This window comes from Nocardia testacea NBRC 100365 (assembly GCF_000308775.1).
Lineage (GTDB): Bacteria > Actinomycetota > Actinomycetes > Mycobacteriales > Mycobacteriaceae > Nocardia > Nocardia testacea.
Window position 1 is genome coordinate 1 of record NZ_BAGJ01000037.1, and the last position, 54663, is coordinate 54663.

The 54663-nt window shown below is 68.5% G+C and carries 60 protein-coding genes (1 of these 60 only partly in view); 32 read left to right on the top strand and 28 right to left on the bottom strand.

Going from position 1 to position 54663, the window contains the following annotated elements:
* A partial coding sequence (locus ON38_RS04870) for a serine/threonine-protein kinase (RefSeq protein ID WP_157181665.1) occupies window positions 1-1010 on the bottom strand: 1010 nt, incomplete at its 3' end.
* 202 nt (window positions 1011-1212) lie between these two features.
* Between ON38_RS04870 and ON38_RS04875 the strand changes: the two genes are divergently transcribed.
* On the top strand, window positions 1213-1557 hold the full coding sequence (locus tag ON38_RS04875) for a hypothetical protein (protein WP_039822779.1): 345 nt from the start codon (window positions 1213-1215) through the stop codon (window positions 1555-1557).
* 11 nt (window positions 1558-1568) lie between these two features.
* Here ON38_RS04875 and lat read toward each other — a convergent pair whose 3' ends face one another.
* Together lat and ON38_RS04885 are read right to left on the bottom strand one after the other, a co-directional pair.
* Window positions 1569-2927 carry an L-lysine 6-transaminase gene (gene lat, locus ON38_RS04880; RefSeq protein ID WP_051164386.1) on the bottom strand — a complete coding sequence of 453 codons (1359 nt, stop codon included), beginning with the start codon at window positions 2925-2927 and terminating at the stop codon, window positions 1569-1571.
* Window positions 2928-3012: 85 nt separating this feature from the next.
* Complete coding sequence (locus ON38_RS04885) at window positions 3013-3465, bottom strand: Lrp/AsnC family transcriptional regulator (RefSeq protein WP_030522498.1); 453 nt, start codon at window positions 3463-3465, stop codon at window positions 3013-3015.
* Window positions 3466-3577: 112 nt separating this feature from the next.
* Between ON38_RS04885 and amaB the strand changes: the two genes are divergently transcribed.
* Window positions 3578-5113 (top strand): L-piperidine-6-carboxylate dehydrogenase, encoded by a 1536-nt coding sequence (amaB, locus tag ON38_RS04890; protein ID WP_039822713.1) that lies wholly within the window; start codon window positions 3578-3580, stop codon window positions 5111-5113.
* A gap of 241 nt (window positions 5114-5354) precedes the next feature.
* Here the strand turns inward: amaB and ON38_RS04895 are convergent, their stop codons facing one another.
* The 3 genes from ON38_RS04895 to ON38_RS04905 form a co-directional block, all read right to left on the bottom strand.
* Window positions 5355-6323: a patatin-like phospholipase family protein gene (locus ON38_RS04895; protein WP_051164387.1), complete on the bottom strand. Its 969-nt coding sequence runs from the start codon at window positions 6321-6323 to the stop codon at window positions 5355-5357.
* 127 nt (window positions 6324-6450) lie between these two features.
* Window positions 6451-8238, bottom strand: coding sequence for an acetyl/propionyl/methylcrotonyl-CoA carboxylase subunit alpha (locus tag ON38_RS04900; RefSeq protein WP_039822715.1), 1788 nt, complete (start codon window positions 8236-8238; stop codon window positions 6451-6453).
* A gap of 841 nt (window positions 8239-9079) precedes the next feature.
* Window positions 9080-9937, bottom strand: a complete 858-nt coding sequence (locus ON38_RS04905; protein WP_039822716.1) for a sulfurtransferase — start codon at window positions 9935-9937, stop codon at window positions 9080-9082.
* A gap of 164 nt (window positions 9938-10101) precedes the next feature.
* Here ON38_RS04905 and ON38_RS37385 point away from each other — a divergent pair, with 164 nt between their 5' ends.
* Entirely contained in the window at window positions 10102-11079 is a 978-nt protein-coding gene (locus tag ON38_RS37385; RefSeq protein ID WP_039822718.1) for a helix-turn-helix transcriptional regulator, read from the top strand.
* Here the strand turns inward: ON38_RS37385 and ON38_RS04915 are convergent.
* The 3 genes from ON38_RS04915 to ON38_RS04925 form a co-directional block, all read right to left on the bottom strand.
* Entirely contained in the window at window positions 11008-11646 is a 639-nt protein-coding gene (locus tag ON38_RS04915) for a Maf family protein (RefSeq protein WP_039822719.1), read from the bottom strand. The genes ON38_RS37385 and ON38_RS04915 overlap by 72 nt on opposite strands.
* 25 nt (window positions 11647-11671) lie before the next feature.
* The gene (locus tag ON38_RS04920; RefSeq protein WP_083872268.1) at window positions 11672-12001 is read right to left on the bottom strand and encodes an acyl-CoA carboxylase subunit epsilon; all 330 of its coding nucleotides are present in this window, start codon (window positions 11999-12001) and stop codon (window positions 11672-11674) included.
* A gap of 120 nt (window positions 12002-12121) precedes the next feature.
* Entirely contained in the window at window positions 12122-13762 is a 1641-nt protein-coding gene (locus ON38_RS04925) for an acyl-CoA carboxylase subunit beta (RefSeq protein WP_039822720.1), read from the bottom strand.
* Between the two features lie 284 nt (window positions 13763-14046).
* On the opposite strand from ON38_RS04925, the gene ON38_RS35825 reads away from it, so the two are divergent.
* The 5 genes from ON38_RS35825 (at window position 14047) to ON38_RS04945 (ending at window position 17779) form a co-directional block, all read left to right on the top strand.
* The gene (locus ON38_RS35825; protein ID WP_157181666.1) at window positions 14047-14229 is read left to right on the top strand and encodes a hypothetical protein; all 183 of its coding nucleotides are present in this window, start codon (window positions 14047-14049) and stop codon (window positions 14227-14229) included.
* Window positions 14230-14290: 61 nt separating this feature from the next.
* Window positions 14291-15091 carry a biotin--[acetyl-CoA-carboxylase] ligase gene (locus ON38_RS04930; RefSeq protein ID WP_039822721.1) on the top strand — a complete coding sequence of 267 codons (801 nt, stop codon included), beginning with the start codon at window positions 14291-14293 and terminating at the stop codon, window positions 15089-15091.
* A gap of 115 nt (window positions 15092-15206) precedes the next feature.
* On the top strand, window positions 15207-15719 hold the full coding sequence (locus ON38_RS04935; protein ID WP_039822722.1) for a PH domain-containing protein: 513 nt from the start codon (window positions 15207-15209) through the stop codon (window positions 15717-15719).
* Between the two features lie 70 nt (window positions 15720-15789).
* A complete protein-coding gene (locus ON38_RS04940; RefSeq protein WP_030522487.1) occupies window positions 15790-16467 on the top strand; it encodes a response regulator transcription factor in 678 nt (225 codons plus the stop codon).
* 1 nt (window position 16468) lies between these two features.
* Window positions 16469-17779 (top strand): sensor histidine kinase, encoded by a 1311-nt coding sequence (locus ON38_RS04945; protein ID WP_039822723.1) that lies wholly within the window; start codon window positions 16469-16471, stop codon window positions 17777-17779.
* An 18-nt stretch (window positions 17780-17797) separates the two neighbouring features.
* On the opposite strand, the gene ON38_RS04950 is transcribed toward ON38_RS04945, so the two are convergent.
* Entirely contained in the window at window positions 17798-18349 is a 552-nt protein-coding gene (locus ON38_RS04950; RefSeq protein ID WP_039822725.1) for a GtrA family protein, read from the bottom strand.
* Window positions 18350-18436: 87 nt separating this feature from the next.
* Between ON38_RS04950 and ON38_RS04955 the strand changes: the two genes are divergently transcribed.
* From ON38_RS04955 to ON38_RS04985, 7 genes are all read left to right on the top strand, one after another.
* Window positions 18437-19609 (top strand): 5-(carboxyamino)imidazole ribonucleotide synthase, encoded by a 1173-nt coding sequence (locus tag ON38_RS04955; protein ID WP_083872269.1) that lies wholly within the window; start codon window positions 18437-18439, stop codon window positions 19607-19609.
* Window positions 19602-20129 (top strand): 5-(carboxyamino)imidazole ribonucleotide mutase, encoded by a 528-nt coding sequence (gene purE, locus ON38_RS04960; protein ID WP_085995345.1) that lies wholly within the window; start codon window positions 19602-19604, stop codon window positions 20127-20129. Before ON38_RS04955 ends, purE begins: the two co-directional genes overlap by 8 nt.
* 108 nt (window positions 20130-20237) lie before the next feature.
* Window positions 20238-21488, top strand: a complete 1251-nt coding sequence (locus ON38_RS04965) for a cytochrome P450 family protein (RefSeq protein WP_039822729.1) — start codon at window positions 20238-20240, stop codon at window positions 21486-21488.
* Between the two features lie 33 nt (window positions 21489-21521).
* Window positions 21522-22226, top strand: a complete 705-nt coding sequence (locus ON38_RS04970; protein ID WP_039822731.1) for a TetR family transcriptional regulator — start codon at window positions 21522-21524, stop codon at window positions 22224-22226.
* 117 nt (window positions 22227-22343) lie between these two features.
* Window positions 22344-23504: an acyl-CoA dehydrogenase gene (locus ON38_RS04975; protein WP_039822733.1), complete on the top strand. Its 1161-nt coding sequence runs from the start codon at window positions 22344-22346 to the stop codon at window positions 23502-23504.
* A gap of 151 nt (window positions 23505-23655) precedes the next feature.
* Entirely contained in the window at window positions 23656-24309 is a 654-nt protein-coding gene (locus ON38_RS04980; protein WP_039822734.1) for a Uma2 family endonuclease, read from the top strand.
* 1255 nt (window positions 24310-25564) lie between these two features.
* Window positions 25565-26686, top strand: a complete 1122-nt coding sequence (locus ON38_RS04985; protein ID WP_039822735.1) for a helix-turn-helix domain-containing protein — start codon at window positions 25565-25567, stop codon at window positions 26684-26686.
* A 147-nt stretch (window positions 26687-26833) separates the two neighbouring features.
* Here ON38_RS04985 and ON38_RS04990 read toward each other — a convergent pair whose 3' ends face one another.
* Window positions 26834-27661, bottom strand: a complete 828-nt coding sequence (locus ON38_RS04990) for an SDR family NAD(P)-dependent oxidoreductase (protein WP_039822784.1) — start codon at window positions 27659-27661, stop codon at window positions 26834-26836.
* A gap of 71 nt (window positions 27662-27732) precedes the next feature.
* On the opposite strand from ON38_RS04990, the gene ON38_RS04995 reads away from it, so the two are divergent.
* Window positions 27733-28158, top strand: a complete 426-nt coding sequence (locus tag ON38_RS04995) for a winged helix-turn-helix transcriptional regulator (protein WP_039822736.1) — start codon at window positions 27733-27735, stop codon at window positions 28156-28158.
* A gap of 65 nt (window positions 28159-28223) precedes the next feature.
* Here the strand turns inward: ON38_RS04995 and ON38_RS05000 are convergent, their stop codons facing one another.
* The 5 genes from ON38_RS05000 to ON38_RS05020 form a co-directional block, all read right to left on the bottom strand.
* A complete protein-coding gene (locus ON38_RS05000) occupies window positions 28224-28991 on the bottom strand; it encodes an isocitrate lyase/PEP mutase family protein (protein WP_051164390.1) in 768 nt (255 codons plus the stop codon).
* Window position 28992: 1 nt separating this feature from the next.
* Window positions 28993-29805 carry an SDR family NAD(P)-dependent oxidoreductase gene (locus ON38_RS05005; protein WP_039822741.1) on the bottom strand — a complete coding sequence of 271 codons (813 nt, stop codon included), beginning with the start codon at window positions 29803-29805 and terminating at the stop codon, window positions 28993-28995.
* A gap of 86 nt (window positions 29806-29891) precedes the next feature.
* A complete protein-coding gene (locus ON38_RS05010; protein ID WP_039822743.1) occupies window positions 29892-30230 on the bottom strand; it encodes an ArsR/SmtB family transcription factor in 339 nt (112 codons plus the stop codon).
* Entirely contained in the window at window positions 30227-30673 is a 447-nt protein-coding gene (locus tag ON38_RS05015) for an SRPBCC domain-containing protein (protein WP_039822745.1), read from the bottom strand. Before ON38_RS05015 ends, ON38_RS05010 begins: the two co-directional genes overlap by 4 nt.
* A 39-nt stretch (window positions 30674-30712) precedes the next feature.
* Complete coding sequence (locus ON38_RS05020) at window positions 30713-32047, bottom strand: MFS transporter (protein ID WP_245563915.1); 1335 nt, start codon at window positions 32045-32047, stop codon at window positions 30713-30715.
* A 58-nt stretch (window positions 32048-32105) separates the two neighbouring features.
* Here ON38_RS05020 and ON38_RS05025 point away from each other — a divergent pair, with 58 nt between their 5' ends.
* The gene (locus ON38_RS05025; RefSeq protein ID WP_039822746.1) at window positions 32106-32555 is read left to right on the top strand and encodes a winged helix-turn-helix transcriptional regulator; all 450 of its coding nucleotides are present in this window, start codon (window positions 32106-32108) and stop codon (window positions 32553-32555) included.
* 180 nt (window positions 32556-32735) lie between these two features.
* Here ON38_RS05025 and ON38_RS05030 read toward each other — a convergent pair whose 3' ends face one another.
* Entirely contained in the window at window positions 32736-33344 is a 609-nt protein-coding gene (locus tag ON38_RS05030) for a TetR/AcrR family transcriptional regulator (protein WP_039822747.1), read from the bottom strand.
* A gap of 90 nt (window positions 33345-33434) precedes the next feature.
* Here ON38_RS05030 and ON38_RS05035 point away from each other — a divergent pair, with 90 nt between their 5' ends.
* Window positions 33435-33866, top strand: coding sequence for a VOC family protein (locus ON38_RS05035; protein ID WP_039822749.1), 432 nt, complete (start codon window positions 33435-33437; stop codon window positions 33864-33866).
* A 109-nt stretch (window positions 33867-33975) separates the two neighbouring features.
* Window positions 33976-34629, top strand: a complete 654-nt coding sequence (locus ON38_RS05040; RefSeq protein WP_051164391.1) for a hypothetical protein — start codon at window positions 33976-33978, stop codon at window positions 34627-34629.
* 15 nt (window positions 34630-34644) lie between these two features.
* On the opposite strand, the gene ON38_RS05045 is transcribed toward ON38_RS05040, so the two are convergent.
* A complete protein-coding gene (locus ON38_RS05045) occupies window positions 34645-35211 on the bottom strand; it encodes a Uma2 family endonuclease (RefSeq protein ID WP_039822750.1) in 567 nt (188 codons plus the stop codon).
* Window positions 35212-35441: 230 nt separating this feature from the next.
* Between ON38_RS05045 and cutA the strand changes: the two genes are divergently transcribed.
* Window positions 35442-35768, top strand: coding sequence for a divalent-cation tolerance protein CutA (gene cutA, locus ON38_RS05050; protein ID WP_245563916.1), 327 nt, complete (start codon window positions 35442-35444; stop codon window positions 35766-35768).
* A 46-nt stretch (window positions 35769-35814) separates the two neighbouring features.
* On the opposite strand, the gene ON38_RS05055 is transcribed toward cutA, so the two are convergent.
* The 3 genes from ON38_RS05055 to ON38_RS05065 all read right to left on the bottom strand — a co-directional run bounded on the left by ON38_RS05055 (window position 35815) and on the right by ON38_RS05065 (window position 38585).
* The gene (locus ON38_RS05055; protein WP_030522463.1) at window positions 35815-36102 is read right to left on the bottom strand and encodes a GNAT family N-acetyltransferase; all 288 of its coding nucleotides are present in this window, start codon (window positions 36100-36102) and stop codon (window positions 35815-35817) included.
* 41 nt (window positions 36103-36143) lie between these two features.
* Window positions 36144-37502 (bottom strand): FAD-binding oxidoreductase, encoded by a 1359-nt coding sequence (locus tag ON38_RS05060; RefSeq protein ID WP_039822754.1) that lies wholly within the window; start codon window positions 37500-37502, stop codon window positions 36144-36146.
* Between the two features lie 63 nt (window positions 37503-37565).
* Window positions 37566-38585 carry an NAD(P)/FAD-dependent oxidoreductase gene (locus ON38_RS05065; protein WP_039822791.1) on the bottom strand — a complete coding sequence of 340 codons (1020 nt, stop codon included), beginning with the start codon at window positions 38583-38585 and terminating at the stop codon, window positions 37566-37568.
* A 205-nt stretch (window positions 38586-38790) separates the two neighbouring features.
* On the opposite strand from ON38_RS05065, the gene ON38_RS05070 reads away from it, so the two are divergent.
* On the top strand, window positions 38791-39237 hold the full coding sequence (locus ON38_RS05070; protein ID WP_039822792.1) for a GtrA family protein: 447 nt from the start codon (window positions 38791-38793) through the stop codon (window positions 39235-39237).
* Window positions 39238-39240: 3 nt separating this feature from the next.
* Here the strand turns inward: ON38_RS05070 and ON38_RS05075 are convergent, their stop codons facing one another.
* From ON38_RS05075 to ON38_RS05085, 3 genes are all read right to left on the bottom strand, one after another.
* Window positions 39241-39882 (bottom strand): Type 1 glutamine amidotransferase-like domain-containing protein, encoded by a 642-nt coding sequence (locus tag ON38_RS05075; RefSeq protein ID WP_039822756.1) that lies wholly within the window; start codon window positions 39880-39882, stop codon window positions 39241-39243.
* Entirely contained in the window at window positions 39882-40718 is an 837-nt protein-coding gene (locus ON38_RS05080) for a maleylpyruvate isomerase family mycothiol-dependent enzyme (RefSeq protein ID WP_039822758.1), read from the bottom strand. The genes ON38_RS05075 and ON38_RS05080 overlap by 1 nt, the downstream gene beginning before the upstream one ends.
* A gap of 110 nt (window positions 40719-40828) precedes the next feature.
* Complete coding sequence (locus tag ON38_RS05085) at window positions 40829-41284, bottom strand: HIT family protein (RefSeq protein ID WP_039822793.1); 456 nt, start codon at window positions 41282-41284, stop codon at window positions 40829-40831.
* Window positions 41285-41578: 294 nt separating this feature from the next.
* Between ON38_RS05085 and ON38_RS05090 the strand changes: the two genes are divergently transcribed.
* The 4 genes from ON38_RS05090 to ON38_RS05105 all read left to right on the top strand — a co-directional run bounded on the left by ON38_RS05090 (window position 41579) and on the right by ON38_RS05105 (window position 44997).
* Window positions 41579-42724, top strand: coding sequence for a Re/Si-specific NAD(P)(+) transhydrogenase subunit alpha (locus tag ON38_RS05090; RefSeq protein WP_051164395.1), 1146 nt, complete (start codon window positions 41579-41581; stop codon window positions 42722-42724).
* Window positions 42724-43044, top strand: a complete 321-nt coding sequence (locus ON38_RS05095; RefSeq protein ID WP_039822760.1) for an NAD(P) transhydrogenase subunit alpha part 2 — start codon at window positions 42724-42726, stop codon at window positions 43042-43044. The genes ON38_RS05090 and ON38_RS05095 overlap by 1 nt, the downstream gene beginning before the upstream one ends.
* Window positions 43045-43047: 3 nt before the next feature.
* Window positions 43048-44466 carry an NAD(P)(+) transhydrogenase (Re/Si-specific) subunit beta gene (locus ON38_RS05100; protein ID WP_039822762.1) on the top strand — a complete coding sequence of 473 codons (1419 nt, stop codon included), beginning with the start codon at window positions 43048-43050 and terminating at the stop codon, window positions 44464-44466.
* Between the two features lie 81 nt (window positions 44467-44547).
* The gene (locus ON38_RS05105; RefSeq protein ID WP_039822763.1) at window positions 44548-44997 is read left to right on the top strand and encodes a nitroreductase family deazaflavin-dependent oxidoreductase; all 450 of its coding nucleotides are present in this window, start codon (window positions 44548-44550) and stop codon (window positions 44995-44997) included.
* Here the strand turns inward: ON38_RS05105 and ON38_RS05110 are convergent.
* Window positions 44994-45203: a hypothetical protein gene (locus ON38_RS05110; protein WP_157181667.1), complete on the bottom strand. Its 210-nt coding sequence runs from the start codon at window positions 45201-45203 to the stop codon at window positions 44994-44996. The genes ON38_RS05105 and ON38_RS05110 overlap by 4 nt on opposite strands.
* Before the next feature lie 275 nt (window positions 45204-45478).
* Between ON38_RS05110 and ON38_RS05115 the strand changes: the two genes are divergently transcribed.
* The 4 genes from ON38_RS05115 (at window position 45479) to ON38_RS05130 (ending at window position 49290) form a co-directional block, all read left to right on the top strand.
* Window positions 45479-46618, top strand: coding sequence for a DUF5925 domain-containing protein (locus tag ON38_RS05115; protein ID WP_039822766.1), 1140 nt, complete (start codon window positions 45479-45481; stop codon window positions 46616-46618).
* A gap of 179 nt (window positions 46619-46797) precedes the next feature.
* Window positions 46798-47751 carry an AraC family transcriptional regulator gene (locus tag ON38_RS05120; RefSeq protein ID WP_039822767.1) on the top strand — a complete coding sequence of 318 codons (954 nt, stop codon included), beginning with the start codon at window positions 46798-46800 and terminating at the stop codon, window positions 47749-47751.
* A 19-nt stretch (window positions 47752-47770) separates the two neighbouring features.
* Entirely contained in the window at window positions 47771-48205 is a 435-nt protein-coding gene (locus tag ON38_RS05125; RefSeq protein ID WP_245563917.1) for an acyl-CoA thioesterase, read from the top strand.
* Window positions 48206-48726: 521 nt separating this feature from the next.
* Complete coding sequence (locus ON38_RS05130) at window positions 48727-49290, top strand: hypothetical protein (RefSeq protein WP_051164393.1); 564 nt, start codon at window positions 48727-48729, stop codon at window positions 49288-49290.
* An 82-nt stretch (window positions 49291-49372) separates the two neighbouring features.
* Here the strand turns inward: ON38_RS05130 and ON38_RS05135 are convergent, their stop codons facing one another.
* The 3 genes from ON38_RS05135 to ON38_RS05145 form a co-directional block, all read right to left on the bottom strand.
* A complete protein-coding gene (locus ON38_RS05135; protein ID WP_083872278.1) occupies window positions 49373-50092 on the bottom strand; it encodes a TetR/AcrR family transcriptional regulator in 720 nt (239 codons plus the stop codon).
* 153 nt (window positions 50093-50245) lie between these two features.
* The gene (locus ON38_RS05140; RefSeq protein ID WP_039822770.1) at window positions 50246-51091 is read right to left on the bottom strand and encodes an SDR family oxidoreductase; all 846 of its coding nucleotides are present in this window, start codon (window positions 51089-51091) and stop codon (window positions 50246-50248) included.
* 46 nt (window positions 51092-51137) lie between these two features.
* Window positions 51138-51659: an Lrp/AsnC family transcriptional regulator gene (locus ON38_RS05145; RefSeq protein ID WP_039822771.1), complete on the bottom strand. Its 522-nt coding sequence runs from the start codon at window positions 51657-51659 to the stop codon at window positions 51138-51140.
* 144 nt (window positions 51660-51803) lie between these two features.
* On the opposite strand from ON38_RS05145, the gene pdhA reads away from it, so the two are divergent.
* The 3 genes from pdhA to ON38_RS05160 form a co-directional block, all read left to right on the top strand.
* Complete coding sequence (gene pdhA / locus ON38_RS05150) at window positions 51804-52934, top strand: pyruvate dehydrogenase (acetyl-transferring) E1 component subunit alpha (RefSeq protein ID WP_051164394.1); 1131 nt, start codon at window positions 51804-51806, stop codon at window positions 52932-52934.
* Window positions 52931-53905 (top strand): alpha-ketoacid dehydrogenase subunit beta, encoded by a 975-nt coding sequence (locus tag ON38_RS05155; protein ID WP_039822772.1) that lies wholly within the window; start codon window positions 52931-52933, stop codon window positions 53903-53905. The genes pdhA and ON38_RS05155 overlap by 4 nt, the downstream gene beginning before the upstream one ends.
* Before the next feature lie 93 nt (window positions 53906-53998).
* Window positions 53999-54663 carry the 5' end (the start) of a dihydrolipoamide acetyltransferase family protein gene (locus ON38_RS05160; protein ID WP_039822800.1) on the top strand. It continues 715 nt past the right edge of the window, so the window shows 665 of its 1380 coding nt (coding positions 1-665); its start codon is at window positions 53999-54001; the stop codon falls past the right edge of the window.

A 54663-nucleotide genomic window follows, 5' to 3' on the forward strand; every position in this document is an offset into this window, starting at 1 on the left:
GCGAGTTCGGTGTAGGCGCGGGTGGCCGGGTGGGACGGGGACTGTACGGCCGCCGTGCCACCGGGGACGTGTTCCGTGTACGCCCGGGTCCCCGGATGGGCCGCGAGGGCCTCGTGGGGCCGATCGTCCAGTTCGTAGTGACGGGTGCCGGGGTGCTCGGCCATGCCGGAGCCCGGTGTGGCCGCCGCCCCGGGGAGCGCGCCCCGCGCGGCCCGCGCGAACTCGCCGGCGGTGCGGTAGCGGTCGCCGGGGTTCTTGGCCAGCGCCCGGGAGATCACGCGGTCCAGTTCCGCCGGAACCCCCGGTACCAGCGCGCGGACACTGGGTGGCGCGGTCGTGAGATGGTCGTGCATCTGCCGCGCCGGATCGGTATCGCCGAACGGGCGCGTACCGGCCAGGCATTCGTAGAGCACACAGCCCAGGGAGTAGATATCGGCGCGGGCGTCGGTGTGCCCGGTGAACCGTTCCGGAGCCATGTACGCCCAGGTCCCGACCGCCAGCCCGGAGGCGGTGAGGGCGGTGCTACCGGCGCCGTGGGCGATACCGAAGTCGATGAGGTACACGAAACCGTCGCGCCGGACGACGATATTGGACGGTTTCACGTCCCGGTGCACCAGGCCGGCCCGGTGCGCCGCATCCAGCGCTGCCGCGGTCTGGGCGACGATATCGACCGCGCGCCGCGGGGTCAGCGGGCCGTTCGTGCGCAGGACCCGGCCCAGATCGTCGCCCTCGACGTATTCCATCTCGATGAACAGGCGGCCGTCCAGCGCACCGTGGGCGTGGATCGGCACGATATGGCTGTCGTGCAGGCGGGCGGCGAGTTCGGCTTCGCGTTCGAACCGGCTGCGGTAGGTCTGATCGGCGGCGAGTTCGACGGGGAGCAGCTTGAGCGCGACTTGCCCGCCCGGACGGCCGTCGCCGGGCTCGGCGTGGGCAAGCCACACCTGGCCCATCCCACCCTGGCCGAGCAATCGCTCGAGCCGGTAGGGGCCCAATCGCTGCCCGGTCATGACGCATCCTTCCCTGTCCCGGCCCGCGGTCCGGGGTCGCGGTGATCCGGGACCTGCCCGGGGCCGGACTGTACCTCGACCCTATCCGCGGTCGGTGGTACGGCCCAGTGTGAGGTCGCCGACCGAGATCGTCTGCGACCGTGATTCCCGCGAAGCCGAACCGGCCTCGGCCGGCCACGGCGGGCTGTGCGAGGGTGACCGGATGGAGGCGATCGAGATCAACGCGGGCGCATGGTATCTGCGGGCGCTGCGGGCCGACGACCGGATCGACGACCGGCCCGCGCTGGCCTCGGGCGGGATCACCGACCCGGAATACGTGGCCCGCCGCGGCGCCGAGTGGACGGCGGAATCCCATTTCTCCTGGGCGGTGTGCGACCCGGTCACCGCGGAGCTGGTGGCCGAGATCGGGGTGACCCCGCGACCGGACGGGACCGCGGCGGTCGAGGGCTGGGCCCGGCCCGGTCAGCAGGCGGCGCTGATCGCCGCGGCGGAAGCGGTGCGCCGGTTCGCCACGGGCGCGCTGGGTCTGCGACCCGATACGGTCTGAGAGTTCCGCCGTCAGCCGAGGTCGGTGAGCACGCGGTCCAGCGCGGTCACCGCCGCGATGAGTTCGTCGGGCTCCACCGTCAGCGGCGGCCGGAAGCGGATGCCGCGTTCGCCGGAGCCGATCATGAGCACCCGTTCGCGTTCCCGCAAAGTGGTGAGGACGGCATCACGGAAGGCATTGTCGGACAGCGTGACAGCGCACATCAGGCCGCGTCCGCGCGGTTCGGAGACTGCGGTGTGGCGTTCGGCGAGGTCGCGCAGCAGATCGAGCAGCAGTGCACCCAGCTCGGCGGCCCGGGCGATCAGGTCCTCGCGTTCGATGACCTCGAGGATCCGGGTGGCGCGCACCATATCGGTGAGATTGCCACCCCAGGTGGAGTTCAGGCGGGAGGGCACCGTGAAGACATTGTCGTCGACCTCGTCCACCCGGCCGCCGGCCATGATCCCGCACACCTGCGTCTTCTTCCCGAACGCCACCACGTCCGGTTCGAGCCCGAGTTGCCGGTAGGCCCAGGTACTTCCGGTGATGCCGACACCGGTCTGCACCTCGTCCAGGATGAACAGCGCGTCGTTGGCGTGGCACAGTTCCTGGACCGCGCGCAGGAACTCCGGGCGCATATGCCGGTCGCCGCCTTCGCCCTGGATCGGTTCGGCGATGAAGCAGGCGATGCCGTGGGGCCGCTCGGCGAAGGCGTGGACGGCCTGGTCGAGCGCGCGCCGCTCGGCTGCCTCGGTATCGATATCCGGTGCGAGCCAGGGTGTTTCGATCCGCGGCCAGTCGAAGGACGGAAAGCGTTCGGTTTTGACCGGGTCGGTGTTGGTCAGCGACAGGGTGTATCCGCTGCGGCCGTGGAAGGCGCCCGTCAGGTGCAGCACCCCGCCCTCGTATCCGGGTCGCGGGGTGCGCCCGTGGAGTTCGTTGTGCCGGCTCTTCCAGTCGAAGGCGGTTTTGAGCGCGTTCTCCACCGCCAGGGCGCCACCGTCGATGAGGAACAGATGCGGTAGGCGCGGATCGCCGAGCACCCGGACGAAGGTGTCCACGAAACGCGCCATCTCGACCGTGTAGATATCGGAGTTGCTCGGCTTGTTCAGTGCGGCCGTGGTCAATTCGGCGCGGAACCCGGCGTCCTCGGTCAGCGCGGGATGGTTCATCCCGAGCGCGCTGGAGGCGAAGAAACCGAACATGTCGAGGTAGTCGCTGCCGTCGCGGGCGTCCACCAGATGGCGGCCGCGCGAGGCGCGCAGGTCGAGTACCAGGTCGAAACCGTCGGCGAGCATACTGGCCGACAGGGTCTCGAACACGCGAGAGGCGGGGATGCGGCCATCTGTCCTGCCATCGCCCGTGCCGGAGTGCTCCAGTTCGATGGTCACACTCCGACGGTACGGGACCGGACATCGGCTTGTCAGGAAGATTTACTGACAAGTCCGTAACTAATAAGAGTTGTTACGGTCTCGGCTACTTTTCGTAGAATGTCTGCAGGATTATGGTGCTCCGGGTTCGGACATTGGCCGTAGCCCGGATCTGCTGCAGCAACTGCTCCAGATGCCGCGGCGAGGCCACCCGGACCAGCAGGATGTAGCTCTCGTCGCCCGCCACCGAATGGCAGGCCTCGATCCCGGGCATGTTCTGCAGTGCCGCCGGGGCATCGTCGGGCTGGGAAGGATCGAGAGGGGTGATCGCCACAAATGCCGACAGCAGCTGTCCCAGCGCCTCGGGATCGACGTTCGCGGTGTAACCACGGATCACGCCGCGCGCCTCGAGCCTGCGCACCCGTGACTGCACGGCGGATACCGAAAGACTCGCCTTCTCGGCCAGATTGGACAGGGTCGCCCGTCCATCGGCCATCAGTTCCCGGATCAGCAGGCGATCGATCTCGTCCAGGGTTGGTTTTGCCGGTGTTTCCGCCATCAGCGAAGGCTAACGTAGCGGACACACCGCCGGAACACTGTTGTGAACGTTCATTCTCCGGCCGTCCTATTCGCACAGCGTATTTCGTCCGGCCGAACCCGAGGAGTTCGCGATGACCGAGACCGAACAGAAGACCGCCGGCGCCGGATACGCCGGCCGGGTCGGCGCGCTGCTGCGCGCACTGGAGATCCCGGAGCCGGCGCCCGGCGATATGCTCGTGCGCTGCCCGATCGACGGCGGGGTGCTGATCGGCCTGCGACCCGACGGCCCCGCCGAAATAGATACCGCGATCGCCGAGGCGGCCGCCGCCTTCACCACCTGGCGGCTGGTCCCGGCTCCGCGGCGGGCTGCCGTGGTGCGCGAACTCGCCGTCCTGTTGCGCCGCCACCAGGACGAACTCGCCGAACTCGTCACTCTCGAAGTGGGCAAGATCCCCGCCGAGGCGCGCGGCGAGGTCCAGGAGATGATCGATATCTGCGAGTTCGCGGTGGGGCTGTCGCGCCAGCTCTACGGGTACACGATGGCCTCGGAGCGGCCGGGCCACCGGCTCATGGAGACCTGGCATCCGCTCGGTGTCGTGGGGGTGATCTCGGCCTTCAATTTCCCGGTCGCGGTCTGGGCCTGGAACACCGCTGTCGCACTGGTCTGCGGCGACACCGTGGTGTGGAAGCCCTCGGACCGCACCCCGCTCACCGCGCTGGCCTGTCATACGCTGCTGCGCCGCGCCACGGCCGCCGCCGGGGCGGACGACCGGGTCCATCGGCTGATCCTGGGGCCCGCGGACGCCGGAGTACGACTGACCGACGACGAGCGGGTCGCATTGGTGAGCGCGACGGGTTCGGTGGCGATGGGCCGGGCGGTCGGGCCGCGGGTGGCCGCCCGGTTCGGTCGCTGCCTGCTGGAGTTGGGCGGGAACAACGCCGCCGTGGTCGGCCCGTCCGCCGATCTGGACCTCGCGGTCCGGGCCATCGTCTTCGCGGCCGTCGGCACCGCCGGCCAGCGCTGCACCAGTCTGCGCCGGCTCATCGTGCACTCCTCGATCGTCGACGAACTGCTCGACCGCCTGGTGCGCGCGTACGGGCAGTTGCGGGTGGGGAATCCGCTCGATCCGGGTGTCCAGGTGGGGCCGCTGCACGGGCCCGGCGCGTGGGCCGGGATGTGGGACGCGCTGGCGCGCGCTCGCGGTGACGGAGGTGAGGTGTTGTGCGGGGGCGAGCGGTTCGAACCCGAGGGCGTGGGGCCGGAGGCCTACTACGCCGACCCGGCGATCGTGCGGATGCCCGCCCAGACCGAGGTGGTTCGCGAGGAGACCTTCGCTCCGATCCTCTACGTCCTCACCTACGACGATTTCGACACCGCCCTGGCCCTGCACAACGGCGTTCCGCAGGGGCTGTCCTCGGCGATCTTCACCACCGACCAGCGGGAGGCCGAACGCTTCCTCGCCGCCGACGGTTCGGACTGCGGGATCGCCAATGTCAATATCGGCACCTCCGGCGCGGAGATCGGCGGCGCGTTCGGCGGCGAGAAGCATACCGGCGGCGGCCGTGAATCGGGCTCGGATGCCTGGAAGGCCTATATGCGGCGCGCCACCAACACCATCAACTACTCCACCGAGCTACCCCTGGCCCAGGGCATCCGTTTCGACTGATCCGCGAACGGGCCGACGGGCAGATATGCCGGTATCGGATCGAGGCGACGATGCCGGCATCGGATCGACGCACGGCAGTCCGTCCGATCCACCAGGGGCCGGCGCGAACGCAGGCCAGATCCTGCCGGGCCGGACAGGTCTACTCCGAGTGCCCGGCCGGCATCCGTGGCCGGGTCCTGCCCCGTACGGAGTGACAGGGCGAAGGAGCGCGGCGGCCGATCGGCGCAGCGTGGAACCGGGGTCAGGAGGGCGCCGGCTCCGCGCTGCCGGAGGCGGCGCCATGAACACAGCTGAGCTCGGCGAAGAGCTCGGCCACTACGCGGCGGCCGATCTCCATACCGCGCGTGAGGATGCCGGGATCGGTTTCGACGCTGCTGATATCCGGTGATCCGGCCGGCGGATGGATCTGGCGGGCCGCCGCGCCCATCCCGGCGATCACCCCGTCCTCCAGCGTCTGCTGGCCGGGCCGCAGTTTCCACGCCCGGTAGGCCCCGGGGGCGATGAACCGCATATAGGTGCCGCCGACCACGTCGTGCAGCCAGGGCGGCGGGGGACGGCGTTCGTCGGCGCGCCTGGTCCGCAGGATGAGCGCATGGGTGGCTCCGGCCTTCAGCGCGCTGCGTACCGGGACCGTTTCCGAGAGACCGCCGTCGAAGTAGCGGCGCCCGCCCAGTTCCACCGGAGGACCGGCCAGCAGCGGCAGTCCGGAGGACGCCCGAAGCGCGGTCTGCAGCGTCACCTTGTCGACGATGAAGGGATGCAGGTCCACCGGTTCGCCGGTGTGGATATCGGTGGCGATGGGGTGAAAGGTGGTCTTGTTGGCGAGGATGGCCGGGAAATCCATCGGATGCAGCCCGTCGTACACCTTGTGCACCAGGTAGTTCAGATCGAAGGCGGGCCGACCGCGCAGCATCCGGGCCGGATCGATGGCCCGGCGCATGATCGCGGCGTCGGTCCAGGCCTGCAAACCCCGCCCCGCCCGGCCGCACAGCAGCCACGCGGCATTGATCGCGCCCGCCGAGGTGCCGTACACGGCATCGAAGACCCGCGCCAGTCCGAGCTGTTCCAGTGCGTGCACCATTCCGCTGGAGTACACCCCGCGGCTGCCGCCACCCTCGACGACGAGTACGAGCCGATGGCCGTCGGCCCGGCTCTCGGATGCGAAACGGCCGCGGATCACCTCCGCGACCGTCGGTTGTACTGGGCTCACCAGGTCACCCTACGCCGGAGCGGGTGGCGGCAATCGGCCGCGCACCCGCTCCGGAGCAGTGTGCATCCACTGTTGGCTCGCTGGTCGGCATGCCGTCGCATACCGGTCGCGGCCCGCAGCGCGAGCGCTACTTGATCTCGGCGAGAACGGTGCCCTGGGTGATCGCGGCACCGGCCGCCACGTTCAGGCCGGTGACCACACCGGCCTTGTGCGCGTTCACCGGGTTCTCCATCTTCATGGCCTCGAGCACCACGATCAGATCGCCCGCCTCGACGGTCTGGCCTTCTTCGACCGCGACCTTGACCACGGTGCCCTGCATGGGGGCGGTGACCGCGTCACCGGAGGCGGCGCCGCCGCCCGCGCCACCGCGGGTACGCGGCTTCGGCTTCTTGCGGACCGCACCGGCCGCCGCGGGAGCGCCCGAACCGATCGAGAACTGGCCCGGCAGCGACACCTCGACCCGGCGGCCGCCGACCTCGACCACGACCTTCTGCCGTGGTTCCTCATCGTCCTCGGCCGGGGCACCGCCGGTGAACGGCTCGACGGTGTTCTTCCACTCGGTCTCGATCCACTTGGTGTAGACGTCGAACGATTCGCCGTCGCCGATGAAGGCCGGATCCTCGACGATCGCCCGGTGGAACGGGATGACCGTGGCCAGACCCTCCACGTGGAACTCGGCGAGCGCCCGCCGCGCCCGCTCCAGCGCCTGGGTCCGGTTTTCGCCGGTCACGATCAGTTTGGCCAGCATCGAGTCGAACTGGCCGCCGATCACGCTGCCGGCCACCACGCCGGAGTCGACGCGCACACCCGGGCCGGTCGGCTCGGAGTACACGGTGACCGGGCCGGGGGCCGGCAGGAAGCCGCGGCCCGCGTCCTCGCCGTTGATCCGGAACTCGAAGGAGTGCCCGCGCGGAGTCGGGTCCTCGGTGATCTCCAGCTTCTCGCCGTTGGCGATGCGGAACTGCTGGCGGACCAGATCGATACCGGAGGTCTCCTCGGTGACCGGGTGCTCGACCTGCAGACGGGTGTTGACCTCGAGGAACGAGACGGTGTCGCCCTGCACCAGGTATTCGACCGTGCCGGCGCCGTAGTACCCGGCCTCCCTGCAGATGGCCTTGGCCGAGGCGTGGATACGTGCCCGCTGATCGTCGGTCAGGAACGGGGCCGGAGCCTCCTCGACCAGCTTCTGGAAGCGGCGCTGCAGCGAGCAGTCACGGGTGCCGGCGACGATCACATTGCCGTGCTGGTCGGCGATGACCTGTGCCTCGACGTGGCGGGCCTTGTCCAGGTACTGCTCCACGAAGCATTCCCCGCGACCGAAGGCGGCGACCGCCTCGCGGGTCGCCGACTCGAACAGTTCGGGAATCTCCTCGATGGTGTGCGCGACCTTCATCCCGCGGCCACCGCCACCGAAGGCGGCCTTGATCGCGACCGGCACGCCGTACTTCTTCGCGAACTCGACGACCTCGTCGGCGTTCTTCACCGGGTCCTTGGTGCCCGCGGCCATCGGCGCCTTCGCCCGCTCGGCGATATGCCGCGCGGTGACCTTGTCACCGAGGTCGCGGATGGACTGCGGCGACGGGCCGATCCAGATCAGCCCGGCATCGAGGACGGCCTGGGCGAAGTCGGCGTTCTCGGAGAGGAAGCCGTAACCCGGGTGGATGGCATCGGCGCCGGATTTGGCGGCGGCATCCAGGATCTTGTCGAAGACCAGGTACGACTCGGCAGAGGTCTGCCCGCCGAGGGCGAAGGCTTCGTCGGCGAGCTTGACGAAGGGTGCGTCGGCATCGGGTTCCGCGTAAACCGCGACACTGCCGAGGCCGGCGTCCTTGGCCGCCCGGATAACGCGCACGGCAATCTCGCCTCGGTTAGCTACGAGTACCTTCGTGATCCGCGCGCTGGCATGGCTGGGCACTGAGCCTCCTGTGTGCAATCTCTGTGTTCGCTGTGCGGGATGGGCCGCGCTTCGGCTCCGCTCCCGCGGATCGGGGTCCGCTGTCCGGCTTCCGAAGAGGATCGGATCGCTTGGTGGGCTCCGGGTCCGTGGGTTCGGATCCGCTACGCGGGCTCCGCGCCCGTGGTCGACACTATCTGTCTCGGGGCGAGTGTAGGCAGTCTGCCAACAAAGCCGGAACTCGGATAGGGCTACCGGGCAGTAGGTCGCAGATCACAATGGATCCGCCGGGACCATGTGGCACGATGCCGCGCTCTCGGAAGATGCCGAGTTTCGGTCATCCGAACCAGTGCGGTGATTCGGCCGAGCGCGTCTGCCCGGGTCCGCGGGGCAGGAGTGGGAGTAGTGGTCACGGCCGGGTGCGGCGGGAGCCGGGTGAGCTTTCGTTGTGGGGAGGGGGTGGGCCTGCTCGAGAAGGTGAGGAGTGGGGTCGCTGGTGTAGATGAAAGGCGGGCTTGCTCGGGAAGGTGAGGGGTGGGCTTGCTCGTGAAGTTGAGGGGTGGGCTTGCTCGTGAAGTTGAGGGGTGGGGCCGCTGGTGTAGGTGAGGGGTGGGCCTGCTCGTGAAGGTGCTGTGTTTTTTGGCGCCGCCTGCGGCGGCGCGGGGTTGAGGCCCCCTTGGTCTCGCCGTTTCGGCCTCGAGACTTGCGCTTCGCGCGGGCGCTTTCGAGGCCGAAACGGCGAGACGGGCCTCAACCCTTGGAGGTGTCTCGTAAAACTCGACGCAGGGGGTTGCGTTGGCGTGGATGTTGCAGGTTGGTATGTGGACCTGCTTTGGGAGGGGCAGTCTTCGGGGATCTCCGGTCATACTCCGCCGGTGGCTATGGGCATGCGGACCGAGTTTCCCCATTCGGTCCAGGAGCCGTCGTAGTTGCGTACCGTCTCGCGGCCCAGCAGGTACTTCAGGACGAACCAGGTGTGGCTGGAACGTTCGCCGACACCGCTGTACACGGTGATCGGGCCCGGCTCGACGATGCCGTAGATCTCGTCCAGTTCGGTGCGGCCGCGGAAGCGGGAGCCGGGGGTGAGGGCGCTGGTCCAGGGAATGTTGACCGCGGTGGGGATGTGGCCGCCCCGCAGGGCGGTGCCGGGGCCGCCCTCGCCGGGGTCGCCCGCGTATTCGTGCGGGGAACGTACGTCGACCAGCGGTTCGCCCAGGTGCTCGAGGACATCCTCGCGGAAAGCGCGGATCGCCGTATCGTCCCGCTCGACCTGCGGATACCGGCTGCGCGCTGGTTCGGGGGTTTCGAAGACCATATCCCGGCCCTCGCCGATCCAGGCGTCGCGGCCGCCGTCCAGGAGCCGGACGTCCCGGTGACCGAACATGGTGAAAAGCCACAGCGCGTGGGCGGCGTGCGAGTTACCGTCGTTGCCGTACAGCACGACGGTGTCGTCGTGTTCGACGCCCTGGGAGCGCATGAGTTCGGTGAACCGTTCGCCATCGATATAGTCACGGGTCACCGGGTCGTCGAGGTCGCTGCGCCAGTCGAGCTTGCTGGCCCCGGGAACATGGCCTATGCCGTAGAGGAGGACATCGGCATTACATTCGATGATCTTCAAACCGGACGTGCCGAGGTTTGCCGACAGCCATTCCGTGGTTACCAGACGGTGTGGGTGCGCATAGGAAGCGAAGGCGGGATATGGGTCCGGGGCGACGGGCACGTTCGGGTTCCTTCACAGGAGGCGGGCAGTGCTGACGACAGGTTCGAGCCGCACTGTGGATAGTAAGTGTGGCGAAGTGAACTTGTTGATGAGCACAGAGTCGGTGCAATGGGCGTTTTGATCGCACATGTCTCCGATAAAGTCTCCCCGAAGGAGGGGTGAGCATGTCTGATTCTTGGCCGCGGCGGCGCCTGCTCGCGATCCTCCGCGGCGCGAGCGAGCCCTTGGACGCGCAGCAGCTCGCGCAGATCACCGGCCAGCACGTCACCACGGTGCGGTTCCACCTCGACATCCTCACCCGGGAATCGCTGGTCCGGCAGTTCCAGCAGCCGCCGCGGGGCCGGGGGCGGCCGCGGATCGGCTACCGCGCGGTCCAGCGGACCATCGGCTATCAGGACCTGGCCCAGGTTCTGGCCGACCAGTTGGGGCCCGATCCGGAGCGGCAGGCGGCGGCGGGCCGCGCCGCGGGACGGGCGTGGGGAGACAAGCTGGACACCGCCGGTGAACCGGTCGAGTCGGTGCGCGAGGCCAAGGACCGCGTCGTCTCGCTGATGTCGGAGCTGGGTTTCGCCCCCGAACGGGACGGGCGGGAGAACGCCGCGCGCGATCCCGAGCACGCGGTGGTCCGGCTGACCGCCTGTCCGCTGCGGGATCTGGCGCGGACCCATACCGAAGTGGTGTGCGGGGTGCATCGCGGGCTACTGGCGGCGCTGCTGGAGCGTTCCGGGGCCCAGAGCGTGGTCGAGGCCGAACTCGTGCCATTCGTGACCGAGGAGATGTGCGAGGTGCGGCTGCGGCGGGTGGGTCCGCCGCCGGCGCAGACCCCGGCCGCGGAAGCGGCCGACGCCGCGGTGACCGCCGCGCGCCGGCGCCCGCAGCCCGGGCATATCGATGCGGCCGCCGGGCAGGCGACGCGGTTGTCACGGGTATCGGGGCAGACGGTGCCGCCGGGTAGCCAATTGCCGCCCGCGTCGGCCTCCCTGGAGTCCGAGCCGTTCCCGCCCGCTACCGGGCCGATGGCGCCGTCCGCGGGGCAGCAGGGTGGGCGGGTGTTCCGCGGCGCTCCGCCCTCAGGTGTGGTCGGCCCACAGTTGGGCGACGCCAACCCCCACTTCCTGGAGCAGTCGGCGCAACAGTGGTAGCCCGATCCCGACGACGCTGGAGGGGTCACCGTCGATTCGGTCGACGAACCAGCCCCCCAGGCCGTCGAGGGTGAACGCGCCCGCCACCTGCAGCGGTTCGCCGGTGGCGATGTAGGCGTCCAGTTCGGCGGGATCGGGTTTACCGAAGTGGACGGTGGTGGCGCTGCAATCGATCGCCTCGGCGGTGACGATGCCGTCGCGCACGCGCAGTACACAGTGCCCGGTGACCAGGTCCGCGAAATGCCCGGCCATGGCCTGCCAGCGCGCGAGAGCCACCTCCGGGGTATGGGGTTTGCCCTGGAGGCGGCCGTCGATCAGCAGCATGGAGTCACAGCCGACGACGACGAGGTCGGGACCCGGGGCGTCATCGGCCAGGGTGGACGCGACAGCGTGGGCCTTCGCCCGGGCCAGTTCGACGACCACCTCCCGGGGCCCGGTACCGGCCGGAAGGGCCGCCGCTACGGCGTCCTCGTCCACATCCGAAACCCGGACGAGAGGTTCGATGCCCGCGGCACGCAGTACCGACCGGCGAGCAGGTGACGCGGACGCGAGGACCAGCCGGGTCACGTCTGAAGTTCTCCTGAGTTCGGTGTCAGAACCGCAGATGCGACAGCTGCGGATAGGAGTACGGCGAGAACGGGGAGTTGCCGCGGTGCATCATTGTCGGCTTACCCCACAGATCCTGCGGACCGGAAGCCGCGGGTGCCGAACCCGCGGCGGCGGCAGCGGTGAACACACAGACCAGCGCGGCGATCTCCGCGTCGGTCGGCGCGCCTTTCTCGATCACGAGGAACGGCTTCTCCCCGTTCGTCGCGGCGGCAGTGCCCGCGGCGGCTTCGGTCGCGGCATCGGCCGGCACATCCCTGGTCGCGAGGTCCAGTTCTGCTGCGGCCAATACTTCTTCTTCTGCCACAATCGTCACAGTGCCAGATCCTCTCTCTTGCCTCGAGCGGGCTCGCGCGGTTCAGCGGAACCTGGTCGATCTTCTCTCACCGATCGCATACCCGAAATCAGTGTGCGGCCTACAGAGCGTATCGCCGGATCACAGCGGGATGTTGCCGTGTTTCTTCGGAGGCATGGTGACCATCTTCCGCTCCAGCAGCCGCAGCGCGGAGACGATCTGGCCGCGAGTATGCGACGGCGGGATCACCGCGTCCACGTAACCGCGCTCGGCGGCGACGTACGGATTGACCAAGGTGTCCTCGTACTCGTTCTGCAGTTCCAGGCGCAGTTTGTCCACGTCGGACCCGTCGCGCGCGGCGTCGGCCAGCTTCTTGCGGTATACGAAACCGACCGCGCCGGAGGCGCCCATGACGGCGATCTGGGCGGTGGGCCAGGCCAGGTTCACATCGGCGCCCATATGCTTGGAACCCATGACGTCGTAGGCGCCGCCGTAGGCCTTACGGGTGATGATCGTGATTTTGCCCACAGTGGCCTCTCCGTAGGCGTAGAGCAGCTTGGCGCCGCGCCGGATGATGCCGTTGTACTCCTGATCGGTGCCGGGCAGGAAGCCGGGCACATCCACCAGGGTGATGATGGGGACATTGAACGCGTCGCAGGTGCGGACGAACCGCGCGGCCTTCTCCGAGGCGTCGATATCGAGGCAGCCGGCGAACTGGGTGGGCTGGTTGGCGACGATACCGACACTGCGGCCGTCGACCCGGCCGAAGCCCACGATGATGTTCATGGCCCGCTCGGCCTGGATCTCCAGGAACTCGTCGTCGTCGAGCAGCCGGCGGATGACCTCGTGCATGTCGTAGGGCTGGTTCGGCGAATCCGGGATGAGGGTGTCGAGTTCGATGTCCTCTTCGGTGAGGGATTCCTCGATGGCGCCGGTGATCGGGTCCGATGCCGGGAAGCGCGGCGCCTCGGCGCGGTTGTTGCTCGGCAGGTAGGACAGCAGATCCTTGACGTAGTCCAGGGCGTCCTGTTCACCGGAGGCCACATAGTGCGCGGAACCCGACTTCACCATGTGGGTGTGGGCGCCGCCCAGTTCCTCCATGGTGACCTCTTCGCCGGTGACGGTCTTGATGACGTCCGGCCCGGTGATGAACATCTGGCTGGTCTGGTCGACCATCACCACGAAGTCGGTGAGCGCGGGGGAGTAGACGTGACCGCCCGCGGCGGCGCCCATGATCAGCGAGATCTGCGGGATCACCCCGGAGGCCTGGATATTGCGGTGGAAGATCTCGCCGTAGAGACCGAGCGAGACCACGCCCTCCTGGATACGAGCGCCGGCGCCCTCGTTGATCCCGATCAGCGGCCGGCCGGTCTTGAGCGCCAGGTCCATCACCTTGACGATCTTCTCGCCGTACACCTCACCCAGGCTGCCGCCGAACACGGTGACGTCCTGGCTGAAGATGCACACCTCGCGGCCGTCGATGGTGCCGTAGCCGGTCACCACGCCGTCGCCCAGCGGGCGCTGCTTGTCGAGGCCGAAGTTCACGCTGCGGTGCCGGGCCAGGGCATCGAGTTCGACGAAGGAGCCCTCGTCGAGCAGGGCGAGAATGCGCTCCCGCGCGGTCATCTTCCCCTTGGCGTGCACCTTGTCGATCGCGGCCTCACCCATCGGATGCTGGGCTTCTTCCAGCCGATTCCGCAGGTCAGCCAGTTTGCCGGCGGTGGTGTGGATATCGGGCGCACCTGCCGAATCCGGCGTGGGCTGCTGCTGGACACTCGTCATGGCTCGGAGTGTAACCAGAGCCGCACCGCCCTGTTAACCCAGATCCTGCTACTGGCGAGTAGAACCCGGTCGAGAAAACCCCAGGTGGACAAGTCGTCACCGGTTCATATGTGTACCGCGAATCGCGGCGGACGTCCACACGACACGCGCCGGTGATCCGTCACAAGACTAACCCGTCCGCCTCGTGAGCGCGCGGCCCGCGATTAATTCGCTTTCGCTCTACGGTGCCGGGCAATACCCTTGCGGCAGGCCACTTTCGGAACACAGAGGGGAGGTGGCCCGCTATGTGGCACTGGACAACTCGAGACGGCCGATTCCCGGAGGCCTTGGCGTTCACCCGGGTGACCGAGCCGGAACCGACCATCACCGAAACAGTCGCCGAGAACGAATCCGAAGAGACCGACACACTGGAGAACGAGGCGATGTCCGCGGTGTCGGGGCCCATCGGCTACGACCTCGCCGGCTAGACCCGGTGGTCGCCGCACCCGCCGTGCGGCGACCACCGCCCCCGGCCAGTACCCTGCCCTGGTGCAGAGGCCACCGTTGGACGTCGAACAGTTGCGGCGAGCGCTGACCGGAACCCCGGAACCGGCGTTCTTCACCGGAATCGACGTGATCGAATCGACCGGATCCACCAACGCGGACCTGATCGCGCGCGCCGCGGACCCGGATATCGACCGGGTCGTATTGGTCGCGGAAGCGCAGGAGAGCGGCCGCGGCCGGCTCGCCCGCGCCTGGGCCAGTCCGCCGCGCGCGCAGATCGCCCTGTCCCTGCTCATCCGGCCCGCGGGCCTGGGCCCGGAAACCCTCGGCTGGTTGCCGCTGCTCACCGGTATCGCCGCGGTCGACACGCTCACGACGACCGCCCGGGTGCCCGCCGCCCTGAAATGGCCCAACGATGTGCTGATCGAGGGCCGCAAGGTCGCCGGCATCCTGGCCGAAGTCGCCGCCGCGGGGCCCCGCCCGGCGATCGTGGTGGGTATCGGCATGAACGTGAGCCTCACCGCCGATGAACTCCCCGTGCCGCACGCCACCTCACTGCTGCTCAGCGGCGCCGCCGACACCGACCGCACCCGCCTGGTGCTGTCCTTCCTGACCGAGTTCGCTCGCCGCTACACCCGGTGGCAGGAATCCGGATGGGCCGTGGAGACGCTCGCCGACGCGTATCGGCAGCGCTGTGCCACGCTGGGCTCCCGGGTCCGGGCGGAATTGCCGGGGGGCGGGGTGTTGACGGGAATCGCTCGCGATATCGACGCGGCGGGGCGATTGCTGATCGAGGACCGGGCGGTGGCGGCGGGGGATGTGACGCACCTGCGACCCGGGGACTGAGAGTTCCGGCGGGGGGCGGGGAGCGGGCTTCTCCGCAGGGGTTTGGTGGGGTGAGTGCTTTCCGTACCTGGCCTGGATCGGGGGTTTCGGGGATTTTTGGGGGTATCGTGCGCTCATGGGTTATCCGGAGGATGCGCTGGCGCCCGACGAAGAACTGATCCTGCACACCCATCCGCATTGGAAGATGCTGTTCTGGCCTATTGTCACGCTGATCGTGGTGACCGCGGTGGCCGGCTTCCTGGGCGGCCTGGTGTGGCGTACCGCCGACGAGTCGTGGCGGTCGATCCTGCTGCTCGTGATCCTGGTCGTGTGGCTGTTGCTGCTGGCATGGCGCAGTATCGCGCCGATCGTGACCTGGAAATCCACCCATTTCATCGTCACCGATCGCCGGGTGCTGGCCCGCGAAGGTGTGATGACCCACACCGGTATCGATATCCCGATGAGCCGGATCTCCAGTGTGCAGTTCCGGCACGGGCTGGTCGACCGGATATTCGGGACGGGAGAGCTGATCATCGGGTCCTCGTCCGAAGAACCCTTGGAATACAGCGATATCCCGCAGGTGGAACAGGTGCATGCGCTGCTCTATCACCAGGTTTTCGAGGCAGCTCCCCGGTACGGCGGCTTCTGATCGGGCACCGCGGACCGCTGCCCGGCCGTGAAGAGGCGGGTACCGGCGCGGTGGACCGTAATCTTGTCGCATGACCGCCGTATTGCTGGGCGAAGACGACGAGGCCATCGCGGCGCCGCTCTCGCGGGCGCTGGGCCGCGAGGGATATTCGGTGACCGTGGAGAGCTTCGGTCCCGCGGTGTTGGACCGGGCTCTGGAAGGACACCATGATCTGCTGATCCTCGATCTCGGGTTGCCGGGAATGGACGGGCTGGAGGTGTGCCGGCAGGTGCGGGCCCGCGGCGCCGAGATGGCGGTTCTGATGCTGACCGCCCGGACCGACGAAGTCGATTTCGTGGTCGGGCTGGACGCCGGCGCCGACGACTACGTCGGGAAGCCCTTCCGGCTGGCCGAACTGCTGGCCCGGGTCCGCGCCCTGCTGCGGCGCAGCGGTATCGGCGACGACACCGTGGAGGTCGGCGGGATCCGCCTGGAGCCGGCGGCACGGCGGGTGCTGGTCAACGGGGTGGAAGTCGGCTTGGCGAACAAGGAGTACGAGCTGCTCAAGGTGCTGATCGATCGCGCCGGCCAGGTGGTGCCCCGGGAGACGATCCTGCGTGAGGTCTGGGGCGACGCCGAACTGCGCGGATCCAAGACCCTGGATATGCACATGTCCTGGTTGCGCCGCAAGATCGGCGACGAGGGCCCGATGGCCGAACGGCGGATCGTCACCGTGCGCGGTGTCGGTTTCCGGTTGAACACCGACTGACGTGCGGCGGCGGATTCTGCGGTCGATGCTGACCGTGCTGATGCTGACCACTGTGGTGCTCGGGGTGCCGCTCACCTACACCGCGTGGCTGTGGGTGGAGGACATCACCCGCAACGATCTGCGCAGCCGGCTGGAACTGATCTCCGCGGAGGTGATCGGTCAGGAACACGGTAGCGGGGTGATCAGCGGCGGCCTGGACCTGCACACCGTGCAGCCGCTGGTGCCCGAGGGCGGGCGGCTCACCGTGGTGTACCCGGCGCCGGAGGATACGGCGGTCAAGGTCGAGGTCGGGGCCGCGACGGTGCACGACCCGCTGGTGGAGTCGCTGTCGATGGGCACCGATGTATCGCTGCGCCTCGAGGTACCCGCGACTCCCATGGAGGCCCGGCAGCGACAGGCGGTGGCCGGGGTGGCACTGGCCGTGGCGATCTCGCTGGGCGCGGCGATCACGGTCGCCATCGTCACCGCGCGCCGCGTCGCCGATCCCATCCGTGATGTGGCCGCCCGGGCCGCCCGGCTCGCGATGGGCGATTTCCGCCCGGATCCGCGCCGCCACGGTATCGCCGAACTCGACCGGGTCTCCGATGTGCTCGATTCGGCGACCGTCGAGATCGCCGGCCGGCTGCAACGCGAACACGCGCTGGTCGCCGATGTGTCCCATCAGCTGCGCAGCCGGTTGACCGCGGTCCGGCTGCGGCTCGACGAGCTGTCCGCGCACACCGATCCGGCCGTGGTGCACGAGGCGGAGGAGGCCATGGCCCAGGTCGACCGGCTGACCGAGGCCATCGATGATCTCGTCCGGGCCTCGCGCGACGAGGACGCCACCGACCGCGATCCGGTACCGGTGATGGACGAACTGCGCGGCATCGTGACCGAGTGGACCCATCCGTTCCGGGAGGCCGGCCGCACCCTGTATCTGACCGGTGACGAATCGCTGCGCGCGCCCATCTCCGGCTCCCGGCTACGGGAGGCGGTGACGGTGCTGGTGGACAACGCGCTGATGCACGGCGGCGGCACCTGCACGGTCTCGGTGCGCACCGTGCGCCCGGGGCAGGATCGCGAACCGCTGGTCTGTGTACAGGTCGCCGACGAGGGCGAGGGGGTCAGCGACGAGCTGGCGCCGCATATCTTCGATCGGGGTTTCTCCGGCGCGGGATCCACGGGAGTGGGCCTGGCGCTGGCGCGGGCCCTGATAGAGGCCGACGGCGGCCGGTTGGAGTTGCAGCGGCGGCGGCCGGCGTTGTTCGCGGTATTCCTCGGCAAACCGCTGGCCGCGCGGGTGGAGACCCGGGTGGTGGGGGAGCCGCGCTGATCGGTCGCGGCGGTGGACTCAGCGTCCGAGGGTGCGGCGGTCGTGCTCCTCTTCCACGTACTCCTCGAGCTGTTCGAGCATCTGGTCCACCTCGTCGGGGAAGACCCAGCGCCGCATCGCCCAGTATCGGAACGCCATCTGCAGCAGGTTGCCGATGATGTAGGCGCTGATGAAGTCGGCGATGTTCTCCACCATGAAGCTGACCGTGGGCTGGTGCAGCTGGAAGGCGTAGCGGGAAAGGTACAGCGGCGCCATGCTCAGCACCACGCCGACTCCGCTGACCACGAAGAACAACAAGGCCTCGTGATGGCGTTCCCGGCCGCCGCGGTTCTTGAACGACCATTCCCGGTTCAGGATGTAGGAGGCGATGACCGCGATAACACCCGAGATGATCTTCGCGGTGACCGGCTTCTCCTCCAGAACCGTCCACTTCAGGACGTAGAAGATGCCGCTGTCGATAACGAACGTGGTCGCCCCGACAATGGCGAACTTGATGAGCTCGCGCTGGCGGTAGGCGATCTCCTGAAGAGATTGCGGCAGGACGCTGACCACGTCGTCGACGAATGACACAAGTCCGGAGCATACCGCCAGCTGCCGTTCGCGCAGGACGTGACAGTATTGACCGACGTGAACGCACGTAGTTTCGACCCTGCCGCGATGCCGACCGTCGCCATGATCGGTGGCGGCCAGCTGGCGCGGATGACGCATCAGGCGGCCATCGAGCTGGGGCAGCGGCTCCGGGTGCTCGCCGAACGGCCGGACGACCCGGCGGCCCAGGTGAGCCCCGATGTGGTGCTCGGTAGCCATTCCGACCTCGGCGCGTTGCGCCGGGCAGCGACCGGCGCGCACGCGCTCACCTTCGATCACGAGCATGTGCCCACCGAACACCTCGAGGCCCTGGTCGCGGAGGGGGTGAACGTGCTCCCGCCGCCGCAGGCGCTGCGCTTCGCCCAGGACAAGCTGGCCATGCGCACGGAACTGTCCGCGCGCGGGTTGCCCGTCCCCGCGTTCACCGTGGTCGAGTCCGAGGCCGCGGCGGTGGGGTTCGGCGAGGAGCACGGCTGGCCGATCGTGCTCAAGGCGATCCGCGGCGGTTACGACGGGCGCGGTGTGTGGATGCCCGAGGACGCCGACTCGGCGGCGAAGATCACCGCCGAACAGCTCGGCGCCGGAGTGCAGCTGCTGGCCGAGGTGCGGGTCCCGTTGAAACGCGAGCTGTCGGCCATGGTGGCGCGCTCGCCGTACGGTCAGGCCGCGACCTGGCCGGTGGTGGAGACCGTGCAGCGCCGCGGACAGTGCGCGGTGGTGATCGCCCCGGCGCCCGATCTCGACGAGGAGCTGGCCGCCGAGGCCGAGGAACTGGCGCTGCGGCTGGCCGCCGATCTCGGGGTGGTCGGCGCGATGGCGGTCGAACTCTTCGAGACCACCGACGGAAAACTGCTGATCAACGAGCTGGCCATGCGCCCGCACAACTCCGGGCACTGGGGGATGGACGGCGCCCGCACCGGCCAGTTCGAACAGCATCTGCGCGCGGTGCTCGACTATCCGCTCGGCGACACCCGCCCGCTCGCGCCGGTGACGGTGATGGCGAATATTCTCGGGGCGCCCGAGGCGCCGGCCATGTCCATGGACGAACGCCTGCACCACCTGTTCGCCCGGATGCCGGACGCCAAGGTGCACCTGTACGGAAAGGGTGAACGCCCGGATCGCAAGATCGGGCATGTGAACGTGCTCGGCGACGAGGTCGCGGTGGTACGGGAACGAGCCGAGCGCGCGGCGCACTGGATGTCGCACGCGGTATGGACCGATGGATGGGACCCGCATGAGTGACGTGGTGGAAGGCAGTGTTCCGGGCTCCCCGGCGGTCGGGTTGATCATGGGCAGCGATTCCGACTGGCCCACGATGGAGGCCGCCGCCGAGGCGCTGGCCGAGTTCGGCATCCGGTTCGAGGTGGGTGTGGTGTCCGCGCACCGGACCCCGCAGCGCATGCTCGATTACGCCCGCGCGGCCGCCGGCCGGGGTCTGCGGGTGCTCATCGCGGGCGCCGGCGGTGCCGCGCACCTGCCGGGCATGGTCGCCTCGGCGACCCCGCTGCCGGTGATCGGTGTGCCGGTCCCGCTGAAGTACCTCGACGGGATGGATTCGCTGCTCTCGATCGTGCAGATGCCCGCCGGGGTGCCGGTGGCCACCGTGTCGATCGGCGGCGCCCGCAACGCCGGCCTGCTGGCCGCCCGGATTCTCGGTGCCCACGATGCCGCGCTGCGGGGCCGGATGGAACAGTTCCAGGCCGGTCTGGAGACGATGGTGCTGGAGAAGGACGAGGCGCTGCGCGCGCGGCTGCTGGGCTGATCGAGCTTCCCGGGGACGACCGCGGTCTCACCGTTCCCGGGAAGCGCCGGACGGTTGCTCGGCCTACGATGCCTGACGGTGTACAGCGTCGACAGTCAGGCGGTTCTCATGGCAGAGTTCCCATTTGCCGAGGTGACCGCGAACGAGATGTTCTTCACCGAGCGCGACGAGCGCTACCGCCGGTTGCACGACTGGCCGCAGCGCTCCTATGCGCATCGGTCGGGTCTGCGGATGATCTGGAAGTACGACGATGTCCGCGAGGTCCTCGCTGCCGCGAAACCGGAGATCTCCCGGGCGAACTCGCTGGAACCGTTGGTCGGCTATCCGCGCATCGCCGCTACTCCGCGAGCGCTACCGCATCTGTTCCGGCATCTGATTCCGTTACCCGCGAAGGCGACCGCCGATCTGGCCGACGAGCCCCTGCACGACCGGGTGTGGAACACCATGGCCGGTCCGGCCGGTCATTTCACGATCCGGGCCGCGGACAGGCCGCAGCACCTCGCGGCGCTGACCGGGCATTTCGAGGCTGCCCTCGCCGCGACCGCACCCTCCGGGCCGACGCTCGACGTGACCGCGCTGTCCATCGCCTACGCCACCAGGGTGACCGGTTCCGCGGTGGGTCTGCCGCCCGAGATCTGGCCGCGGGTCGCGGTGTGGAGTGGCGCCCAGTCGGGGCTGCTGGGCCGAACGATGCGTGGCCGGGAACTGGCCGGCGCGGTGGCGGCGCTGGGGCAGTTGTTCACCGTGAGCGGTCGCGCCCTCGATCACGGCCTGCGCAACGGTACGGCCGGTTTCGCGACCCGCTTGCGCGATGCGGGGATCCCGCGGCGGGTGGCGGTTTCGGCGGTGGCCAATTCGCTGGCGGCCGGGGTGCACACGGTGAGCGGCAGCATTCAGCAGGGACTCCAGCGACTGCTGCACGACCCGGATCGGGAATGGTGGGGGCTGCTGGCCGAACCACGGACCGCGGGCGACGTCGCGGCCAAGGTGCTCCAGCTCGACCCCGGGCTGGTGGCCTGGAAGCGGCGTATCGAACGTCCGGTGGTGCTCGGCGGCGGGACCGAGTTGCCCGCGGGGCCGGTGCTGGTCATGTTCGCGGCGGCCAACCGCGATCCGGCGGCTTTCCCGGACGGACACAGTCTGCGGCGGGGCGGGAAACTACCGTTGACCTTCGGGTTCGGTGCGCATATCTGTCCCGGAAAGCAGCTCGCGACACTCGCGGTAGAGGTCTTTCTGCACCAGCTGTACCTCCGCGCACCGCACGCCCGGCCCGTCGACGGTGAATCGCGGCCGCGTCGCGAGGCCGACCTGCTGTTCAGCGGGGCCGACCTCCATATCGCGCTCGACGGACGGCTCTGAGGGCACCGCCGCGCCGCTCGCTACGGTGGCGCCATGGACAACGAGGAAACCGCCCGCCGAGTCGGCGGCGCCGAGCTCGTCCGTTTCCGGCTCGGTGTCGTGGACGAGGCGTTGCGCTTGTTCGCGGATCAGGGTTACGAGGCGACCTCGGTTGACGAGATCGCCGAGGCCGCCGGGATATCGCGGCGCACGTTCTTCCGGCAGTTCCGGTCCAAGGAAGATGTGATCTTCGCCGATCACGAGGCGCAGCTGGCCGCCGCGCAGGAATACCTGCAGCAGACGCAGCTCGACCCGTGGGACGCGGTCTGCGAGGCGGCGGTCGGGGTTTTCGAACGGTTCACCCGCTGGCGCGATATCGCCCAGCGGCGGTACCGCGTGGTGCGCCGGGTTCCGGCGCTGCGCGACCGGGAGATCGTGACCGTCTTCCGGTACGAGCGCCTGTTCACCGATTACCTGCGTGAGCGGTTGCCCGATTCTCCCGACCTCGCGCGCGTCCAATTCGCGGCCGCGGTGACCGCCACCCACAACTACCTGCTTCGCCGGATGATCCGCGGCGAATCGGCCGCGGGACCGGGGGATCTGCGGACCGCGCTCAGCGAGATCCCCAGGGGTGGCCGGCGCCCGGGCGGTGAGGACGATCTGGTGCTCGCCGTGTTCCGCCGGGACCTGCCCGTCCGGCATGTCGCCGAACTGCTGCGGCAGCGGCTGGGTAGTTTGGCAGAAGCGCCCACCGACTGACACCCAGTGCCAGAACGTGGCGCGTTAACCCAGGGGAGCACGCGGTATACTGGGCCGAGGACTTGACACTGAGTGCCGATTATTGGCACCGCCCCGTACGCAACAGGAGTGAACCCAATGGCGGGAAACCCGGATTTCGATCTGTTCAAGCTGGCGGATTTCCACGATGAGCTGCGTTCGGCCATCCGTGCCCTGTGCGAGAAGGAGATCGCCCCGTACGCCAAGGACGTCGACGAGCACGCCCGGTTCCCCGAGGAAGCCCTCTCCGCGCTCAACGCCGCCGGCTTCAACGCCGTCCACGTCCCCGAGGTCTACGGCGGCCAAGGAGCCGACTCCGTGGCCACCTGCATCGTCATCGAAGAGGTCGCCCGCGTCTGCGGTTCCTCCTCGCTGATCCCCGCCGTGAACAAGCTCGGCACCATGGGCATGATCCTCAACGGCTCCGAGGAACTCAAGCAGAAGGTGCTCGCCGATATCGTCGCCGGCGAAATGGCCTCCTACGCGCTGTCGGAGCGGGAAGCCGGCTCGGACGCGGGCAGTATGCGCACCCGTGCCCGCCAGGAGGGCGACGACTGGATCCTCAACGGATCCAAGTGCTGGATCACCAACGGCGGCAAATCCTCCTGGTACACCGTCATGGCCGTCACCGACCCCGACAAGGGCGCCAACGGTATCTCCGCGTTCCTCGTACACAAGGACGACGAAGGCTTCGTGGTGGGCCCGCTCGAGCACAAGCTCGGCATCAAGGGTTCCCCGACCGCCGAACTGTACTTCGAGAACTGCAAGGTCCCCGGCGACCGCATCATCGGCGAACCCGGCACCGGCTTCAAAACCGCCCTGCAGACCCTCGACCACACCCGCCCCACCATCGGCGCACAGGCCGTCGGCCTGGCCCAGGGCGCCCTGGACGCCGCGCTGGCCTACACCAAGGACCGCAAGCAGTTCGGCAAGTCCATCGCCGACTTCCAGAACACCCAGTTCATGCTGGCCGATATGGCGATGAAGATCGAAGCCGCCCGGCTGATGGTCTACACCTCCGCCGCCCGCGCCGAGCGCGGCGAGCCGAACCTCGGCTTCATCTCCGCCGCCGCCAAATGCTTCGCCTCCGATGTGGCGATGGAGGTGACCACGAACGCCGTTCAGCTGTTCGGTGGCGCCGGCTACACCACCGATTTCCCGGTGGAACGAATGATGCGCGACGCCAAGATCACCCAGATCTACGAGGGCACCAACCAGATCCAGCGGGTGGTCATGTCCCGCGCCCTGCTCAAGGGCTGAGGCGTCTCGCGGCGGTAGCTGGCGGAATTGTTCGAGCCTCCCGGATTCGTGCGTGCGGTGTCCGCTGCGCGCGGACCGGGAGGCCTTTTCCTGTGCTGGCGGACGCCGCGGACCGTCCCTGGGCCGCGCCGATACCGCATATCATGGCCGCATGCCCACCCCGCGGATCGAGGAGCCCGACCTTCCCGAGTTCATGACCTGGGAGGAGCTCGAGCGACTGCCGGAGGATATCGCCCAGCAGATCGAACTCTGGAACGGTCGCGTGGTGTGGGTGCGTCGCGGACCCGCCGAACACCAGATGTTCACTGTCCGCATGCGTAACGCCATCGAGAACTGCGCGCGCAAATTCATCTCGGAGAATCCGCAGAACTGCTGGCGGGTCAATGTGGAGACCAATGTCTTTCTCGGCGCCGATGGTAAGTCCGATTTCCTCACCCCGGATTTCCTGGTTCACCGCTGCCTGGAATCCCCATACGAGGATGTCAGGGCCGCCGACACACTGCTCGTCGGCGAGGTGCTCTCCCCCTCGAATACGCAGTCGGACATGGAAGCGAAGAAGAGCCGCTACGCGGGCGCCGGAATCCCCTGGTATTGGGAGGTGAGCCTGGCGCGCGACACCAGCGCGATCGCTGTGGTGCGAGCCTATGCCCTGGAAACAGGCCACGCTCAACTTCCGCCGGGGGTTCGTCCGCTCCACCCGGCCAACTACCTCATGGCAGGCGAATGGACGCCTGCCGACGAGCACGGGGTGCGGATCCCGTTCCCGTTCCCGATCACTATCGATTGGACCGACCTCGAATACTGACACAAGGCGCGGGCACCGGTATGTGACAACACAACGGCTGTGAGACCTACCCGACCATTCGCGGCCGGTCGGTGCTAGGTCTCTACAGCATGGCGCCGGCACTGGTGTCCCGCGCCCTGCGTGAAGGCTGATCCGGTCGTCGGGCGGGGGCCTTTGGTCCCGGCTCGACGACCGCAAGAAGGGGCCGGCTGAGCCCCGCGCACGGCGTGTGACTCAGCGCGATGGTGAGAACAACGGTGGGGGAGTGCCAACGGAGATGATTCGCGCGGCCGACCAGGGACATAGCGTTCGGTAGTCGCGCAAATGATCAACTACTCGCTCGTCTTCGACCGATACCAGAGTGCCCGGACACAGTCCCGGGCATCTGATGGAAATGACGGGTCCGACGAGATGCTTGCGGATGAAGATGCGTAGTTGCCGAAGAGTTGTCCACGGTCCGCGCCCGCACTCGCACGCTGATCGGTCGATGACTTTCACTCACCCAAGGGCATTCGCCGGGAACGTTTCGCCAATGCTCCATGATCCGGCCGTTTTCGAGGCGGGAGCCGTGTAGGCAATACAGCTTCTCCGGACAGTAGTAGAGACCCGGGGAAGTTTTGGGTACGAGCATTCCGGTGTGAATCCAGGGTTCGATTCCGCAGTGACACTTATGGTGGTCCGGTCGCGGTATCGGTTCCTCATGCGGGGTCATCCGTCGATCGAGGGTTCTAGGTGATCCGGCGGTTCCGGTCGGCTATGGCGTGCGGAGATGCCGGCAGGCGCGGACGGGGTATCGGTTGGTGGATTCAGGTCGGGTAGTTCGCGTAAACCTGAAGCGACGCGCTGGAGTGTTATCGGGTCGGTGCACCCGATCTCGTGCCAAAGTCGCAGCGTTGCGGCGATGGCTAGGTTCGAGATGGTGCGGGTCGGCAATGTGCTGTGCTGAGAGTGCATCGGTCTCCTCGCGAATTGCGGGGATGTCAACCGGCTTCGGTCGAGGTCGAAATCGACAGTCTGTCGGCCACAATGCGACGACAGCGCGGCCCATCGCAGACAGCCCGCGCCGTAGCCCCATCTCCCCTGAATCATTGGAGGGCTCCACCCGGCCGACCGTGGACGGCCGGGCGGCCCCTTGAGCGGTAGCGGCCTCTCCCCGCTTCCGCTGTCAATGTTTCTGTGGTGTGGTGATTCCAACCAGTGGCATACCTAGTGGTTCCGTAGTGGCATCTCCAGTGGCACGCACCCGAAACCGGGATTATGCGGGCATCATGGCGATATGCACATGGGCAAGCTCATCCGCGACCTGCGCCAGGCTCGCGGGTGGTCTCAAGGGCGTCTTGCCGACGAACTGACCGAGCATTCGGGTACGTCGATCAGTCGCGAATACATCTCGCGGCGTTGGGAGTCCTGCAGGTGGGTTCCGTCCCCGTTCTGGTTGCGGCACCTGGCCGCTGTTCTCGACGTGCCGCTGGCAGTTATGGAGTCCGCCGTGAATCGCAGACGGTTTCTATCCACTGTTGCCGCGACCGCGGTCGCACCGGGCGTCGCATCCGATCTGCTGGCAGAGGGATTCTCCGCGCGCCTCAGAGGCGCTGGCCCATCGGTAGAGGCGTGGGCAGACACGTTGACCACTTATGGTGCCGACTACATGACTCTCGGCGCCGCGGAGATCCAGAAGCGGTTGGCCATCGATCTCGCGGTCATCCAGCAGCAGTGCGATACCCCGCAGATGTGGGCGCACGTGTCCCGGCTGATGACCCTGTACGCCAAAACCTTTCCAGGATCGGACGGTAACAGGGCAGTGGCTTGGTACCGGATGGCAGCTGAGTCGGCAGATCGATCCGGGGACGCTGGTACCCGGGTGTGGGTGCGTGGCCGCGCCGCTATCGCCCTCGGGTATGAGGGCGCATCGTTGCCGATCGCGACAATGTTCGCCGATCAGGCGCTGGCCATCGATGACAGGCCGTCACTGGGTCGGTTGAATGCGATCTACGGCAAGGCGCATGCTGCGGCGATCGCCGGTGACACCGATACGGCGCGAGCCCTCGACACCGAAGGCCGCCGCGTCTTCGACCGGGCCGGTTCGGGAGACGATGAGGCTTCCGACTACGCGGTTCCGTATTGGCGGCTCGGAGTGTTCCGCTCGTTGCTCCGAGCCCGCCTGGGTGACGAATCGGACGCGGTAGCGGCCCAGGACGAAGCGCGTCGGCTGCTACCTCCGTCCCTTCCCAGATTCGCCACCCATCTCGAGATGCATCGGGGGCTGATGCTGGCTCGTGCGGGCGACCACGTGGGGGGCATCAGCTATGCGAAGACGGCGCTCGATGCTTTGCCGCCGGAGAAGCACTCACTTACGCTCCGCATGCTGATGGAGGAGATCGCCGGTCCGGTTTACTGATAGGAGATCATCTTGCATACAATGCGCTGGTCGAGAAGCCTGTAGGAAACCGGAAAAGGCAGCGCTGAGCGGGGAGGTTCGGCGAGCCGGAGCGCTCCGCTCGCTACGCTCCCCAACATCCTGCAAGCATCGGGTGTCGGCCCCCGTTCAGGTTCGCTCGGCCAGGAGGTCCGCGGTGAGCCGTGCCAGGCGGCGGGCATTGCCGGGATCGAGTGAGGGCAGGGAGAGGTCCAGGGTACGGCCGCGGTCCACGGCGGTGAGCGGTTCCGTGGGCGGGTTGTCGATGAAATCGTGGAGCGGGCGCACCGATTCGCGCACGGGGCGTGCGGCGACCGCGGCCAGGGAACGGATCGCGGTTCTGGTGAGGAAACCGAGCGGGGAGAGATCGCCGCTCTTGGTGAAGCCCGGGTGGTAGAGCACGACTTTGATCTTGTCGCCGTGCTCCTCGGCGAACGACACACCGAGCAGGTCGTTGGCCCGCCCGGCCTGTAATTGGGCGCCGACCACGCTGTAGCCGCGGGTGAGGTGGGGATCGTCCCACTGGACCGCACCCTTCTGCACACCGACACCGGCGATATTGACGATTACCGGGCGGGCGGCGCGTGCCAGCAGCGGAACCAGCCGGTGCGAGAGCAGATACCGGCTGAGGTAGTACAGCGCGAAGGTGTGCTCGAAACCCTCGGCGGTCTGGACGCGGGTGCGCGAGGTGCGGTTCGCGAAGAGCAGAAGCGCGTCCAGGGTGTCGTAGATCGCGCCGATCTCGCCGACCACCCGTTCCACCTCCGTGACCGAACTCAGGTCGGCGCGGAGGAAGTGCAGGCGGTCCGCGTCCGCCCCGGCCGCGGCCGCGAGCTGTTCGCTTTTGGCCGGGTTGCTGCCGATCGCCACGACCCGGTCACCGCGGGCCAGGCGTTCGAGGGCGATCGCGCGGCCCATGCCGTCCGTGCCGCCGCTGATAAGAATGGTTCTGGACATCACACCTCCGTGGACCCGACTGCTGTACTCATCCTCGGCAGCGGCCACCGGAAGCGAAAGAAGGCAGTTCTATGTCCGGTACGCACACGGATGTGCCCTCCATCGCCGCCGCCGCACTCCCCACGCCGGTGCCGCTCGCGGAGCACGAGCTCTGCCCGGTATCGGGGCTGATGAGTCGTATCGGCGACAAATGGACTCTGCTGGTGATCGCGCTGCTGGCCGCACGCCGCTACCGCTACAACGAACTGCACCGCTCGATCGAGGGCATCAGTCAGCGCATGCTGACCCGGACCCTGCGCGCGCTCGAGGACGACGGGCTCATCGATCGCGTGGTGTACCCGACGGTCCCACCGGCCGTGGAATACGGCATCACCCCGCTCGGTGAAACGCTGCTGGTGCCGCTTTCGGCGCTGGCCGATTGGGCCGTGGATCATGCCGCCGAGATGACCGCCGCGCGCTCCGGCCGCGCCGGTAGGCACGCGGCCGGGGAAACGTGACCAACGGTTCCCGCCACCTGGGTAGGTCGGACAACCCGGGTCACCGCCTCGGAGTAGGGAATCGTTTACCTGTGTGCGTCCGCGAGCGTCCCGAGCTCGGCGTGCAGGTGGGCGAGTGCGCTGCGGTACAGCTGGGGCCCCATCGAAACCCGTGCGATACCGAGGGCCCGGAGCTCTTCCAGGGAGCCGCCGCGCAGCGGCAGTCCGGCATTGACGGGGCCCTGCACCTGACCGACGACAGCCCGGAGATCTTCTGGATCCGCGCCGATGGGAAACACGCAATCGGCGCCGGCCGACAGGTACGCCGTAGCCCTGGCGATCGCGTCGGCACGTTTTCGGTCATCGGCCACCTGCGAAGTGGCGAGGAACGAGTCGACCCTGGCATTGACAACCAGCGGAACTCCGATGCGCTCGGCGGCCGCGCGCATTCGCGCTATATAGGCGGCGCGGGTATCGACATCGAGCAGCCCGCCGCCGATGTGATCACTGTCCTCGATATTGCATCCGACAGCTCCTGTGGCGCAGAGCAATTCGACCAGATCCTCCGGGGCGTTCCCGTAGCCGGCTTCGGCGTCGACGGTGACCGGCACGTCGACCGAGGTGGCGATGCGCCGGGCGACGAACATCATCTCGGCGCCGGGAGCGCCCTCACCGTCGTTGTAGCCGAGGACGGTGGAGATCGCATTGCTCGCGGTCGCGACCACCGGAAAGCCCGCGTCGACCACGGCGCGGGCGCTGCCCACGTCCCAGGCGTTCGGCAGGACCAGTGGTGTGCCCGGGATATGCAGGGAACGCAGCAGCTCGGCCTTGGCGGCCTGTTCGAGGGATGCCATCTCAGTCCACCAGGGCGCCGGCGGTGAGATTGGCGAGGGTTCCGGTCATGGAGCCGGCGCGATCCGAGGCCAGGAAGGCGGCCGTTTCCGCGACCTCGGCGAGCGTGGGCAGCCGCTGGAGCAGTGTGCCCTGCGCCATCGCGCCGCCGTCGAGCAGTTCTCCGACCGACTGTCCGGCCGCTGCCGCGGTGCGCGCGAAGAGGTCCCGGGTGTAGGAGCCGGCAGCCGGCGCGTCGACGACCGCGTGTGGACGGATGCCGACCACCCGGATGTCGGCGGGCGCCAGCTCCGCGGCCAGTACCCGCGAGAAGGCCTCTTTACCGGCCGCGCTGACGGCATGCCCCAGGATCCCGCCCACGGCTGATTTGGCGCCCGGTTCGGACAAGATCAGGATCACGCCCGGCCGCTCGCGACCCATATGCGGTGTCACCGCTTTGCTCGTGACGAACAGGGTCCGCAGGAAACCATCGATGGGGCGCATGAACTCTTCCAGCGAAAGGTCCGCCAGCTCGGTGCCCTGATCGTGCATGACACTCACGGCATTGAGGGCGATATCTATGCTGCCGGCCGCCTCCGCGATACCAGCGGCGTGCTCTTCGACCGCCCGCTGATCGAAAACGTCGACCTGCGCGGTGTCGGCCGTTCCGCCTGCGTCGGCGATATCGCGGGCCACGGCGTCGAGCTTCGCCTGCGTACGGCCGGCGAGGAAGACCCGTGCGCCTTCCCTGGCGAATACTCGTGCGACAGCGCCGCCGAGCGCGCCACCGCCGCCATAGATCACGGCGTTCTTGTTCGCGAGCAGTAGCCCACTCATGGGTGTCCTTTACGTGTAGGGATGCAGGCGGCGCGCCGGCATCGGCCGGGCAGGTTGCCGGTTATCTCGACCGGCAACCTGCCCGGTCAGTCGTTGTGCCGGCGCTGGATCTCTTCGGCGATGCGCTTGATCCGGTTCAGGCGCAGATCCCAGGTCCGGCCGACTTCACGCAGCTGCCGGACCGCGCGGGCGAGCTGCGCCTCGTCGACTTCGTAGCGTCGCTCGCGGCCCGAAGGTGTCGCGTGGACAAGGCCGGCGCGGTCCAGGACGGCCAGGTGCTTGGCGACCGCCTGACGCGATATCGGAAGCTGATCGCTGAGGCCGGTCGGTGTCCCGCTCCCGGCCGCGAGCAGCAGGTCGAGCAGGCGGCGTCTGATGGGGTCGCCGATCGCGGACCACAGCTCGTCGTCGACGGCGACGGTCATCGCGGCACCACGGACACGGCGTACTTCTGCAGTCGGGGCAGATACATATCCCAGCCGTGCTCGTGATCGTGGAAGGCTTCTTCGAGCACCGCTGCCTCCCAGCCCTTCTCCCGCCAGCCACTCTCGGTGAGGTGCAGGACGGTGCCGTCACCGACGGGTTCGAGTTCGAAGGTGACCAGAAGCGAATTGCCCGCCTCGGGCAGCTCGCCGTCAGGAGCGATCCAGCGGAAAACGAACTTGCGGGGCGGATCGACCTCGACCACCTTGATGGTTTCGGTCGCGTGCTCCCCGAAGACCAGTTCGCCGACCGCGCCCGGTTCGGACTCGAACGCAGCCTCCTCGGGCCACCACATCTTCATATGTTCGGGCCGGCTCACCACTTCGAACACGACCTCCGGCGTCGCGTCGATACGGATCTCGCGCTCCAGTTTTCCGAATTCCATCGTCCACCTCCGACATGCAACCATTGGTTGCCAATGACCTTAGATCGGACTCCTCCGATGCGCAACCTTTCGTTGCATGAATCTTCGCCTGCGACTCCACCGATTCCCGTCCCCGCCGGGTCGATCATCGAGCTCTTCGAAATGAACCGGCGAGTGCTCCGGGGGCGTTCGAATCATTTGGCGGGCAGCCGGCGCCGACCGGGTGATGCCCCAGGCGACGAACCCGGCCAGCGCGTAGAGCGCGCCGATAAGGCAGGACGCCCACCATCCCCATGTCGTGTAGGTCCAGGTCGTCGTGAGCGCGCCGAGGGCCGAGCCCAGGGAGTAGAACGCCATATAGGCGCCGATGACGCTGCCGGTGCGGTCCGGATACGCGGTGGTCAGCAGGTGCTGGCTGCTGACATGTACAGCCTGGACGGCGAAGTCGAGCGCGACGATTCCGAGTACGAGCGGCCACAAGGCCGGTTCGGTCCGGGCGATCAGGAGCCAGGACGCGGCCAGAAGTAGGAGTGACCAGCCGCTGATCGGCTGTGCGTGACCGGAATCGGCCCAGCGGCCGGCCCGGGCGGCGCCGAGGGCTCCGGCGAGCCCGGCCAGGCCGAAGAGTCCGATTTCGGTGGTGCCGAACATCCAGGGCTGCGCGCCCAGCGGCAGCGCCAGGCCGCTCCAGAGAGTGCCGAACGAGGCGAAGGCGAAGAAGGCTATCACGCCCCGGCCGAGGAGTAGCCGGTTCTTCGTGACCGATCGCCCCCCGGCTCTCGGTGCCCGCGGATAACGGCCGTGCGAAATTCGGGGGTCGGGCCGGAGTCTCGTGCGGACCGTCACCGCGAGTGCGGCGCAGGCCACGGCGAGCAGGATGTAGACGGTGCGCCAGCCGGCGGTGTCGCCCAGGAAGCCGGCCAGGACCCGGATCCCGAGGATGCCGATCACCACTCCCGACGTGACCGCGCCGATATTGCGTCCCCGCTCGTGTGGCGCGGAGATCGCCGCGACGTAGGCGACAGTGATCTGGACGACGACCGCGAACAGACCCGCGATGGCCAGGCCCGCGGCGGCGACGACCCCGTTCGGTGCGATCGCCGCGGTCGCGGCCCCGGCGCCGGTGAGCAGCAGGTGGCCGATGATGAGCCGCCGCCGGTCCAGGACGTCGCCGAGTGGCACCAGCAGGACCAGGCCCGCGAAATAGCCGATCTGCCCGGCCGCGACCAGGCGGCCCAGTGACTCCGGTGCGAGTCCCAGCTCGGCGCCGGCCTTTTCGAGAACCGGCTGGATCGCGTAGATCGTGGCCACTGCCACGGCGCACACCGTGGCCAGGATCAGCCGTTGTGACTTGGCGATCTCCATACCCAACTCCCAATTGGTAGCAATATGCAACCATTAGACGGTATGGCAAAATGGTTTCGAAACGCAACCGAAGAGATGAGGTGGATGGATGGACCTCGGCGCCGACCGCGAATGGACCGACCCCACCTGTCCGGTGGCCCGAACGGTCGACCTCGTCGGCGATCGATGGAGTCTGCTCATTGTCCGAGACGCCATGGACGGCGCGGCGTCGTTCACCGACTTCCGGCAACGGCTCGGCATCGCCCGCAATATCTTGGCCGACCGGCTCCGCCGACTCGTCGACAACGGAATTCTGACCACCAGTACAGCTCCCGGCGGGAAGCGGCACAGCTACGAATTGACCGCCGCGGGCAAGGATCTGTTCACGACCATCGTGGCCCTGCGGCAGTGGGGCGAGCGGAACGCGTTCACTGCCGGTGAGGTCCGCTCGACCCTGACCGACCTGGCCGGCAATGAACTCGCCGAACTCGGCCCGCATACCCGGGCCGGCCACGAGGTCGGTGCGGACACCTCCCTGGTGCGACGTCCGGAGGCCTGATCGGTCCCGTGGGATACGCGGCTGTCGGCTGTGAGCACCGGGTAACGGGGTGTGCTGATCGACTCGTGGCCCTCTGACGTTTCGGTCATCGCGTTTCCCCTCGGAGGCGTGGCGGCGGACCGATGACAGCACCACCCAACCCGGCTGTGGTCGCTACACCGAGACCGCCGTTCGCGGTATTCAGCCGCCTTCGGCCGCCGGCACGGTGCGGAGGGCTTCGAGGATCCGGCGCAGCGAGGCCAGGGTGTCGGACAAGGCGTCGGGGCCGGGGGCGGTGGCGAGCCAGAGGGCGGCTTCGTTCATGGCGCCGGACAGCAGGTGGGTGAGCGGCGGTATGGGCTGAGGCGGGAGCACGCCCGCGGCGACGAGTGTGGTGAGGGCTTCTTCGAGGTGGCGCGCGGAGGCGGATTCGTCCATGGCGCGCCATTCCGGCCAGCCCAGGACCGCGGGACCGTCGATGAGCATGATGCGCTGGATTTCGGGGGTGGTGCAGCTGGTCAGGAAGGTTTCACAGCCGGTGACGAGCTGGATCCACGGGTCCGATTCGGTGTCCGCGGCGGCGGCGACGCGGTCGCCGACCTCGGTTTGCACATCTTCCAGGACCGCGCGGAACAGGCTGAGTTTGCTGTCGAAGTTGTGGTAGAGCGCGCCCTTGGTGACGCCTGCCGCGGTGACGATCTCCGAAAGGCCGACGGCGGCATAGCCCTTGGCGGCGAAGAGCTTCCGGCTGTGGTGCAGCAGGGTGGCGCGGGTCTGTGCCCGCTGCTGGGTGCGCAGCGATCCGGCCATCGCGAACCTTCCATTGACATACCGACGGTACGCGACCTAGCCTAGTTCGCATACCATCGGTATGTGAAATCTGGCGCGAAAGAGACAGGTATGGCACTCGGCAGCTTCTATCCGGTCATCGGCACCACGCGGATCGCGCAGGCGCGCGATTTCTACACCCGCTGGTTCGGCTTCGAGATCACCTTCGCGGCGGACTGGTACGTCAGCCTGCGGCGGACCGAGGGCGACCGCCACTACGAGCTGGCCCTGCTGGACCCCACGCATCCGACCGTCCCCGCGGGCTACCGCAAACCGGTTCAGGGCCTACTGCTGAACTTCGAGGTCGACGATGTCGACGCCGAATGGGATCGGCTGGTCGTGCGGGGCGGGTTGCGGGCCGAACTCGATATCCGCTCGGAGGATTTCGGGCAGCGGCATTTCATCGTCGCGGATCCGAGCGGCGTGCTGATCGATGTCATCACCGAGATACCGCCCACCGGCGAATATGCCGGACAATTCGCCGCCGGTTCCGCGGTGGTATGACGCTCAGTCCCCGTCGCCGCCCGGGCGCGGCCCGGTGGAACCGGTTCGTCGGAAGAGCAGGGGTGGGGGACAATTTCTGGTGTTGCCGGATGGGCGCACAATGGGTCGAATGACATCCGGTGCGCGCAAACAGTTGGACGACGCGGCCGGGCTCCGGTCGCGACTGCGGCACGTCTATTGGATCGGTGGGGGGAGCGGCGCCGGGAAGTCGGCCGTCGCGACCGCTGTCGCCGCTCGGCACGGGCTGCGGGTGTACTCGACCGATGACGCCATGGCCGAGCACGCGAAGCGCGGCACGCCCCGCGACATGCCGTATCTGGCGGAGTTCCTGGCCATGAGCATGGACGAGCGCTGGGTGCACCGGACTCCGGGGACGATGTTCGAGACCTTCCACTGGTTCCGAGGCGAAGGTTTCGCTGCGATCGTCGACGACCTGCTGGATATCCGCGAACGCACCGTTGCCGAAGGGTTCCGCTTACTCCCCCACCTGGTCGCGCCGCTGCTGGCCGAACCCGCCCGGGCGATCTGGCTGCTACCGTCACCCCTGTTCCGCCGCAAGGTCTTCGCCGGCCGCGGCTGGGAGATCCCGCGCCGGACCGGCGACCCCGCCCGCGCGCAGCGCAATCTGCTGCGACGCGACGAAATGTTCACCGACCATGTGCGCGCGGAAGCGGCGCGGCTCGGGTTGCCCGTGCTCGAGGTCGATGGATCGATGACGGAGCAGGAAACGGCAGACCACGTGGGACGTGCCTTCGGCTTCTGATTCTCCGAGACGCGGTCAGATCCGGCCGAGATCGATCTTCACGGGGAACGGAGCGGCGGCTTCGACGACTCCGGTGAACATCTCGCCGGATCGATAGGACCCGGTCGCCGGATCGAGGATGTAGGTGTAGATCAGCGGGACTCCGGTGGCGGCCTGTTCGATCCGCCAGTAGAACGCGATACCGGCCCGGGCGTACTGCTCCACCTTCACTATGCGGTCGGTGGTCTCGGAGCCGGGCGAGACGGCTTCGGCCACCAGGAGCACGTGCTCGGGGCGGGTCGGCGTGATATCGATTGTGTCCGCGCGGTACACCACCACATCAGGGCGTCGATTGTTGAGGGGTACGTCCTGGAGCCGGACATCGAAATCGGTATCGGCGTTCCAATCGGGCCCGGCCGCGGCGTCCAGTGCGTTCGCCAAGATCCGGGCCAGGCGGTTGTTCCGCTTGGACGCGCTCGGACTCACGGCGACCATCCCGTCCACGATCTCGATCCCCGCACACTGCTCCTCGGTCCAGGAGTCGTACTCCTCGGAGGTTATCTGCTCGTGCATCCATGCGGGGGCTACCGTCTCGGTGGTCATGACGCTCCTCCCGGACACTGTCGGGCGGGTCCGATCCCGCTCACCGGATTCTACTTCGGATACCGCGTCACGACCTGCTCGTCCCGGTGTCACGAGCAGCGAAAACGCCGCCCACCACCGCGGTGGCCGAGCGCGGCGACGGCCGGTGGGCAGCGGGGGCGCGGATCCCGGGTCCGGCCGGTTGCGGGTCGTTTCGGTGGATCGCGCCGTCCTCGTGGATCATGTACGCCGTGAGCGATACCGATCTTGTGGACGTGACCATCAGCGGACCCGACGAAGAATGGCTGGCGGAGTTCACCCACCGGCTGGTCACGGATCGGTTGGCGGCGTGCGGGAACATTTTCCCCGATGTGCGATCGATCTACCGGTGGGAGGGCACGGTGGAGGACGCCGCCGAGGCCGTTGTCGTGCTGCACACCCGGGCCTCGCTGGTGCCCGCGATCGTCGAACGCGCCAATGCCGAGCACCCCGACGAGGTTCCGCAGGTCGTCGCGGTACCGGTGGCGGGGGTGAACCCCTCCTACGGTCAGTGGATCCTGGACGAGACCGCGAGCTGATCATCGGCGGATACCGCGCCCGGTCCGGCCGGCGCGGTATCCGTGCTCAGCGGTGTACCAGGTCGGCGTACTCGGGATGGGCGCCGATGTAATCGTCGACGTACCAGCAGGTGGCCACGACCTCGAAGCCCGCGGCCCGGGTCTCGTCCAGCGCGTACCCGACCACCTGGCCCGCCACACCCCGGCCCCGGAATTCCGGGAAGGTGATGGTGTGGTGGAAGTTGCGGACCTTCGGCGACTCGGTCTCCGCGTAGTCGGCATAGCCCGCGAGGGTTCCGTCCAGGTAGATCTCGAAGCGGGTGTCGTCGGCGTTGTGCCGCAGTTCGGTACTCACCTTCGGTGAAACGGTGGGCCCGGTGCGGTTTGTTCCGGTGTTCAGAGGACAGCGCCGGGGTTGAGGATGCCGTGCGGGTCGAGGGCCGTCTTGATCCGCCTGGTCAGGTCCATCACCTCGGGGCCCAGCTGATCCGGGAGCCATGCTTTTTTGAGCCGGCCCACCCCGTGTTCGCCGGTGATGGTGCCGCCGAGGGTGATGGCCAGCTCCATGATCTCGCCGAAGGCGCGGTGGGCGCGTTCGGTCTCGTCCGGGTCGGACGGGTCGTGCACGATCAGTGGATGGGTGTTGCCGTCACCGGCGTGCGCGATCACCGACACCGTGACGTCGTTGTGCCGGGCGATCTCGGCGATTCCGGTCACCAGATCGCCGAGCCGGGGCAGCGGTACCCCGACATCCTCGAGTAACAGCGGGCCGAGCCGTTCGACCGCGGGGATCGCGTAGCGGCGGGCCGCGGTGAAGGCTTCGCCCTCCTCCGGGTCGGCGGTGTGGAATGCCTCGGTGGCCCCGGCGGCCCGGCAGGCTTCGAGCATGATCCGGGCTTCCTGCGCGGCGTGGTCGCCGGGCGCGTCGGAGCGGGCCACCAGCAGGGCGGCGGCGTCGCGGTCCAGGCCCATCCGCAGTTCGTCCTCCACCGCGTTGATGGCGACGGAATCCATGAACTCCAGCATGGCCGGGCGCAGCGCGCCGGTGACGGCGAGGATCGCCTCGGTGGCCGCGGTGAGTGTGGCGAAGGACGCGACCACGGTGCTCTGCACCGGTTGTGCGGGTAGCAGCCGCAGGGTGAGTTCGGTGATGACGCCGAGGGTGCCCTCGCTGCCGACGAACATTTTGGTCAGCGACAGCCCGGCCGAATCCTTCAGCCGCGGGCCGCCCAGCCGCACCGCGGTGCCGTCGGCGAGCACGACCTCCATACCCAGGACATAGTCGGTGGTCACGCCGTATTTGACGCAGCACAGGCCGCCCGCGTTGGTTGCGGCGTTACCACCGATCGAGCACATTTCGAACGACGACGGGTCGGGGGGATACCAGAGCCCGTGTTCGGCGACCGCCCGTTTGACCTCGGCATTGAGTAGCCCGGGACCGACCACCGCGGTCCGGGTGACCGGGTCGATGGCGATCCCGCGCATCCGCTCGGTACTCAGCACGATTCCGCCGTCCACCGCGGTGGCGCCACCGGAGAGACCGGACCCGGCGCCGCGGGGGACCACCGGGACCCGGTGCTCGTCGGCCCAGCGCAGCGTCGCACGCACATCGGCGGTTCCGGTGGCGCGTACTACGGCCAGTGGGGTCCCCGCGGTCGGGTCCTTCGCCCAGTCCTGCCGGTACCCGGCGAGGACGTCGGGATCGGTGAGTACCGCCCCGGCGGGCAGAAGGTCGATCAGTTCACGCAGGTCCACGCCCCAACGCTAGCCGCTCGCGGGCCGAATGGGGTCCCGTCCGCGCCGACGGGACCCCGGTGTTCACAGGCCGTGGCCGCGGGCGCCGTTCACCGATTGCGCGAGCCGCGCCTCCGCGGCCCCCGCGAACCCGTCGCGGGTAGCGGCGACCGCCGTATCGAATTCCTCCTCCACGAGATCGGCGTTGATCTGCGCACCGGCCGTCGCACCGGCCGCGGCGGCCGCGCCGACCTGCGCGGACAGATCGGTGACATTCCCCGCGGCCCAGACTCCCGGCACCTCGGTGCGGCCGGTGGCATCGCACGGGATGTACCGGCCGAAACCGGCCGGATGTTCGGTGGCCGCCAGGCCCAGATCCTCCAGGAACCCTGCGCGGGCGACCATCCGCGTGCCCACGGCGACGACCTCCCGGGCGACGACGGTGCCGTCGGCGAGCCGGATACCGGTGATCCGGTCTTCGGTGATCTCGATTCCGGCCACCTCGCCGGCCACCACGCGGACGCCGCGTGCGGCGAGCCGTTCCGCGACCTCCGGGGCGGGGCCGGGCAGGTCGTGGGTGAAGTAGACGACGTCGTCGCTGAGTTGCCGGAACAGCTGGACCTGATGCACAGAGATCGGCCCGCGGCTCAGCACGGCGATCGCCCGGCCGCGCACCTCCCAGCCGTGGCAGTACGGGCAGTGCACCACATCGCGGCCCCACCGTTCCCGCAGTCCGGGGATCTCGGGCAGTTCGTCGGTCAGCCCTGTGGTCACCAGCAGCCGCCGCGCCCGCACCGCACGGCCGTCGGCGAGCGTGATCGTGAAACGGTCACCGTCGCGGGCCGCGCCGGTGATCTGTCCGGATACCACCTGCCCGCCGTAGCGGCGGACCTCGGCGCGGCCGATCTCGAGCAACTCCGCCGGTGGCATACCGTCGCGCGCGAGTAGTCCGTGCACACCCTCGGCGGGAGCGTTGCGCGGTTGTCCCGCATCGATCACCACCACGCTGCGTCGTGACCGGGCCAGCATGAGCGCCCCGTTCAGGCCGGCCGCTCCACCGCCTGCCACCACCACGTCGTAGTCGTTGTCCAGTTCATCGGTCACCGTGACCACCTCCTCGGCGCCGACTATCCGCAAACCGGATCCGATTGGCAAACAAATTTGCCGAAATGACAAGCCGGCCGCCACTCCGGGACTGCGTGCCGACCCCGGAAATGCCTTCGGGGCTGTGGGTTTGCCGCGCGCTCACCTCCCGGACACCTCATGCTGGGAGGCTGGCGGCGTGCAGGATCTGGCGGCGGACGCTGATATGTGGGAGATCCGGTTCGCCCGCTGGTGCGCCGGAGTGGTCGCGCGCCTTCCCTGGGGCCTGGACCGCCTCGTCGCCCCCACCTTTCTCGGTTTCGCGCTGATCAACAGCTTCACCTTCGCTGTCGACCTGCTGATCCTCACCGGGATGCGCAGCGGACTCGGATTATCGGGATGGCTGTCGGTCTCGGTCGGTTACGTCTGCGCGTTCGCACTGGCGTTCTCTCTGAACCGGCGGCTGAACTTCCGTTCGCACGCACCCGCGGGGCGGCAGGCGGTGGTCTACGCGGTCGTCGTGCTGATCAACTACCTCGCCTTCATCCTGGGTGTGGGCGCCGGACTGGCCGCGCTCGGTGTGCAATACCACCTGTCCCGAATGCTGGCCGGGGCGTGCGAGGCGGTGTACATGTATTCGGCCATGCGCTGGGTGGTCTTCCGGCGCCACTGACCTTCAGCCCGTGTACAAGCGGGTTTCGTCTCCATCGCGCACCACGACATCGGCATCGGTGAGCGCCCAGTGCGCGGTGCCCGCCGCGCGAAGGCGCTCGGCGAGGGCGTTCCCCGTGCGCTCGGGGTCGGTGGGTGAGTCCAGATGCGGCACGATCGGCCGATCGATCACGCCGAGCCCTGTCCAGATCGGTTCGATACCGCAGGCCGGCCGTACCTCGGCGGGGTCGTCGGAGGCCTCCAGGCCGTGCAGGTCCGGCCCGAGGACACAGGCGCCCGCGCTGTAACCGGCGTAGACGACCGAATCCGACTCCAGTAATTCCGGGATCACCAGATCCGCACCGCTGCGTGCGAACTGGGCGCGTAGGACGAAGGTGTTGCCGCCGCGGACCCAGAGGACGGGAAACCGCGCCAGCCGCCGTCCCAGTTCGTCGGGGCGCCCGGCGTATTCGCGCAGATCGACCTCCTCGGGCCGGAACCCGAGCGCGCGCAACGGAGTCAGTTCGCTGGTCAGCGCGGCGGTCCGGCCCTGCGGCCAGGAATCGAAGGCATTGGCGATCACCGCGATGGGGCCCGGTTCGCCGACCAGCGAAGCGAATACGTCGTAATGAGCGCCGAACCGGTAGCTCGCCAGGAACAGCCGCATCAGATGGTGAACGCCAGGTTCCGGGCCACCTGGCGGCCCAGATCCGCGTCTCCCTCGAAGGTGATCCGGCCCAGTGCCGAGCCGGGGTCCACCCGGCCGCCGCCGAGCCGCACCAGCAGACCGGAGTCCAGTCCCAGGGTCACGGTGGATTCGGCGGCGGGTGTGTCCACATAGCGCGCCCGGTCGCCGATCTCGATGTGCAGGGTGCGCGCGAGCGGGCCGGTGAGCGCCAGGGTGATCAGCGAACCGGCCGGTGCCTTACCGCGTTTCGCGACCACCCGGGGCAGCGATTGCGCGAATTCGGCGAAGGCGAGTTCGCCCCGCGGGCCACCCTCGTCGACCCGTTTCCCGAGTGCGTCGGCGATATCGAGTTCGTGCATCCAGCAGTCGAACAGCCGCACCCGCATGAAGCGCGCGTAGGGCACCTCGCCGATCGGTGACGGTGACGGCGCCGACCACGCCGCGTCGTCCAGGGCGGCGAGCGCTGCCCGGCGCCGGCCGATCACCTCGCGGTAGAGGTCGAGCAGTTCGGCGCCCGCGCGTGGGCGCAGTCGCTGCACCCAGATCTCGTTGAACGCGCCGATCTCGTTGCGCACGTGCGGCAGGGTGTTCACATCGACATCGTCCGCCTGCGCCACGCGCGCCGGCGGCTTGTCGCCGAGCAGCATCGATTCGGTGCCGATCACATGGCTCAGCACATCGAACACGGTCCACCCCGGTAGCGGTGAGGGCGTACGCCACTGCTGCTCGTCGAGACCGGAGACCAATTCGGCGAGGGCGTCGAACTGGTCGGCCAACCGCGCGGTGAGCCCGGGACGGTCGAGGGTGTCGGTCATTCGGTCCTCCTTCGCGGCCGATATGTGCAAGCCGTGGCGCCTGAGCGCCGGTGGTCTCGCATCATCGGCGATGCCTTCCGTTGCTGATCGGAATTCGTGCCCACTCGGAATCAGGCGGGGTCGCCGTCGGATCCGGGCCGCGCGTCCAGGGCGGCCAGGTCCGCGCGGAGCGCGGCGGCGACCCGTTCGGGCTCGTGCGAGCGGCGCAGCACCAGTCCGGTCGCGAACCGGAGCTTGTCGCCGTGACTGCGCGGGATCACGTGCAGATGGACGTGCGCGACCGTTTGGAAGGCCGCCTTGCCGTCGTTGATCAGCAGGTTCGCGCCGTCGGCGGCGAAACCGGGTCCCTGCACGGCCCGGGCGATGCGATGGCCGACCCGGAACAGATCCACGCCGGCCTCGGCATCCAGTTCGGACAGATCGGTGGCATGCCGCTTCGGGATCACCAGCGTGTGCCCACGGGTGATCGGCCGGATGTCCAGGAACGCGGTCACCGTATCGTCCTCGTACACCCGATGGGCCGGTGCGGTGCCGGCCACGATCCCGCAGAAAACGCAGTCGCTCACACGGCGCACTCTACGGCGTAAGGGCCCAGCGGGTCCCGGAGTGGGCATCGACTTGGCAAACTTTTCAAACTAGTGAGCATGCTTCCGCGGATATATCCCGTCATCAGGCTTTACCGATGCGAAGACATCCGGTTGCGGAGTCGGAATGTGACGGGCATCTCAGCTAATCTCACTGCGGCCGATGTACGGTTGCCAGGATTTCGGGCGGTGGTGTCCCAGGACACCTCCGCCCGGCGCCGTTGATCGGCGGCCGAAACACCAGGAGAGGGAAGCAGACAAGTGGAGACGACACGGGTGGGAGCAGGGGGGGATGCAACACCGACCGTAGGCGATTCGTCGCCGCGCGGGGCGCGTGTCGGTGTCGTTCGCGAATCCGCCGCGGGCGAGCGGCGGGTCGCCTTGGTTCCGAAGATCATCCCCACGCTGGTGAAGCAGGGCGTGGAGGTCGTGGTCGAGGGCGGAGCCGGAGCGGGCGCGCTCATTCCCGATACCGCCTACGAGGAAGCCGGCGCGACGATCGGCGACCCCTGGTCGGCCGATGTGGTCGTCAAGGTGGCCCCGCCCAGCGATGCCGAGGTGGGCAAACTGTCCGCGGGCCAGACGCTCATCGGATTCCTCGCCCCGCGCAACGCCGACAACCAGATCGGCGCGTTGAAGCAGGCCGGCGTGCAGGCGTTCGCGGTGGAGGCGATTCCGCGGATCTCCCGCGCCCAGGTGATGGACGCGCTCTCCTCGCAGGCCAATGTCGCCGGGTACAAGGCGGTACTGCTGGCCGCCTCGGAATCCACCCGCTTCTTCCCGATGCTCACCACCGCCGCCGGCACTGTGAAACCGGCGACCGTGCTGGTGCTCGGCGTCGGCGTGGCCGGGCTGCAGGCGCTGGCCACCGCGAAACGTCTGGGCGGCCGGACCACCGGTTACGACGTGCGTCCCGAGGTCGCCGACCAGGTGCGTTCGGTGGGTGCCCAGTGGCTCGATCTCGGGATCGACGCCGCTGGTGAGGGCGGCTATGCCCGCGAACTCACCGACGAGGAGAAGGCCAAGCAGCAACAGGCGCTCGAGGACGCGATCAAGGGTTTCGACGTGGTGATCACCACCGCGCTGGTGCCCGGTCGTCCCGCGCCGCGGCTGGTGACCGCGGGCGCGGTGGCCGGGATGAAACCGGGCAGCGTGATCGTGGACCTCGCCGGGGAGACCGGCGGCAACTGCGAACTCACCGAGCCGGGCGAGACCGTGGTCAAGCACGACGTGACGATCTGCTCGCCGCTGAACCTGCCCGCCACGATGCCCGAGCACGCCAGCGAGCTGTACTCGAAGAACATCGCGGCGCTGCTGGAACTGATGCTCGCCGAGGGCGAACTGAAACCGGACTTCTCCGATCAGGTGCTGGCCGATTCCTGCGTCACCCGTGACGCCGAACCGACAACGAAGGCGCAGTGATGTACACCGAACTGCTGGCGAATATCGCGATTCTGGTGCTGTCCGGATTCGTGGGTTTCGCGGTGATCTCCAAGGTTCCCAATACCCTGCACACGCCGCTGATGTCGGGTACCAACGCCATCCACGGCATCGTGGTGCTGGGCGCGCTGGTCACCCTCGGGCGGATGGAGGACCCGTCCCCCGGGGTGCAGGTCATCCTGTTCGTGGCCGTGGTGTTCGGCACGCTCAACGTGATCGGCGGTTTCGTGGTCACCGACCGGATGCTGGGCATGTTCAAAGGCAAGAAGCCCGCCGCGGGTGCCGAGAAGGCAGGTAAGTGACCCATGGACAATCTGGTCGATATTCTCTACATCCTGTCCTTCGCCCTGTTCATCTACGGTCTGATGGGGCTGACCGGCCCCAAGACCGCGGTCCGGGGCAACTGGATCGCGGCGGCCGGTATGGCGATCGCGGTGATCGCCACGCTCATCGCGGTCCGCGACACCGGCAACTGGATCCTGATCGTCGCCGGCCTGATCGTCGGTGTGGTGCTGGGTGTGCCGCCCGCGCGCTACACCAAGATGACCGCGATGCCTCAGCTGGTGGCGGCGTTCAACGGTGTCGGCGGCGGAACGGTCGCTCTCATCGCGTGGGCCGAATTCATCGATACCACCGGTTTCTCGGTCTTCCATCACGGTGAGGAACCGACGGTGCACATCATCGTCGGCTCGCTGTTCGCCGCGATCATCGGCTCGGTGTCGTTCTGGGGCTCGCTGATCGCGTTCGGGAAGCTGCAGGAGATCCTGCCCGGCCGCCCGATCGGTCTCGGCAAACTGCAGCAGGTCGTGAATCTGCTGCTGCTGGTCCTCGCCGTCGCGGCGGCGGTCGTGATCGGTCTCGGCGCCGCCGATGGTGGTGTCTCGCAGTGGTGGATGGTCGGTCTGCTGCTGGCCGCCGGTGTGCTGGGTCTGATGGTGGTGCTGCCGATCGGCGGCGCCGATATGCCGGTGGTGATCTCGCTGCTCAACGCGCTCACCGGTCTGTCCGCGGCGGCGGCCGGGCTGGCGCTGAACAATACCGCGATGATCGTGGCCGGCATGATCGTCGGCGCGTCCGGCACCATCCTGACCAATCTGATGGCCAAGGCGATGAACCGGTCCATACCGGCCATCGTGGCGGGCGGATTCGGTGGCGGCGGCGCGGTCTCCGGTGCCGGTGGTGGCGAACAGAAACAGGCCAAGGCCACCTCCGCCGCCGACGCGGCCATCCAGATGGCCTACGCCAACCAGGTCATCGTGGTACCGGGCTACGGTATGGCCGTCGCCCAGGCCCAGCACGCGGTCAAGGAGATGGCGGGACTGCTCGAAGCCAAGGGCGTCGAGGTCAAATACGCCATCCACCCGGTCGCGGGCCGGATGCCCGGCCATATGAACGTGCTGCTGGCCGAGGCCGAGGTGTCCTACGACGCCATGAAGGAAATGGACGATATCAACGGCGAATTCGGCCGCACCGATGTCGCCCTGGTCATCGGCGCCAACGATGTCACCAACCCGGCCGCCCGCGAGGATTCGGCCAGCCCGATCTACGGTATGCCGGTCCTCAATGTCGACCAGGCCAAATCCGTGATCGTGCTGAAGCGTTCGATGAACAGCGGTTTCGCCGGTATCGACAATCCGCTCTTCTACTCCGATCACACCTCCATGCTGTTCGGGGACGCGAAGAAGTCGGTCGGAGCGGTTACCGAGGAACTGAAGGCGCTGTAACCGCGCGACAGTCACCACGGCCCCGGGTCCACGCGGTTCACCACCGCGCCCGGGGCCGTCGTGCTGTTGTACGGTCGACTGATGGCGAGTACTGGAGCGAAACTTCTGCAGTCCCGCTGGTTCGTACGATCACCGATCTGGTTGTTCCGGGCCCGACTGGGTTTCCTGTTCGGTGGCCGGCTGCTGCTGCTGGAACATATCGGCCGGAAATCCGGTGCCACGCGGTATGTGGCGCTGGAGACGGTGGACCGTCCCGATCCGGGCACCGTGATCATCGCGTCGGGGTTCGGCGAAACCGCGCAGTGGTACCGGAATCTGCTGGCCCGGCCGCGGTGCCGGGTGAGTATCGGCACCCGCTACCGGGTACCCGCCGAGGCGCGTGTTCTGGACCGGGGACGGGCGGCCGAGGTGCTGGCGGAGTATCGGATCCGGCACCCGCGGGCGTATCGGGAGTTGAGCGGCCTCATCGAGGAGGCGACCGGTCGCGGCATCGACACCGTTCCGCTGGTCGAATTGTCGCTGCGTCCCTAGCGCCGTTCCGGGCCGTATAACTCGTCGAATTTTCTGCCGTAGATCTCCCGGTAGTGTTCCAGGTAGGTATCTCCGCCGGGTTTGCTCATGATGGTGTGCGGGTACAGCTCGCTGAGGACGACGAACGCCTCTTTCGGCTTGTGGGTCTGGTAGATCTCCCAGTGCTCGGCATTGATGGGTGGCGGTACCGCTTCACCGTTGTACATCCACGGTATCCGGGAATTCATGCTCGGCGGAGGTGTGACCGCGCCGGCGTCGACAAGATCTTGCAACGCCCGGCACGCGAACATCTGGGCGTGCCCTTCCTCACGGATCTTCAGCCGCGAGACCTTGTCGATCCATTGTTCGCGCGTAGATCGCCGTTCGGGGCAACGTGGTTCGTCATCACGCCGGGGGCCGTCATGCTGTTGTCCGGTCGGCCGATGGCGAGTACGGGAAAACCGTTGGACGCTGCCCGGGCCCGGGCCGATGATAGTCGGCGATGCTGGAAAGCCACGAACCCTTGCGATTGATCGCTCCCGACACCCCCGCCACGGATCCCGCCGAGCTGCTGGCGTGGAATGCCGTGCTCGACTCCTATTCCACCCCGCGCGACCTGCTGGACATGCTCACTCTGAGTTTCTTCGGCCGCGGTACCCAGCCGTACTACCGGAAGAGCCGGTTGGAGCGGGTGCGGCCCGAGGCCGCGCTGCGGCCGCCGGGGTCACGGATCTCGCGGTCGGTGGTCGATACCGATTCGCGGTCGATACTGGTGCTCGGCGAGGGCTGGACCCTGCGAGCCGATCGCTGGACCGATAAATCGGCCCAGGTCGAGGTCACGGCGGTCAGCGACGAACTCGCCGAACGCATTGTGGCGGAATCGGTACGGGATGCCGAAGAACCGGTCGGCGACGACCGGGCCACGGTCAAGATGGGCTTCTGGCACCAGGGTGAACACGGTGCCCAGCGGCGCGCGCTGGCCGTCAACACCCCGGAGTGGCCGGAGATCCGCGACAACTACAGCGACGCGGTCGCCGCCGCGCTGGACCGGCTGATGGCGCTGCGCCCGGGAGATATCCGGGGCCGGTTGCTGCTGCTGCACGGACCGCCGGGCACCGGCAAGACCACCGCGTTGCGGGCGCTGGCCCGGGCCTGGTCGGACTGGTGCCAGGCCGACTGTGTGCTCGATCCGGAGATGCTTTTCGCCAAACCCGGCTATCTGATGCGGGCGGCCATGGGCGCCGAAGGGGAGGACGAGGAAGCCGACCGCTGGCGCCTGCTGATCCTGGAGGACTGTGACGAACTGATTCACAGCGAGGCGAAGTCGTCCTCGGGGCAGGGACTGTCCCGGCTGCTCAATCTCACCGACGGCATGCTGGGTCAGGGCCGCGACGTACTGGTCGCGATCAGCACGAACGAGGACCTCTCCCGGCTGCATCCCGCCGTCACCCGGCCCGGCCGGTGCCTCGCGCAGTTGGAGGTCGGCCGGTTGTCCGCCGGTGAGGCGCGGCGCTGGCTCGGGGACCGGGGCGCCGAAGCTCCCGCGGCCGGGGCGACACTCGCGGAACTGGTCGCGCTGCGCGACGGTACCGGCCGTATCGCGGTCCACGACGCGGTGCCCGATACCGGTATGTACCTGTAGCCGCGCGAAATCGCGGAGCACGCGCCGCGTGTGGTGGCGGATGCTCCGCGTTCGGCCTACGGATTCGTTCATGCCGCGGTGGTGGCGCGGCACAGCCGGCCGTCGCGGGCGCGCTCATCGCGGATCCGCCGTGGTCGCGGGGTGTTCCCAGGATATGAGGCGCCGCTATCGTTGGCGGTGTGGATGCATTGGCTGCCCTGCTGGAGGGACCGCGGGCGCGGGGCGCTTTCCTGCTGCGTTCATTGCTCAGCCCGCCGTGGTCGCTGCGGATCCAGGACGAATCCCCGTTGACGGTTGCCGCGGTGATCCGGGGTCATGCGTGGGTGCTCACCGAGGACGGCGGCCGGTATCGGATCGGTGCCGGGGATGTGGCGGTGTTCCGGGGGCCGCAGCCCTATACGGTCGCCGACGACCCCGCCACCGAACCGCAGATCCTGATCAACCCCGGGCAGATCACCACCACGGTGGACGGTGAGGTGCTCTGCGAGACGATGAGTCTGGGTGTGCGGCAGTGGGGTAACGATCCCGCGGGGGAGACCGTTCTGGTCACCGGATCCTACGAGCAGGCGGGCGCGGTGAGCCGGCGTCTGCTGCGTGCTCTACCGCAGACACTGGTGGTGCCGCGCGGGCGGTCCGACGAGCGGGTGCTGAGCCTGCTGGTGGAGGAGACCGTGAAGGATCAGCCCGCCCAGAGCGCGGTACTGGACCGATTGCTGGACCTGCTGCTCATCGCGACCCTGCGCACCTGGTTCGCCGGGAACGAGGCGCCGCCCTGGTACCACGCCTACAGCGACCCACTGGTCGGCAAGGCATTGCGGCTGCTGCAACACAATCCCGCGCACGGCTGGACGGTGGCCGATCTGGCCCGGGAGGTGGGGTCCTCACGGGCGGCGCTGGCCCGGCGGTTCACCGAACTGGTCGGCGAACCGCCGATGGCCTTCCTCACCGAATGGCGGCTGGATCTGGCGGCCGATCTGCTGCAGGGCACCGACGAGACGGTGGAGGCCGTCGCCCGCCGGGTCGGGTACGGTAGCGCCTTCGCCCTGAGTACCGCGTTCAAACGGCAGTTCGGGGTGAGCCCGCGCGATCACCGGCTCGGCGCCGCGGCCGCCGCGGTGCCCACCGCCGGCTGACCCCGGTATCGTCGGCCGGGTGACGCAGCCGTATCCGGTGCTCTGGCCGGTGCCCACCCGCTGGGCCGACAACGACCACTACGGGCACGTGAACAACGTGACCTACTACGCCTACTTCGATACCGCCGTCAATGCCTGGCTGATCGACGCGACGGGCACCGATATCCGGGAACTGCCCGCCATCGGGATCGTGGCGGAGACATCCTGCCGCTTCCACGCCTCGCTGAGTTTCCCGGACCTGCTGCGCGTGGGTCTGCGGATCGCGCGTCTCGGCCGATCCAGCATCACTTACGACCTCGCGATCTTCCGGGAGGCCGGCGACGAGCTCGAGCTCGCCGCCACCGGGACTTTCGTGCACGTCTACGTGGATTCGAACACCCGCAAACCGGTCGAGATCCCCGAGGTGATCCGCACGGCGGCGGCGGTCCTGGTCACCGACACCACCGGACAGTAGCCGGGAGGACACTCCGCGGGCCGTCCGGTTCCGGTGCTCGCCCCGATTTCCCTCGGGCACTTCCGATTACCGTCGCGCTCCGCGCGGCCGGTCTCGGGAGTGCTCGGAGCACGCGCCGAGGTAGCGCGCCCGGCCGGCCGCGGTTCTTCGGCCGGACTGGCGAATCCGGTCATGAACAGGCGATAACCGTGTTACTGTCGTGCCGCGCGGCGCTGCCGAGAAGGTGTGAGAGCGGCGCGGCAGGGTGGTCGAGGCGTCTCCTCGACCGCACGGAAGGGCAGGCCTGTGCAGGTAGTCGTCGGTGATCGAGCGAGTGTCCGGGGATCCGGCGACGACGGGTCGTCGCCGCGGACGCGGCCGGCGCCCGGCGACGGCCGGCGGATCCGGCCGGCCTCACTTCCCCGATCGCGACCGGTACGCGCCGGTGCGCGCCTGCGGGGGCCTCTTTCGGTGAGTCCTGGGTCTCGGTCTGCGCGAGCCGGGCAGCCGACGGTGTAGTTCGATAGAACGGAATGGCAGATATGGCAGTGCAATTCGCTGTTTCCGGTGATCTCGGAAGCGATTCCACCCGGTCGGCCGCTCGGTGGGCCGACCCCGGGCGCCGGTCGATCCGCAATCGTGGCGCGATCGTGGCGCCCACCGTCGCCGACGTGGTGGGCTGCTTGGGCGGTTGGATCTTCGATCGCACCGCGGCGGGTTGCGAGACCGTGGTCGCGCTACCCGATCCCGGCGACACCAGGGCGCTGGACATCCTGGGTGCGAAGGTGATCGCACTCGGCGCGGTGCCGGCCCGCGCCGGCTGGTCCGCCGATCTCGACGTTCTCGCCGTGGCCGCGGATATGTACCTGGCCGCGGGCCGAATCCGCGACGAGTCCCTGGCGCGACGCGATCGTGCGAACCGGCAGACCTACCTGTGGGGTCGCGGGCCGGTGGTCGAATTCGGGGACGGGTTCGCGTTGGTCGACACCCACCGGGTCAGCCTGGCGGGACAAGCCTTCAAACGAGCAGCACTGGATGCGGCCGGGGTGCTGCCGGGAGCCCGGCCGACCGTCGAAACCCTCTGGGCGGACCTCGGCCCGCGATAGGGACGGCAGCGCCGATCGATGCGCGTACGCCCCCGGCCGTCGGCCGGGGCACGCGCCGCCCGGTGCAGAGCCCCGGCGCCGGCTAAGGGGCGGTCCGCTCGGCGCCGGGGCCGAGCGGACCATCCCCGGTGCCGCCGGTGTCTTTTGGTTCACCGACGCCGGGCCCGAACAGGGAGAACAGCGAGAAGTCCAGTATCGGCGGGCCCGATTGCGCGCCGGGCGCCGGGCGCTGTGTGGCCAGCCGGGTGTTGTCGCTGGTCAACCGGTGCATGACCCGTTCCAGTGAGGACAGGATCGTGGGGACGTCGGCGGTGCCGTCGACCAGTCGGCCGACCATCGCGTAACACAGATTGACCATGACCAGTGCGATATCGGTGACGTAATCGCGGTCCAGGCCGGCCAGCAGATGCGCGGCGGCGGGCAGGACGGCCTCGAATCCCTGGCGGTCCAGCCGGTGCCCGCCCGCGGTGGCGCGGGCGCGGAAGAAGGCCTGCGCCATCCGCGGGCTCTGCTCCCAGGGCTGGAAAACCTGCCGGATCAGGCGCATCAACCCGTCGGCCAGCGGCTCCTCCCGCGGATGCAGGGCGAGTTCGTCGTAGGAGTGGGCGGCCATCCACGCCGCCACCGCGGCCACGATCAGCTCGTCGCGACTGCTGTACAGACCGTAGATCGTGGTGAGTGAGACGCGGGCCCGTTTGGCGACCGTGCGCAACTGCACGGCGTCGTAACCGTCGGCTTCGATGATCTCGACCACGGAATCGAGGATTCGCGCCGCCGTATCCACCTCACCGGGCCCGTTCACCGCGTTATGGTAACCCGACATTTCGCCGCGTCTGCCGCGCGATCACCACCCCCGGCGGCCGTATCGACGGGAGCCCGCTGCGCCTCCGGCCGGCCGGGCGTGGTGCAGGCACGGCGGCGGCGTGGCGTGGCCGCGGCGCCCGGTGCGCCGGGGTCAGTGCCCGGTGCCGGGGTTCTCCAGTGCGTGCTGGAAGCGGCGCATCCCGCGGATCCAGCGGTCGTAGTCCGAACCCTTGTGCTGGTACATCGTCAGTACTTCCGGATGCGGCAGGATCAAGAACTGTCCGGCCGCCACCCCGGCCAGTACGGTGTCGGCGACCGCTTCGGGGGTCAGGACCGCGCCCGCGGATTTCACGGCATCGATGGCCAGCCGTCCGGCTTCCACATTGTCGGGCGGGATCATTCCCTCGCGCAGCAGCGCCGTGTCCACGCCCATCGGGCAGACGCAGCTGACCCGGATTCCTTTGTCGCCGTAGGTGACCGACAGCCATTCCGCGAAACCCACCGCGGCGTGCTTGGACACCGCGTACGGCGCGGAACCGAGCTGGGTGAGCAGTCCGGCCGCCGAGGCCGTGCTCACGAAGTGACCCGAACCCCGCGCCAGCCAGCCGGGTACGAGCAGGCGGGCGGCCCGGACATGCGCCATGGTGTTGATCTCCAGTGCGGCCGCCCACTGTGCGTCGGTACTGTCCAGCCCGGCGCCGCCACCGATCCCGGCATTGGCGAAGTACAGGTCCACCGGGCCGAATGCGGATCCCGCGGTATCGATCAGCCGCTGGATCACCGTGGGATCGGCGGCGTCCCCGCCGGCGGCGACGGCGTGTTCGCCGATCTCGCCGGCCACCTGCTCCGCGGTGGCCGGATCGAGGTCCGCCACGACGACCCGTGCGCCGTGGTCGGCCAGCCGTCGTGCCAGCGCCGCGCCGATACCCGATCCGCCACCGGTGACGACGGCGGTCCGGCCCGAGAAGGTGTCCGCTACTGTGCCTGAGTGCTCCATGCCGGCACTCTAACGCTTACATGGGACATATGCCTTCATGTGTCGCTTAATCGGGCCGGCGTCCGTCCGCGGGGCGGGCCTGCTCGGCGAGCCGGCGCAGCAGCGGCGCGGTGCGCGGTCCCACCGACTCCTGCATCACCAGGGCCATATTCGTGCGGACCACCCCGGGAATCTTCAGGACCTGCCCGGTGATGCGGTACAGGTCGTCGGCGTCACGGGCCACCACCCGGACGGTGAGATCGGTGGGGCCCGTCATACCGCACACCTCGGTCACCTCCGCGATCTCGGCCAGTTCGTCGACCACCGCTTCCAGCCGGTGCTGGTCCACCACCACCGCGACGAACGCCGACAACCGGTAGCCCAGCGCCCGTAACTCGACCCGGCGTTCGAAGCTGCCCAGGACGCCGGTGGCCTCCCAGCGGGCGAGCCGCGCCTGCACGGTATTGCGGGACAGCCCGAGCCGGGCGGCCAGTTCGACACCGGTGGCCCGGGGGTTGGCGATCAATTCCAGCAGTAGGCGCGCATCGGTGGCGTCCACCACCGCATCGGAAGTCTCCGGACTGGTCATATGACGCAGTATGACAGGTTAGGACGCCGAGAAACCGTGCATTCTGCTCAGTTGTCGGATCAAGGGTTGCGCAGAACGCTTAAGCGTGGATGCTATGTGTTACAGGCCACAGCAACGCGTGACCCGCGTGAGGAGGCGAGGCCGATGCCCGGCACAACCGAGTATCCGGTGCAGTTGATCCAGCCCGACGGCGCTCGGGTGCACCACCCCGAATATCAGGCCCTGGTCGCCGATATCGGGCCCGGTGAACTGCGTCAGCTCTACGAGGATCTGGTGGTCACCCGGCGGATCGATTCCGAGGCCGTCGCGCTGGCCCGGCAGGGACAGCTCGGCCTCTGGGCGCCGTGCCAAGGGCAGGAGGCGGCCCAGGTGGGATCGGCCCACGCACTCCACCCCGACGACTACGTGTTCGGCAGCTACCGGGAGAGTGCCGTCGCCTATTGCCGCGGCGTGCGGCCGAGCGCTCTCACCGGGATGTGGCGGGGTGTCTCGCACGGCGCCGGGGATCCGGCGGTGACCAATATGGCCAACCCGGCGATCGTGGTCGGCGCCCAGGCACTGCACGCCACCGGTTACGCCTACGCCGCCCACCTCGACGGCGCCGAGATCGCGACCGTCACCTATTTCGGGGACGGTGCCACCAGTCAGGGCGATATCGCCGAAGCGCTGACCTTCGCCGCGAGCTGGAGCGCTCCCGTGGTGTTCTTCTGTCAGAACAACCACTGGGCGATCAGTGAGCCGGTGCAGTTGCAGAGCGCCACGCCGATCGCCCGGCGCGCGGTCGGATACGGAATTCCCGCCATCCGGGTCGACGGTAACGATGTGCTGGCGGTACTGGCTGTCACCAGGCAGGCCGTCGCGCGTGCCCGCGGCGGCGGCGGCCCCTCGTTCGTCGAGGCCATCACCTATCGCATGGGTCCGCATACGACCGCCGACGATCCCACCCGCTACCGCACCGCGGCCGAGACCGAGGAGTGGGCGCGACGTGATCCGATCCTGCGGATGCGGCTGCTGCTGGAACGCGAGGGCCTGCTCGACGCCGAAACCCGGCGGCGAGTGGAGGAACGCGCCGACGAGGTGGCCCATCTGATGCGCACCGAGACCCTCACCATGGCCGACCCCGAGCCGTCGGAACTCTTCGAACACGTCTACGCGACCGCGCACCGGGGCCTCGACGAGCAGCGCCGGGACTATTTCGCGTACCTGGCCGACGACCCGGCCGGGGCGCTCGCCACCGCCGCGCCCACCCGGCGCGAGGAAGGAGTCCGGTCATGATCACCACCTTCGCCGCGGCGCTCAACGCCGGGCTGCGCAGCGCGCTGGAAGAGGATCCGAAAGTGGTACTGATGGGTGAGGACATCGGCCGGCTCGGCGGCGTCTTCCGGGTCACCGACGCGCTGCAGAAGGATTTCGGAGACCGCCGGGTGATCGATACGCCACTGGCGGAATCGGGCATCATCGGCACCGCCTTCGGGATGGCGCTGCGCGGCTACCGGCCGGTGTGCGAGATCCAGTTCGACGGGTTCGTGTACCCGGCGTTCGACCAGATCGTCTCCCAGGTCGCCAAGATCCACTATCGGACCCGGGGTGCGGTCCGGGCGCCGCTGACCATCCGCATCCCGTTCGGGGGCGGTATCGGATCGGTCGAACATCATTCCGAATCGCCCGAGGCGTACTTCGCGCACACCGCGGGGCTACGGGTGGTGGCGCCGAGCAATCCGGCCGATGCCTTCACCATGATCCGGCAGGCCATCGCTCTGGACGACCCGGTGATCTTCTTCGAACCCAAGCGCCGGTACTGGGACAAGGCCGAGATCGATCCGGCCGCCGAACCCGACCTGCCGTTGGACCGGGCCCGGGTGTGCGTACGCGGGAACGACGCCACCGTGGTCGCCTACGGGGGCACGGTCGCCACCGCGCTGGCCGCCGCGAAGGCGGGCGCCGAGGAAGGGATCTCGCTGGAGGTCGTGGATCTCCGCAGCCTGGCTCCGTTGGATGTGGACACGATCGCCGAATCGGTGGACCGGACGGGCCGGCTCATCGTGGTGCACGAAGCGTCGCGCACCGGTGGGATCGGCGCCGAGATCGCGGCCCGGATCACCGAGCGGTGTTTCTACCGGCTCGAGGCGCCGGTGCGGCGGGTCGCCGGATTCGATATCCCCTACCCTCCGGCTAAGCTCGAGAAGCATCATCTGCCCGACCCGGATCGGATCCTGGAGGCGGTCGATCGAACGCTTGCCGCCTGAAGTGTGATCCCGCCCTGACGCCAGCCGGAGGTGCCCGAAACCGTGGACGACGACGCCCGCGCCGACGAAGGTCGTGCCGCAGATACCGGCGAGATCCTGGAGTTCCGTCTCCCCGATCTCGGCGAAGGACTCACCGATGCCGAATTCCAGAACTGGACGGTGGCGGTGGGCGAGGAGGTCGCGTTGAACCAGACCATCGCCGAGGTCGAAACCGCGAAAGCGGTGGTCGCGCTACCGTCGCCGTTCGCCGGGACGGTTGTGGAACTGCTCGCCGAGCCCGGAGCGACCATCGAAGTCGGTGCGCCGCTGCTCCGAATACGCACCGCCGCAACGGGTTCGGGGGCCGATGCCCGGCCCTCGGTGCTGGTCGGCTACGGGCCGTCGGAGGAGCGTGGCTCGCGGCGACGGCGCGGCGGGCAGCGCTCCGGCGGTGCGACGGTGCCGCCTCCGGAACATTCGGCCGGTAACGGAATATCGTACGAGAGCGGTGTCATCGGCAGGCCGGCCCGGACGGCGGAGGAGCAGCCGGAGCGCGGTGGCGATACCGGGCGTGGAGCCGCCGCCGAGTCGCAGCGGGTGGCCGCGACGCCGGGAGCCCGTAAGCTGGCCCGCGAGCTGGGGATAGACCTCTGGTATGTGGCCGGTTCCGGACCGGAGGGAGCCGTCACTGTCGCGGATGTCCGTGGAGCGGTACCGGTTTCGGAGCCCGATACCCGCGACCACGACGCCGGTGCCGAGTCGGCGCCGGCCGTGGCACG

Excerpts from the sequence above, each read along its gene's own strand:
- ON38_RS04990 (WP_039822784.1), bottom strand. The coding sequence starts at position 27,661 with ATGTCCAGAACCATTCTTATCAGCGGCGGCACGGACGGCATGGGCCGC.
- ON38_RS04885 (WP_030522498.1), bottom strand. The coding sequence starts at position 3,465 with ATGGCGGAAACACCGGCAAAACCAACCCTGGACGAGATCGATCGCCTG.
- ON38_RS05095 (WP_039822760.1), top strand. The coding sequence starts at position 42,724 with ATGTACACCGAACTGCTGGCGAATATCGCGATTCTGGTGCTGTCCGGA.
- amaB (WP_039822713.1), top strand. The coding sequence starts at position 3,578 with ATGACCGAGACCGAACAGAAGACCGCCGGCGCCGGATACGCCGGCCGG.
- ON38_RS05045 (WP_039822750.1), bottom strand. The coding sequence starts at position 35,211 with ATGACCACCGAGACGGTAGCCCCCGCATGGATGCACGAGCAGATAACC.
- ON38_RS05070 (WP_039822792.1), top strand. The coding sequence starts at position 38,791 with ATGTGGGAGATCCGGTTCGCCCGCTGGTGCGCCGGAGTGGTCGCGCGC.
- ON38_RS05155 (WP_039822772.1), top strand. The coding sequence starts at position 52,931 with ATGATCACCACCTTCGCCGCGGCGCTCAACGCCGGGCTGCGCAGCGCG.
- ON38_RS04980 (WP_039822734.1), top strand. The coding sequence starts at position 23,656 with ATGCCCACCCCGCGGATCGAGGAGCCCGACCTTCCCGAGTTCATGACC.
- ON38_RS05140 (WP_039822770.1), bottom strand. The coding sequence starts at position 51,091 with ATGGAGCACTCAGGCACAGTAGCGGACACCTTCTCGGGCCGGACCGCC.
- ON38_RS05015 (WP_039822745.1), bottom strand. The coding sequence starts at position 30,673 with ATGGAATTCGGAAAACTGGAGCGCGAGATCCGTATCGACGCGACGCCG.
- ON38_RS04975 (WP_039822733.1), top strand. The coding sequence starts at position 22,344 with ATGGCGGGAAACCCGGATTTCGATCTGTTCAAGCTGGCGGATTTCCAC.
- ON38_RS05035 (WP_039822749.1), top strand. The coding sequence starts at position 33,435 with ATGGCACTCGGCAGCTTCTATCCGGTCATCGGCACCACGCGGATCGCG.
- ON38_RS04985 (WP_039822735.1), top strand. The coding sequence starts at position 25,565 with ATGCACATGGGCAAGCTCATCCGCGACCTGCGCCAGGCTCGCGGGTGG.
- ON38_RS04970 (WP_039822731.1), top strand. The coding sequence starts at position 21,522 with ATGGACAACGAGGAAACCGCCCGCCGAGTCGGCGGCGCCGAGCTCGTC.
- ON38_RS05105 (WP_039822763.1), top strand. The coding sequence starts at position 44,548 with ATGGCGAGTACTGGAGCGAAACTTCTGCAGTCCCGCTGGTTCGTACGA.
- ON38_RS04995 (WP_039822736.1), top strand. The coding sequence starts at position 27,733 with ATGTCCGGTACGCACACGGATGTGCCCTCCATCGCCGCCGCCGCACTC.
- ON38_RS05025 (WP_039822746.1), top strand. The coding sequence starts at position 32,106 with ATGGACCTCGGCGCCGACCGCGAATGGACCGACCCCACCTGTCCGGTG.
- ON38_RS05000 (WP_051164390.1), bottom strand. The coding sequence starts at position 28,991 with ATGGCATCCCTCGAACAGGCCGCCAAGGCCGAGCTGCTGCGTTCCCTG.
- ON38_RS05010 (WP_039822743.1), bottom strand. The coding sequence starts at position 30,230 with ATGACCGTCGCCGTCGACGACGAGCTGTGGTCCGCGATCGGCGACCCC.
- ON38_RS04965 (WP_039822729.1), top strand. The coding sequence starts at position 20,238 with ATGGCAGAGTTCCCATTTGCCGAGGTGACCGCGAACGAGATGTTCTTC.
- ON38_RS05005 (WP_039822741.1), bottom strand. The coding sequence starts at position 29,805 with ATGAGTGGGCTACTGCTCGCGAACAAGAACGCCGTGATCTATGGCGGC.
- ON38_RS05145 (WP_039822771.1), bottom strand. The coding sequence starts at position 51,659 with ATGACCAGTCCGGAGACTTCCGATGCGGTGGTGGACGCCACCGATGCG.
- ON38_RS04875 (WP_039822779.1), top strand. The coding sequence starts at position 1,213 with ATGGAGGCGATCGAGATCAACGCGGGCGCATGGTATCTGCGGGCGCTG.
- ON38_RS04935 (WP_039822722.1), top strand. The coding sequence starts at position 15,207 with ATGGGTTATCCGGAGGATGCGCTGGCGCCCGACGAAGAACTGATCCTG.
- ON38_RS05040 (WP_051164391.1), top strand. The coding sequence starts at position 33,976 with ATGACATCCGGTGCGCGCAAACAGTTGGACGACGCGGCCGGGCTCCGG.
- ON38_RS05030 (WP_039822747.1), bottom strand. The coding sequence starts at position 33,344 with ATGGCCGGATCGCTGCGCACCCAGCAGCGGGCACAGACCCGCGCCACC.
- ON38_RS04940 (WP_030522487.1), top strand. The coding sequence starts at position 15,790 with ATGACCGCCGTATTGCTGGGCGAAGACGACGAGGCCATCGCGGCGCCG.
- ON38_RS05110 (WP_157181667.1), bottom strand. The coding sequence starts at position 45,203 with ATGTACAACGGTGAAGCGGTACCGCCACCCATCAATGCCGAGCACTGG.
- ON38_RS05115 (WP_039822766.1), top strand. The coding sequence starts at position 45,479 with ATGCTGGAAAGCCACGAACCCTTGCGATTGATCGCTCCCGACACCCCC.
- ON38_RS37385 (WP_039822718.1), top strand. The coding sequence starts at position 10,102 with ATGTCTGATTCTTGGCCGCGGCGGCGCCTGCTCGCGATCCTCCGCGGC.
- ON38_RS05080 (WP_039822758.1), bottom strand. The coding sequence starts at position 40,718 with ATGACCGACACCCTCGACCGTCCCGGGCTCACCGCGCGGTTGGCCGAC.
- ON38_RS04955 (WP_083872269.1), top strand. The coding sequence starts at position 18,437 with ATGCCGACCGTCGCCATGATCGGTGGCGGCCAGCTGGCGCGGATGACG.
- pdhA (WP_051164394.1), top strand. The coding sequence starts at position 51,804 with ATGCCCGGCACAACCGAGTATCCGGTGCAGTTGATCCAGCCCGACGGC.
- ON38_RS05075 (WP_039822756.1), bottom strand. The coding sequence starts at position 39,882 with ATGCGGCTGTTCCTGGCGAGCTACCGGTTCGGCGCTCATTACGACGTA.
- ON38_RS35825 (WP_157181666.1), top strand. The coding sequence starts at position 14,047 with ATGTGGCACTGGACAACTCGAGACGGCCGATTCCCGGAGGCCTTGGCG.
- ON38_RS05130 (WP_051164393.1), top strand. The coding sequence starts at position 48,727 with ATGGCAGTGCAATTCGCTGTTTCCGGTGATCTCGGAAGCGATTCCACC.
- purE (WP_085995345.1), top strand. The coding sequence starts at position 19,602 with ATGAGTGACGTGGTGGAAGGCAGTGTTCCGGGCTCCCCGGCGGTCGGG.
- ON38_RS04925 (WP_039822720.1), bottom strand. The coding sequence starts at position 13,762 with ATGACGAGTGTCCAGCAGCAGCCCACGCCGGATTCGGCAGGTGCGCCC.
- ON38_RS05100 (WP_039822762.1), top strand. The coding sequence starts at position 43,048 with ATGGACAATCTGGTCGATATTCTCTACATCCTGTCCTTCGCCCTGTTC.